Source organism: Microvirga ossetica, assembly GCF_002741015.1.
GTDB lineage: Bacteria > Pseudomonadota > Alphaproteobacteria > Rhizobiales > Beijerinckiaceae > Microvirga > Microvirga ossetica.
This window is the reverse complement of record NZ_CP016616.1, coordinates 4437382-4490557: the sequence shown is the minus strand read 5'-3', so window position 1 is coordinate 4490557 and position 53176 is coordinate 4437382. Positions and strand designations below refer to the sequence as shown.

Here is a 53176-nt window from a genome sequence, read left to right as displayed (position 1 = left end):
CATCTCGCCGACCGAATACTTGCCGACCGCCTCGAAGAGATCCTGAACCGTCACCTGCCGGCCGCGGAAGGAGCCGGGCAGGATCGAGCCGCCATAGATGAAGATCGACGGCACGTTGAGGCGCACCATCGCCATCATCATGCCGGGAAGCGACTTGTCGCAGCCAGCCATGCCGACGAGCGCGTCGTAGGAATGGCCGCGCATGGTCAGCTCGACCGAATCGGCGATCACCTCGCGCGACGGGAGCGACGCCTTCATGCCCTGGTGGCCCATGGCGATGCCGTCAGTCACCGTAATGGTGCAGAACTCGCGCGGCGTGCCGCTGGCCGACGCGACGCCCTTCTTCACCGCCTGGGCCTGGCGCATGAGGGAGATGTTGCAGGGGGCGGCCTCGTTCCAGCAGGTGGCGACGCCGACCAGCGGCTGGGCGATCTGCTCCTTGGTGAGACCCATGGCGTAGAGGTAGGACCGATGCGGCGCGCGAGCAGGACCGACCGTCACGTGACGGCTCGGCAGCTTCGACTTGTCGATCAACCGCGCATCCATGGTCCGTACTCTTTTCCACCCGGTTCTCACGAGGAGATCCAAGCCCTTTGGAACTCCCGTGATCTGCCACGTGCCACGCCACCGATGCAACGATCCTTACGGAGGATCAGCCAACAGCCTTAACCCGGATTTGAGACCCGGAGCCACGCCGTAAAGTCTTGGTTTGGAAGCACTTTAGCCTGCTTAAGGTGTAGCGCCCGGTTTATGGCGGGATCGCGGCGGAGCTTGGGCCGAACACGGCAGGATGTTGAAGGTTTGAGGGTGTTGCTCTGTAGCAACATTTTTGGGACGGGATTCCTGTTTCGGGCCGCGGGATACCCCCTCTGTTTGGGGAGTATACCGGAACGGTACCGCTGACATAATGAGCGTTATTTTGTTTCGGCCCAGCTCGTTTGAGCGGACGGACCATTCGCGAGATCGTGCCATGCCTACGTCCACCCTTTGGGGACCAGAGTTTCACATCAACAGCACTACGGCGTGGGGGCAGTTCGACCCGACTGTCATAGGTCTGCCGGACGGGTCCTTCTTAGCGGCGTGGGCTTCGGCCACAGCTATAGCGAGCAATGGCGGCGAAATCCGCGGCCAGAAATTTGATGCCGATGGGATCGCACTGGGGGAGGAACTGCTTCTCAGCACAACACCGACGGAGTCCTCTATCTCATTTCCAACCATCGCATCCCTCTCGGACGGTCGCTTTGTGGTTGCTTGGGAGTACAGAGCGAGTCCGACGAACTTCCGGGGGGACGTGCGCGCTCGAATTTTCAACCCGGATGGTACGGCCTTTGACCGCGGTGGTCCTGAAGGCATTCAGGATTTTGTCGTGAACTCGACTGTCGGCGATCAAGAGATCCCCTCGATAACCGCCCTGAGTAATGGTGGGTTCGTCGTGGGCTTCGGCGACGACAGTCAGTTCAGTGTATCGGGCAGAGACATTCGTGCGCGCGCCTTCGACAGCAACGGCCAGGCAGTCGGCGATGACTTCGTCGTTAATGGGAGATCTACCGCGGACAGCCAAACCAATTCGGACATCGCAACGCTTAAAAACGGTAATTACGTCGTCGTTTACGAAGACAGCATTGGGCAAGGAGATATTCGAGGCCGCATCTTTACCCGTGATGGACATCCCCTGGCCAGCCCGGAATTTGTAGTGCCCGCAATCCCTGACGGCAGTCAAGCCGATCCGAAGGTTGTTGCGCTCAGCAATGGCCGCTTTGTCGTCTTATGGACCGATGAAAACGGAGATGGATCGGGTCTCTGCGTCAGGGCGCAAATCTTCGAAGCGGATGGCACGAAGTACAAAGGTGAACTCATCGTCAATCAAGCGACTAGTAGCGACCAGATACTAGGCGGAGCGGTCGCGCTTCCGGACGGTGGCTTCGCCATTGTCTACGAAGATCACAGCAGTACCGACGCGATATCCCTGACAACCTTCGACGATGAGGGAGCAAGGGTCGGAAATGAGATCCGCGTCGACATGCCAGAGGGGGAATCGCCGGAACGTCCGATCGTGACCGTTCTCCTGGACGGCAGGCTCACCGTGACATGGCAGAGAAATGCCTCTGATGGTCAAGAGGAGGACATCTATGACAGGGTTGTCGATGCGCGTTTCTCCGCCATCGAACTTCAGGGTACATCTTTCGACGATCATTATATCGGCACCACCTTTAGCGACAAGCTTGGCGGCGCTACGGGTGCAGACCGGCTGCAGGGCGAAGATGGCAACGACACGCTTAACGGCGGCGCGGGCAACGATACGCTCGACGGAGGCGCGGGGAACGATACGCTGGATGGCGGTTCAGGTACCGACACCGCTGTCTTCTCCGGCGCGCGCGCGCAATCCTCGATCACGCACAACACCGACGGCACAGTGACGATCTCGGGGCCGAATGGCGTTGATCTGCTCAAGGACGTGAGGTTTGCACGATTCGACGACGGCGTGGAAATGCTCACCAACGCCGCTCCGACAGCGCTGTCCCTATCGAATGCCACGACGGTCGAGAATGCGCCGATCGGCGCCGTGGTCGGCGCGCTTTCGGCGACCGATGCGGACGGGGATACGATCCGCTACAGCCTCGCGCCCGGATCGAGCTCCGCCTTCGGCGTCCGCGGCAACAGCCTCGTGGTCACCGGCCCGCTCGACTTTGAGACCATGCCCACGCATCAGGTAACCCTCCTGGCGAAGGACGATTTTGGCGGCTCGACCAGCCTGACGGTGACCGTGAGCGTCTCCAACGCCATCGAGACCACGCCGTTCAGGCTCCAGGGAACCGCGCGGACGGATACGCTCTCCGGAGAGGCCGGGCACGACACGATCTTCGGCGCTGCGGGCAATGACCGACTCTACGGCGGCCTGGGAGACGACCGGATCCATGGCGGCACCGGCAACGACCGGCTCTCCGGCGAGGGCGGACGCGACATCTTCGTGTTCGACACCATGCCGAACAAGCGCTCCAACGTCGACCGGATCGACGATTTCAACGTGCGCGACGACAGCATCTGGCTCGAGAACAAGATCTTCACCAAGCTCGGCTCCGGCACGCTCTCCAAGCCGAAGAAATTTTCTTCCGACATGTTCGTGAAAGCAACCAAGGCGCAGGATGCCGAGGATCGGATCGTCTACGACAGGAAAACCGGCGCGCTTTATTACGACCAGGACGGAAGCGGATCCAAGGCGCAGGTGAAGATCGCCATGCTGAACAAGAACCTCGCCCTCACGCACAACGATTTCTTCGTCATCTGAGCGACGACGTATGAACGACGCGTGGCCGGGTCCCCCCCGGCCATCGTTCTGGTTCAACCCACCTCTTCCGACGAGAACCAGACATCGTCGTAGACGGCGAGCGCGCTCGCATCGGGAGAGCGGTCGCGCCGGATCCAGATCGACCGCACCGCCGCGAGATCCGCCTCGGTCGGCAGATTTCTTACCGAGACTTTTTCGGTCGCGCCGCTGCACGAGATGAACCCGACGGTCATCAGCGCTTGCGCGCTGAAGCCATTGTCCTTCCGCGTCACCAGCATCGCCGGTCCCCAGCCCTTGTGCGGCTGCCAGGGAAAGATCAGCCGCCCACCGGGATTGAGCGCCCGCAGCCATTCCACATCGGGCGCCACGACACCCGCGTTCACGTAGACGATATCGGCGCGCGGCAGCGTGCGTCCGAAGGCGGAGGCGGCATGGACCGTCACGTTCGCACGATCCTGCAGATTGGCGACGGCCTGCGCCGCTAGATCGGATTCGTATTCGAATGCCTCGACGCGCCCCCCCGGCTCCACGAGGCGCGCGAGGATGGCCGTGTAATAGCCCGTCCCCGCTCCCACATGGATCACGGTTTCGCCCGGCTGTGGGCTGACCGCATCGATCCAGGCGACATGCAGGGCAGGCTCGCCGTTGTTGATGCCGCGCTCGGGAGCGATGGCGACGAGCACGTTGTCGTAGAGGCTCGCGACGTCGCTCGTCCGCATCCCGACCCCCATGCGGATCACGGTCCAGGGCGGCGGGGGCAGGAACGCCTCGCGGGGGACCGCCGCAAAGGCATCGCCGATCCGGGAATCCGCGACCTCGGCCACGCGCAGGATCTCGGCGGCATAGGCGCGCCGCGCTGCCTCGATATCGGCGTCATCCATCGGCGGCACCGCCATTCCCTCTCTGTTTGGAGAGGACCCTAGGGGAAGAGGCTATGGTAAATGGGGCTTTTCAGGAATCCGCCAATGGCATTTCAGCGCCTTCTCCCCCTCGCTCTGATCCTCGTCATGCCCCTCCTGGCCGCCTGCAATCAGACGGCAGCCCCCGAGGCCGCTCCGGTGACAAGCGGCGTTTCCGGCCCGTCCCCCGGTCTTCCCGGATCGAGCGCCATCGCCGCCATCATGGATGTGCAGCAAACCGTGCCCAGCACAGCCTGACGGCAACGATGGCCAATCACGCGGCCTCGCTCGATCGCACCGGCCTCTCCGCCTATGCCACCAAGGCGATGTACGAGGAGCAGGCGCGGGTCGAGCAGCAGAAGATGCAGCGCATGATCACGGAGTTCGACAAGCTCGTCGAAGAAGCCGAGGCGCTGGGAGAACTCCACGAGAGCATGGAGCGGCAGAAGGCGAGCAGCAGTGCCGCATCGCGCCGCAAGGCCAGGCCTTGAGTGAATCGTTCTGCAAGACCTTAGGGCGAGATTCTACAGCATACCTCTGTGTTCAGAGAGGTTTCCGAATATAATCATATGCTAAGACATGGGCGTGGTTCACCCAGGGACATGCCCATGATGTTCCAGCGCTTGACACTTCTCGCTTCCCTAACTGTTCTTCCCCTGCTTGCAGCCTGTACGCAAACGACGGATTCTTCCCCTGCAACTCCTGCACTCGATCCAGCAGTCGTGGGACCGGGCGCCCAGGCAGCTCTCGAAGATGTTGAGCGCACGCGGGAAAAGCACAAGGAGCAGGCCACCACCATGGCCGTCCTGAGCTTCTTCGATCCGATCGGCATCACCGCGCTTGCAAAGCCGGCGATGGAGGCAGAGCAGCGCAAGGAGATCGACGAGAAATATCAGCGCGTCGAGGAGGAGCTGCGAAAGACCATCGCCGAGGTCGAGGCGGCGAAAGCTTCGAACCCAAGGAAGGGCAAGGCAGCCGCCAAACCGAAGAAGCAGGAAAGTTCAATGAAACCGGCGGAAGAAGCGCAGGCGGAATAACCTCACCGCTGTCGGGAAGGCGCGTCCCCTACATCCGGAACACGCCGAACTTCGTCTCCGGCACGGGCGCGTTGAGCGTCGCAGAAAAGGCAAGCGCGAGCACACGGCGCGTCTCCGAGGGCAGGATGATGCCGTCGTCCCACAGCCGCGCGGTGGCGTGATAGGGCGAGCCCTCTTTCTCGTACCGGTCGCGGATCGGCGCCTTGAACGCCTCCTCCTCCTCGGCGCTCCAGGCCTTGCCCTCGCCTTCGATATTGTCGCGCCTGACGGTTGCGAGAACGCTTGCCGCCTGCTCGCCGCCCATCACCGAGATACGCGAGTTCGGCCAGGTGAAGAGGAAGCGCGGGGAATAGGCGCGCCCGCACATGCCGTAATTGCCGGCCCCGAAGGAACCGCCGACCAAAAGCGTGATCTTCGGCACCTGGGCGCAGGCCACGGCCGTGACGAGCTTGGCGCCGTCCTTGGCGATGCCGCCGGCCTCGTATTGCCGGCCGACCATGAAGCCGGAGATGTTCTGCAGGAAGAGCAGCGGGATGCGCCGCTGGCAGCACAGCTCGATGAAATGCGCGCCCTTCACCGCGCTCTCCGAGAACAGGATGCCGTTATTGGCGATGATGCCGACCGGCATGCCCCAGATCCGGGCGAAGCCCGTCACCAGCGTCGTGCCGTAGAGGCGCTTGAACTCGTCGAACTCCGAGCCGTCGACGAGGCGGGCGATCACTTCGCGGATGTCGTACTGCTTCTTGAGATCGGTCGGCACGATCGCGTCGAGATCGTCGATGGCGTATTTCGGCTCGACCGGGTCGGAGAGGTCGATGTCGATGCTCTTGCGGGTGTTGAGCGTGCCGACGATGCGGCGCGCGATGGCGAGCGCATGCACGTCGTCGGTGGCGTAATGGTCCGCCACGCCGGAGAGCCGGGCATGTACCTCGGCGCCGCCGAGATCCTCCGCCGAGACCACCTCGCCGGTGGCCGCCTTCACCAGGGGCGGCCCGCCCAGGAAGATGGTGCCCTGGCGGCGCACGATGATGGTCTCGTCGGACATGGCCGGCACATAGGCGCCGCCCGCCGTGCACGAGCCCATGACGCACGCGATCTGCGGAATGCCGAGGGAGGACAGGGTGGCCTGGTTGTAGAAGATGCGGCCGAAATGCTCGCGGTCGGGAAAGACCTCGGTCTGATGCGGCAGGTTCGCGCCGCCGGAATCGACGAGATAGATGCAGGGCAGACGGTTCTCACGCGCCACTTCCTGGGCGCGCAGATGCTTCTTCACCGTCATCGGGTAGTAGGTGCCGCCCTTGATGGTCGAATCGTTGCAGACGATCATGACCTCGCGGCCTTCGACCCGGCCGATGCCGGTAATGATGCCGGCGCCGTGGATCGCATCCTCATACATGCCGTGGGCGGCGAGCGCGCCGAGTTCGAGGAACGATGCCCCGGGGTCGAGGAGGCGCGTCACGCGCTCGCGCGGCAGGAGCTTGCCGCGGGCGAGATGCCGCTCGCGCGCCTTGGCCGGCCCGCCTTCCGCCACCGCCTGCCGCTTGGCCTGGAGATCCTGGGCAAGCTCGGCCCAGGCGGCGCGATTGCCCCGCGCGGCGTCCGAAGTCAGATCGGCAGATGTGGCGATGACGGGCACGGCGCAGGTCTCCCTTGGTTCTGGTTTGGGCTCAAACCCGCGAATGGACGGGATGGCCTGAACGTCAGTACTAGCGCATCGTGCGGAAAAGTGGCCCCGGTTTTCCGCGCCGAACGATGCGCTCACCAAGAAAAAGAAGCATCGGATGAATCCCAAAAGTGCATTCCACTTTTGGATCCGATGCTTCGGAACTAGGGAAGCTGCCCAACTGGTTCAGCAGGCTGGTGTGTCAGCCTTTCGCACGAATGACCACGTCCTCGCGGACGCCCGGACCGCAGCGATAGGCGATGCCGCGCACGAGCGACCAGTCGTGGGAGACCTGCTGGAGATAGAGATGCGTGCCGCCGAGGGCGACGGTCGCCTGCAGCATGTCCTGCGTGGCGTGGCCGAAGGTCGAGCGGCCGAGGGTGACGCCGAAGCCGATATTGACGGGCGTATGGGTTCCCGGCGTCGTCGGCGTCACGGGGCTGACCTCGCCAAGGCGCGTGCAGACGCGGATATCCGCCGGCGAATCGACGATCTTCACGAGTTCCACCGGGTCGGGCCGGTAGGCGCAGGCCGAGGCGGCAAGAGCGACGAGGGAGGCAAGAAGGACGCGTTGCATGGAGGTTCCGCCAACAAATCAGCCGTTTGATCCAGCTTAGAGCATGAAGAGCGCTTGGGGAGAAGCCTTGCCGTATCCGTTGCGAAAAACCTAGGCTCCGTGGCTGAAGAGCAACGGTATCGTCGCCTGCTCGGTCGGCCCGAAGATCTCCTCGAAGGTCCGGCGCATGGCAGCATCCACCTCCAACATGGTAACGGGGATGCCGAGATCGACGAGGCTCGTCACCCCATGCTCCGTCACGCCGCAGGGCACGATGCCGGTAAAGTGCGAGAGGTCCGGCTCGACGTTCAGGCTGATGCCGTGGAAGGTCACCCAGCGCCGGACCCGGATGCCGATGGCGGCGATCTTGTCCTCCGTGGTCTCGCCCTTGTCGGGGCGGCGCACCCACACCCCGACCCTGTCCTCCCGGCGCTCGCCGCGGATGTTGAAGGAATCGAGGGAGGCGATGATCCAGGCCTCCAGGGCCGTCACGTAGCGGCGCAGGTCCGGCGCGCGGCGGTGCAGATCCAGCATCACATAGGCCACGCGCTGGCCGGGGCCGTGATAGGTGTACTGCCCTCCCCGCCCCGTTCGGTGGACCGGGAAACGGTCGGGCTCGACGAGGTCCGCCTCCTTGGCCGAGGTTCCCGCCGTGTAGAGCGGCGGGTGCTCCACGAGCCAGACCATCTCCCGCGCCTGCCCGGCAGCGATCGCCTCGGCGCGGGCCTCCATGAAGGCGACCGCCTCTTCATAGCCGACCGGCTCGTCCGTGACCGCCCACTCGACCGGTTCGGAATCGGTCTGCGGATGGAAATGAACGGCCAAGCTGTCTCGCAGGTTCGACACCGATTCACCTTGGGTTTGCGGGGCGCGGAGCGGCGACGCTCTGCCCCTCGAAGGGGCGCGGTCCGTTCCCACGCCCCAGGAAACTTTTGGCTTATATAGTCGTCACAGAGGCTTATCGCCTATCCCATCCTCGGCAGCCGAGGCATTCCCTCCGCTCAATCGCCGCAAGCGCCATCCAGGGGGTTGCGGTGCTCAAATCGATCTGCTAGAGCGGCGACCTCTTCAGGAAAACCAGTCCTGAAACCGAGTTCGCGGTCATGGCGGAATTGGTAGACGCACTACCTTGAGGTGGTAGCGGGGAGACCCGTGGAGGTTCGAGTCCTCTTGACCGCACCAACTTTCGGCATTCGCGTGCCGAACAGGTTGACGAAAAAGGCCCCTTCAAGGGGCCTTTTTTGTTGGCTATTTCTGCCCACAGCTCCGGCACTTCGAACCCTCACCCGTAGCTGGCAGAATCGGCGAAAACGAATTCCTCGACAAAGTCTTTTGGGCGCATTGCGTGGACCGGCATGCGCACCTAAAAGGCGGGCAACCCACCTTCAGAGGACGGCTGATGCTGGAAGTCGAAGACAAGACGCCGCTTCCGACGCCCGATGGGCCTGAAACCGAAACCCCGGCCTTCCGGGACGAGGAAGGCGAGCTCAATCCGGAATTCCTCGCCGCCGCCGCCGATGCCATCGAGGCCTCGGAGGTCGAGCGCCTGCAGAAGCTCGTCGAAGACTTCCACGAATCCGAACTTGGCGACCTCCTCGAAGCACTCGAGCCCGATCAGCGCCCGCGCCTGATCGAGCTTCTCGGCACGTCGTTCGACTTCGCCGCCCTCACCGAGGTGGACGAGGCGGTCCGCGAGGAGATCCTCGAGGAGCTCGAGACCGCCACTGTCGCGGAGGGCGTGCGCGACCTCGATTCCGACGACGCGATCACCATCCTCGAGAGCCTTCCGGAAGACGAACAGGCGGAAGTCCTCGACCAGCTGCCCGCCATCGAGCGCGTCGCGCTCCAGCGCTCCCTCGACTACCCGGAAGACAGCGCCGGGCGGCGCATGCAGACCGAGTTCATCGCCGTGCCCCCATTCTGGACTGTCGGGCAGACGATCGACTTCATGCGCGAGACCGAGGACCTGCCAGAAACCTTCTACGAGATTTTCGTCATCGATCCCGCCGCCCACCTGCTCGGCTCGGTGCCTCTGGACCGGCTTCTGCGCTCCAAGCGCCCGGTGACCATCCAGGACGTCATGAACGCCGAGCCCGACCGGGTCGAGGCGACCGAGCAGCAGGATGAGGTCGCGCGCCTGTTCGAGCGCTACAACCTCGTCTCGGCCGCCGTGGTGGACGATGCCGGCCGCCTCGTCGGCGTCATCCTCGTCGATGACATCGTCGACGTTCTCGAAGAAGAGGCCGATGCGGACATCAAGCAGCTCGGCGGCGTGAAGTCCGACGAAGAGCTCTCGGACACGGTCCTCTACACCCAGAGAAGCCGCTTCCCCTGGCTGTTCGCCAATATGTGCACCGCCTTCCTGGCCGCGAGCGTCATCAGGCTCTTCTCGGAATCCCTGGAACGGATGGTGGCGCTTGCCATCCTGATGCCCATCGTCGCCTCCATGGGCGGCAATGCCGGCACCCAGACCATGACGGTCGCCGTCCGCGCCCTTGCCACGCGCGAGCTCGGCCGCGCGAATGCCTGGCGCATCATCCGCCGCGAGGCGGCCGTCGGCCTGCTCAACGGGCTGGTCTTCGCCGTCATCCTGGGGACCCTGGCCGGCCTGTGGTTCCAATCCCCACAGCTCGGCATCGTCATCGGCCTTGCGCTCATCACGGTGCTGGTCTTCGCGGCGCTCGGCGGGATCTTCGTCCCCTTGACCCTCAACCGGTTCGGCGTCGACCCGGCCGTCTCGTCGGGACCCTTCGTCACCAGCATCACGGATATCGTCGGCTTTTTTGCCTTTTTAGGTATCGCAACGGCCTGGTTTCATCTGTAAGCTCGAGTCGCGCCACGCTCGTAAGAGCCTGTTAACGCTCTTCCGGCATCTCTGGTGCGGTCCCGTTTTGCGTACAATACAGTTGAACCGATGAAGACTCGACGCCGCTCCTCCAGCCGCTCCAAGAGTTCCGGCCTGAAGACATTCGTCCAGGCTGCCCGGTTCGGCGCGCTCGCCGCGATCGCGCTGGGGCTCGCCTCCTGCGCCGTCTTGCCCTCGGCGAGCCGCTATCCCACCAAGGGCGACGCCCGTCCCCACGAAGGTGTCGCAACCGCCCACCGGCTGCCGATCCATGGCGTCGACATTTCCAAATGGCAGGGCGATGTCGACTGGGCTGCCATGCGCCAGGCCGGCACCAAGTTCGCCTTCATCAAGGCGACCGAGGGCGGCGATCACATCGACAGCAAATTCCACGAGAATTGGTGGGAGGCCAAGAAGGCCGGCGTGCCGCGCGGCGCCTACCATTTCGTGTTCTGGTGCCGCCCGGCCCATGAGCAGGCGGCCTGGTTCAAGCGCAACGTGCCGCAGGATCCGGACGCCCTCCCCCCGGTTCTCGACGTGGAGTGGAACGGCCAGTCCGTGAACTGTCCCAAAAAGGTGCCGCGCGAGCAGGCACTCGCCATGATCGACGTGATGCTGCGCGAGATGGAAGCGCATACGGGCAAGCGGCCGATCATCTACACCGACATCACCTTCCACAAGGAAATCCTGGAAGGCGAGTACAACGATTATCCCTACTGGATCCGCAGCACCGCGGCCGAGCCCCAAGTGCGCTACAACGACCGCCGCTGGACCTTCTGGCAATTCACGACCACCGGCCGGGTGCCGGGCGTGAGGGGCGATGTGGACCGCAACACCTTCTACGGCACGGAGAACCAGTGGCGCATGTTCGTCCAGAGCGCCTGCGATCCCCGCGACCACGGACGCCTCGGACCGCGGGGCGTGTGCCGCAACATGGATGCCGTGCAGACCGCGAGCATCGACGAGTAGTCCGCTTTTCCGGTTCGAGCAATCAGGCTCCCCACCCGCCGCGAGGGAGCCTTTTGTTTTGATCGCTCCGACCAATTGCTGGTTCGGGAAAAGCGCCCATTTTCTTTCCCGAACGATCCGGCCTTGATAAGGACAGCAATGCTGACCAAAATGGTCGGACAAAACATGCTCCGTCGCGTTTCCGGATCGCGGGACGCCGAATGGAAGTGGGAGGACGATGATGCTGCCGAACGCCGCCAAGGGCTTCAATTTCGATCTCGGCGAGACCGCCGAGGCTATCCGCGAGACCGTGCGCGACTTCGCGCAGGAGAAGATCGCGCCGCGGGCGGAGGAGATCGACCGCACCAATGTTTTCCCGCGCGATCTCTGGCCTCAGATGGGTGACCTCGGCCTCCACGGCATCACGGTCGAGGAGGAATACGGCGGGACGGGCCTCGGCTATCTCGAGCACGTGATCGCCATGGAGGAGGTTTCCCGCGCCTCCGCTTCGGTCGGGTTGTCCTACGGCGCTCATTCGAATCTCTGCGTAAACCAGATCCGCCGCAACGGCAATGAGGAGCAGAAGCGCCGCTATCTGCCCAAGCTGATCTCGGGCGAGCACCTCGGCGCGCTCGCCATGTCCGAGCCGGGCTCGGGCTCCGACGTGGTCTCCATGCGCACCCGCGCCGAGAAGCGCGGCGATCGGTACGTGCTCAACGGCAACAAGATGTGGATCACCAACGGCCCCACTGCCGACACCCTGGTGGTCTATGCCAAGACCGATCCGGAGGCGGGCCCCCGCGGCATGACCGCTTTCCTGATCGAGAAGGATTTCAAGGGCTTCTCGACCCACCAGAAGCTCGACAAGCTCGGCATGCGCGGCTCCGATACCTGCGAGCTGGTTTTCGTGGATTGCGAGGTGCCTGAGGAGAACGTGCTCGGCCATGTCGGAAAGGGCGTGAACGTGCTCATGTCCGGCCTCGATTACGAGCGCGCCGTTCTGGCGGCCGGCTCCACGGGCATCATGCAGGCCTGCATGGACGTGGTGCTGCCCTACATTCACGAGCGCAAGCAGTTCGGCCAGGCCATCGGCGAGTTCCAGCTCGTGCAGGGCAAGGTCGCCGACATGTACGTGACCATGAATGCGGCCAAGGCCTATGTCTATGCGGTCGCCAAGGCCTGCGACCGGGGCGAGACGACTCGCGAGGACGCCGCCGGCGCCATCCTCTTCGCCGCCGAGAACGCCACCAAGATGGCGCTCGACGCGATCCAGCTGCTCGGCGGCAACGGCTACATCAACGACTACCCGACTGGCCGCCTGCTGCGCGATGCCAAGCTCTACGAGATCGGCGCCGGCACCAGCGAGATCCGGCGCATGCTGATCGGGCGCGAGCTGTTCGCCAAGACGGGCTGAACCGATTAATGACCGAGTCGACCGCCGTCATCGCGGCGGTCCTTTCCGTTCGCGCGAAACCATCTACACTTAGGAACGGATTGCCAGCCGCGAGGCCCCGATGACCCTGAAGCTCTATGCCCATCCCTTCTCCTCGTACTGCCAGAAAGTGCTGACCGCGCTGTACGAGAACGGCACGCCGTTCGCGTATCGCATGCTCGGCGAAGAGCGCACCGATGCCGAGCTGGAGGCGCTCTGGCCCATCAAGCGCTTTCCCGTGCTCGTGGACGATGACCGCACGATCATGGAGGCCATCGTCATCATCGAGCATCTGGGGCTTTATCATCCGGGCCCGGTGCGGCTGATTCCGCAGGATCCAAAGGAAGCCCTCGACGTGCGGCTGATGGATCGCTTCTTCGACAACTACGTCATGACACCGATGCAGAAGATCGTCTTCGACTGCATCCGCCAGGAGAAGGATCGCGACCCCTGCGGCGTCGCCGAGGCGCGAGCGATGCTCGACAGGGCCTATGGCTGGCTCGACAAGACGCTCGCCGGGCGCGAATGGGCGGCAGGAGCATCGTTCAGCGCCGCCGATTGTGCGGCGGCTCCGTCGCTGTTCTATGCCGACTGGGTCCATCCGGTCGGCGAGGCTTATCCACGGGTTCGGGATTATCGACAAAAACTCCTCGCCCGCCCGTCCTTCGCGCGGGCCGTCGACGAGGCTCGGCCCTACCGCCATTTCTTCCCGCCGGGAGCGCCGGATCGCGATTGATGAGCGGCAGGCAATGTCCGTGAATAGCCCTCCTCCCCCTTGTGGGGAGGAGTTGGAGGTGGGGGTGTGAGCGATAGCCTATCAAGGTCTGGCGCCGGCACCCCCACCCTGGCCCTCCCCACAAGGGGGAGGGAAAAGATCTCGGCATCTCAGCGTGAAATGTCGGCAATTGATGAGCCGGACTCTGAGGTGGCGCTCATTCGGTCGACCCGTTATGAACCCCAGGTCGCACCATCAGGAAACAGCCATGACCCTCGACAAGACCATCGCCGATGCCCTGCGGGCCGCCTCCACTGCCACGATCACCACCGTGCTGTTGAAGAAGGGCGTCCGCCGCTGCTGGATGAAGGGGCCGATGCCGGCCTTCAATGCCACGGACAAGATGGTCGGGCGCGCCTTCACCCTGCGCTTCGTACCCGCCCGCGAGGACCTCGCGACGCCGGAATCCTGGGCCTCCCCCACCTCCACCCGCGCCGCCATCGAGGACATGCCGGAAGGCTGCATCGCCGTGGTCGATTCCATGGGCGTCACGGATGCCGGCATCTTCGGGGACATCCTCACCGCCCGCATGAAGAAGCGCGGCGTCGCCGCCCTGATCACCGACGGCGCGATCCGCGATGCGGTCGGCGTCGAGGGCACGAACCTGCCGGTCTGGTGCGCGGGCGTGGCGGCTCCTCCCTCCGTCGCCGGCCTGACCTTCGTCGGCTGGCAGGAGCCCATCGGCTGCGGCGGCGTCGCCATCTTCCCGGATGACGTGATCGTCGCCGACCGCGACGGCGTCGTGGTGATCCCCGCCGCCATGGTGGAAGAGGTCGCCAAGGCCGCGGTGGCTCAGGAACATTACGAACTCTGGGTCATGCGCGAGGTCGAGAGGGGCGTCCCCCTCCCCGGCCTGTATCCGCCGAACGCCGAGACCAAGGCCCGCTACGAGGCGGAGTTGAACAAGGCGTAAGCCGGCAGCGCTTTATATGTCCTCATCCCGCGCGCCATGAAGCACAGGCGCATTCTCCCTCCCCCTTGTGGGGAGGGATCAAGGGTGGGGGTGTGAGCGATAGCCTATGAAGGTCTGGCGCCAACACCCCCACCTCCAACTCCTCCCCACAAGGGGGAGGAGGGCTTTGGTGGAGCTTTGCGGGAGGTCGTCAGGACTCAAAAGTAAGGACAGCCGGTGTTCTACACCCTCTCGAAAATCGCGTGGTTCTTCGCCACGCCATCCAACCTTCTGGTCAGCCTCATTCTCCTCGGGCTGTTGCTCGCTCTCTTCAAGCAGGTGAGGCCCTTCGGCATCGGCCTGAGCATCGCCATGACACTGGCGACGATCACCCTCGGCCTGTCGCCCATCGCCAGCTATGTGCTCACCCCGCTGGAAGAGCGGTTTCCGCCTTTCCGCGACGACGGCAGGCCTGTCGACGGGATCGTTCTGCTCGGCGGCTCCGTCGAGGCGGCGGATTCGGCCTCCCGCGGCACGATCGTCTCCAATGAATCGGCGGAGCGCGTACTCGACACGATCCAGCTCGCCCATCGCTATCCGAAGGCCCGCATCCTCATTTCCGGCGGCGGCGGGACTGTCTTCGGGGATGGGGCCGCGGAAGCCCCCATCGTTGCCGCCTATCTGAAGAGCGTTGGCATCGATCCCGCGCGCATCCTGGTGGAGGATCGCTCGCGCACCACGGCTGAGAACGCGATCTATTCGCGCGAGCTGGCGAAGCCCCGCGAAGGCGAGCGCTGGCTTCTCGTGACCTCCGCCTGGCACATGCCGCGCGCGGTCGGCGTGTTCGAGAAGGCTGCGTTTCCCGTCACGCCCTACCCGGTCGATTTCCGCACCGGCGGAGGTCGGAATACGCACCGCCCCTTCGCCTTCGTCTCGGAGGGACTGAGGCGGCTGGATCTCGGCACGAAGGAATGGGCCGGTCAGATCGGATACTACGTCACCGGACGCACGGCGCGGCTCTTTCCCGATTCTTAAAAGTCCGGCTCGTAAATTTCTCACCTCATCCTGAGGAGCAGCGCAGCTGCGTCTCGAAGGATGAGGGCTCGGAGCGGTGCCGAATATGGGGCGACATTTTCAGGTCTCTGCTTCCGGTGGCAGCGCCAGCCGGTAGGTGCCGCGAAAATCGTCGGGATCGACCGGGCGTCCTTTCCGCAGGATCACGATGCGTCCCTCCTTCATGAGGCGCACCGCCACCTTTCGGACCGGCTGCATGAGCGGCCCCCATCCGTCCGGCTGATTGCCGCCGATGGCCTGGGCCACATCCGCCGGCCCGATGGTCTTGCCCGGGCCGCGCTCCTCGAGAAGAGCGAGCATGGCGGTCTCCAATTCCTCAGGCGTTGCGTTCCTAGACATCGTTTCGGCCCATGGCTGCGTCATGGGCGTCCGACAAAAACTGGCGCCGCCACATGACGAGAAGGACACCGGCTGTCGCCCCGATGAAGAGATACGCGCTCACGAACCAGCCGAGATAAGCGAGCGAGAAGAAGAAGGCGCGCTGGCCGCGGTTGAAGTGCTTGCCGGCAACCGCATTCATCGCTCCGGCCTGGCGCGCGACAGCAAGCGCCTCCTCGCGGCTCGATTCCCGCAGCACCGGCACCGCGCCGACGATGATCGCCATGTAGTTGAACAGCCGGTACGACCAGGCGAACTTGAAGAAGGCATAGACGAAGATCACCGCCAGACCCACCACCTTCACGTCCCAGGCCAATCGCGTCGGCGGTGGGCCGAAGGGCAGGTCCGCGAAGACGGGCAGGACCGAGTCGGTGGATTGCAGCAGCGCCAGCACGCCGCCGATGGCGATCAGCGATGTCGAGGCGAAGAAAGCGGTTCCGTTCATGAGCGAAGCCATGATCGTGGTGTCGACGATCCGGTTCTCGCGCACCACCATCTGCTCCATCCAGCGATAGCGGTACCCGTTCATCATCTTGTTGAGGCTTCTCTGACCCGCCGGCGTGAGTTCGACGGTGGCGTGGTAGCCGAGCCACGCGATCAGGAAGAAGGCCAGCGCCACGAAATCGAGATTGGTGAAACCCAGCACCCGTGAACTCCCGTTGACTCCACCACCATCATGCCCAGTTTGTTGAGGGGCTCATAGGGGAAAGACCATCCATGCCTCAGACCATTACCCGCGGCTACAAGACATTGCTCGACGAGGCCAATGCCAAGATCGAGACGCTGCCCGCCGCCGACGCGATCGCCCTGCACGGCCGCGAGGACGTGGTGTTCGTCGATCTGCGCGATCCGAGGGAACTCGAGCGCGAGGGCCGCCTGCCCGGCGCCGTGCATTGCCCGCGAGGCATGCTGGAATTCTGGGTCGATCCCGAAAGCCCCTATCACAAGCCGGTCTTCGCCCAGGACAAGACCTTCGTGTTCTTCTGCGCGGGCGGCTGGCGCTCCGCGCTCTCCGCCGCAACGGCGCAGGATATGGGACTGAAGCCCGTCGCCCATGTGCAGGGCGGCTTCACCGCGTGGAAGAAGGCCGGCGGCCCCATCGATGGCGGTGAGCCGCCAGAGCTCTAGCACTACAGTTGCACGCTGCACAGGCGCCCTAATTACCTCCTGATCTGATACAGGAGGCTGCCATGTCAGGCGTGGCCATCGAGCAGATGCTCGAACTCTGGTGTGTGGAGTTGCGTCAGGTCAAAGCTGATCTCAAACTCCAGTTTGCTCATCCCAGTGTCGCGGCCTCTGCGGCCGCCTTCCTCGACGGTCTGCTCGGGCCGGAGCGGCGCAAGACCGGCTGGATGCGGGCGGAAGCCGCCGGTGATCCGGGACCATGGCGCCAGCAGGCGGTGCTCGGGCGCAGCCACTGGGACGCGGATGCTTTGCGGGACATGGTGCGCGACTATGCGCTCGAGACGCTCGCCTCTCCCGGAGCGGTACTGGTGATCGATGAGACCGGCTTTCTCAAGCAGGGGCAGAACTCGTGCGGGGTGGGACGCCAGTACACTGGGTCAGCCGGCAAGATTGCCAGCTGCCAGATCGGCGTGTTTGCCGCTTACGCGTCGGACAAGGGCTGCGCCTTGATCGACCGCCAGCTCTATCTGCCCAAGGACTGGACGACGAAGCCCGAGCGCCTGGCCACGGCTCACGTGCCCGATGCGATCCGCTTCGTCACCAAGCCGCAGATCGCCGCCGCGATGATCGAGCGGGCCCTGGCGGCCGGCGTACCGTTTGAGTGGGTGGCCACCGACACCATCTATGGGGCCCTGGCCATGCAGCTGCGCCGAGCTGGCAAGGGTTACGTGCTGGGCGTTCAAGCCACAGACCGCTTCAATTCCTGGGACAAGAGCCCGCCGGTGGCCGGCACGGCCGCGACGATTGCACAGGGGCTTGCTCCCAAGACCTGGCAGCGTCTGTCGGCCGGGATCGGCACCAAGGGGCCGCGCCTGTATGATTGGGCCTATGTCGCGTTGGCCGATCTCGAGGCCGAGGAATTCAACGAGGCGCTGACCGGCCTGTGGACGCGCGGCCTGCTGATCCGGCGCAGCATCAGCGATCAGGATCTGGCGTTCTTCTCAACCTGGTGCCCGGCCGGCACACCGATGGAGACCCTGGTGCGGGTGGAGGGCCAGCGCTGGGCGATTGAGGATGCGTTCGAGACCGCGAAGACGGAGTTGGGGCTGACGCACAATGAGACGCGTTCGTGGCACGGTTGGCATCGGCATGTGTCGCTGGTGATGCTGGCGTTTGCCATGATGACGGTGGTGCGTGAGCACGCCAACCGCCTTACCTCACCCCAAAAACGAAACGACGAAGCCCGACTGCAGCGCTGGTATGCTGGTCTGTCCAGGAAATCCGCCGGGTCGCCACACGTCTCCAGCAGCGCCGGATCGAGCCTGCCTTCGTGATCGCCTGGTCCGCGTGGCGACGAGCGCATCAGGCCATGGCGCAAGCCTCACATCGCAAACGAAAGGTGCAACTGTAGTGCTAGACCGTTCCCCGGATCTCGAACCGGCCCGAAGGCTCGCCCCCCGGCGGATCCCCCTCGATGACCTCGACCCTATCCACCCGCGATCCGGCTGGTCCCTCGTGGCAGGCTTTCAGCATGATGTCGACGAGATTGCCGGGTCCGGAAAACACCGCCTCGACCGCGCCGTCGCGCCGGTTGCGGACCCATCCGCAAAGTCCGTGGAGTTGCGCCTGGTGCTGCGTCCAGGCGCGAAAGCTCACGCCCTGGACGAATCCCTGGATGAGAACATGGACATTACGGCTTTCGGTCATCTGTCCTCAGCGGTGGGTGTGGCGGGCATCCCTGTAGCGTTCGGCATATTCGTCGTCGAGGGTCTGGATGATACGCTCCCCGTTCTGCGGGTCCACCCTGCTCGGAGGATGGTCTCAGCGGGTCTTTCGGATCGTTCCCGAGGGAGCGTTCCAGAGGGGCCGGACCTTGGGACCTTGCGCGGCCGGAGCCGAGTTCTGCGTCCTGGGCAGCCAGATGCCGAGGCTCTTGATGTAGTCCGCCGGCAGGCCTGCATGCTGGGCCGCTTCCACCACCCCTTCCATGTAGCCGAGAAGCGGTGTGCCTGGCTTGTCGCTCCGTCCGATATAGACCACGGCCCGGCGCGGCCCCCGCTCCGTCACGACCGGCTGCACGACCTTGCTGTAGAGGCCCGTCGAGAGGCTCTCGTAGCGGTCGAGGGACGGAACGTCGGCGAGCGCCAGATCCCAGACCATGCCCCAGACCGCGCGCTGCGGATCGCGCACCACCGAGGCATAGCCTTCCTCGAAGATCATGAAGCGGTGGCGCATCAGCCGCCCGATGCCGACCGGCTTCGAGGCCGGGCAGCGCTGGAGCATGGCGGCTTGGTCCATGTTGGACCCATAGGCGAAGTAGAGGGGCATGGGCTGTCTCTGTTACCTTCTCATGGCCTATCGTGAGAGTCCGGCAAAAAGCTGATGCCCTCGCCAGGCGAGGCGCTGGTTCACCTCTCCTTGAGGGAGAGGTCGACGCGCGCCAGCGCGGCGGGTGAGGGGTTACGCCTTATCCGGATGGACCTGTGCCCCCTCACCCTCGCTGCGCTCGACCTCTCCCCACCGGGGAGAGGTATCGCTGCGGCAGCCTCAGCGCTGAACTAAAAGAGCATGGCGCTGACCTCTACTCCCAAGAGAACAATGGGGGCTTGGTGACGCTCCCCTCAGGCAAACTCCATGATCACCGCATCGACGGCGAGGCTGTCGCCCTCCTTGGCGTGGATCTTCGAGATGGTGCCGTCGCGCTCGGCGCGCAGCACGTTCTCCATCTTCATGGCCTCGACGATGCAGAGCGGCTCACCCACCTTGATATCCTGCCCGACCGAGACGTTGATCGCCTTCACCAGCCCCGGCATCGGGCACAGAAGCTGCTTGCCCGTATCCGCCTCCAGCCGCTCCGGCATCAGGGCGGCGAGCTCGGCCTCGCGCCTGGTATAGACCCGCACCTCTGACGAGGCGCCGGCATGGGAGAGAACCGCGCCGTTGAGGATCGGCCGCACCTGGACGGCGATCTCCTCGCCGCCCACCGTACCGGTCCAGACCGGCTGGCCGGGCAGCCAGCCCGAGACGATGGGCCAGGCCTGACCGTCGATGACGACGGCAAAACCGCCCTCGATATCCTCGATCACGACCTCATGGCGTTCCTGACCTAAGAGCACGACGCGCTCGCGGTCGAACTGCACGCTGGAGGCCTGCCGCATCTGGCCGGAAATGTGCCGCTTGCGCTCGTTGAGCAGGTGATCGATGGCGGCGCCGACGGCGGCCATGCGCAGGGCTACATCACCCTCCGGCGCCGGCGCCTTGAACCCCTGCGGGAACTCCTCGGCGATGAAGCCGGTGGAGAGCTTGCCCGACTGCCAGCGCGGATGCTGCATCAGGGCTGAGAGGAAGGGGATGTTGTGGCGGATGCCGTCGATGGCGAAGGCGTCGAGCGCCGTCGCCTGGGCCTCGATGGCCTGCAGGCGGGTCGGCGCATGGGTCACCAGCTTGGCGATCATCGGATCGTAATAGATCGAGATCTCGCCGCCCTCGTAGACGCCGGTGTCGTTGCGCACCGTCACGCCGTCGGTCTCGCCCTCCTGCGGCGGACGGTAGGTGACGAGGCGGCCCGTCGAGGGCAGGAAGTTGCGCACCGGGTCTTCCGCATAGATGCGGCTTTCCACCGACCAGCCGTTGAGCTTCACATCGGACTGCGAGATCTGCAGCTTTTCGCCGGCGGCGACACGGATCATCTCCTCGACGAGATCGATGCCGGTGATCATCTCGGTCACCGGGTGCTCCACCTGCAGGCGGGTGTTCATCTCGAGGAAGTAGAACGACTTGTCCTGGCCGGCCACGAATTCCACCGTGCCGGCACTGTCGTATCCGACCGCCTTGGCCAGCGCCACGGCCTGCTCGCCCATGAGGCGGCGGGTGGCCTCGTCGAGGAGCGGCGACGGGGCCTCCTCGATGACCTTCTGGTTGCGTCGCTGGATCGAGCATTCGCGCTCGCCGAGATAGATCACGTTGCCGTGCTTGTCGCCGAGCACCTGGATCTCGATGTGGCGCGGATCGGTGATGAACTTCTCGACGAAGACCCGGTCGTCGCCGAAGGAGCTTGCCGCTTCCGACTTGGCACGGGCAAAGCCCTCGGCGACCTCGCCCGCGGAATAGGCGATGCGCATGCCCTTGCCGCCGCCGCCGGCGGAGGCCTTGATCATGACCGGATAGCCGATCTCGTCGGCGATGGTCACCGCCTGCTCCGGCCCCTCGATCACCCCGAGATAGCCTGGGACCGTCGAGACCTTGGCCGCGGCCGCGGCCTTCTTCGATTCGATCTTGTCGCCCATGGCGGCGATGGCGCCAGGATTGGGGCCGATGAAGACGATGCCGGCTTCGGCCAGCGCCTTCGGGAAAGCCTCGCGCTCGGACAGGAAGCCGTAGCCGGGATGGACGGCCTGGGCACCGGTGGCTTTGCAGGCCTCAATGATCTTCTCGATGACGAGGTAGGATTGGGCGGCCGCCGCCGGGCCGATATGGACGGCCTCGTCGGCCATCTCCACGTGCAAGGCGTCCCGGTCGGCATCGGAATAGACGGCCACCGTCTTGATGCCCATGCGCCGGGCGGTCTTGATGACCCGGCACGCGATCTCGCCCCGGTTCGCAATCAGGATCTTGTCGAACATGAACCTCGAACGCTCCACCCAAACAAATTAAGCCCCACCTCCGTTACTGCACATCGGTGCCTTGGGGAAGCGGGGCTTGTTTCAGCATTTAGCGTTAGAGCGGAAGGCGGCCCTCAGGCGGCCATCTGGGAGAGCCGCGCCTGCTGGCGCCCGCGCATGATGAAATCGAGCAGCGCCACGTCCACATGCCCGGCCTCATCGAGGATCGCGTAGGCGATGTTCATGGCGTTCGGCGACGGACCGCTGACGTCGAGAACGGTGGCGAGCCAGAACGCATCGTCGTTGCTCACGACCCCGTGCGGCAGCCGCTTCCACACGACGAATTCGACGACCAGCTTCGTGAGGATACAGCCCCAGCTCTCGGTGCCGCTCGCGACGCGGTCGAGCGCCAGCAGGGATTCGACCTCGAGACGGCTGGTAATGCCGCAATCCAGGATCTCATCCTGAAGTCTCTTCACGTCATCATCCGACACACGTTGTGTATCGGTGATCCTGTCGATGAAATCGCGAAGTTGATCCTTCATCATCCGCTTGACTCCCGCCGGCTTTTCTTTGGCTTACTGCCGGTTACCCGCTTGTCTGGAAGGAACTCTCACACGGATGCCAGGGCTAAACCGTTAACGCACCATGCTGAATCGCCGTTGAGGTTAAGCCTTGTTGAGAGACTTTGGTTGCTGGATTCTTGCCATTCCGGATTCGCGAGGAATCACGAGCATTTGCCGGCGCGGACGCTCTGGCTTTGCAATCCCGCAAGGTCGCCCTTTCCGCACTTCACCGGCCGTCGGTGGTACATATCTCCCTGCCAAGCGACGCAAATCCGCGTCAGCCCGTTAAGGAACACTCCCATGCGGCACCACGGTATCCACCACGTCACCGCCATCGCAGGCCCCGCCCGCCGCAACCTCGATTTCTACACCCGCGTGCTCGGCCTGCGCCTGGTCAAGAAGACCGTGAACTTCGACGATCCGGGCACATACCACCTCTATTTCGGCGACGGCCTCGGACAGCCGGGCTCGATCCTGACCTTCTTCCCCTGGGAGCACGTCGCACCCGGAAGAAACGGCATCGGCTCGACCCAGGAAACATCGTTCCGCGTTCCCGAGACGTCCCTGGGCTACTGGGCGCACCGCTTCATCGAGCAGGGCGTCGAGCACGGCAAAGTGGAGAAACGCTTTGGGCAGAGCGTCCTGACCTTCAAGGACCCGCACGGCACGAGCCTCGCCCTCGTCGGCACGCCGAATGCCGAGAGCGAACCCGCGTGGACGGTCGAAGGCATCCCGGCGGAGCATGCCATTCGCGGCCTTGAGGGCGTCACACTCCTCGTCGAGAACGGCGAGCGCACGGGTGCGATCCTGACGGACGTGTTCGGCTTCAGCGAGACGGCCCGGGACGGCTCCCTCGTCCGCTACAAGACGGATGCTCTCATCGGCGGCACCGTCGATATCCGTAGCGCCGGCGGCTTCCTGCCGGGCCGGATGGGCGGCGGCTCCGTGCATCACGTGGCCTTCCGCGCGAAGGACGATGCAGACCAGGCAGAGATGGTGAAGAAGCTCGCGGAGACGCATGGCATCCAGACCACGGAGCAGAAGGACCGCAACTACTTCCGGTCCGTCTATTTCCGGGAGCCGGGTGGCATTCTCTTCGAGATCGCCACCGACGAGCCGGGTTTTGCGGCGGACGAACCGCAGGACAGCCTGGGCGAGGCCTTGAAGCTTCCGGCTTTCCTGGAAGCTCGGCGCAGCGAGATCGAGGCGCACCTGCCGGAACTGGCATAAATTAGTCCTCTCCCCTCTGCGGGAGAGGGTGACCTGCAAAGCAGGTCGGGAGAGGGGCGGGATTCATTCGATCACTTACCCTCTCCCGGCTCACTTTCGTTCGCCACCCTCTCCCGCAGAGGGGAGAGGGAAAAGAGGAACCCATGACCGAACTGTCCTTCGTCCACCGCTATGAACCCGCTTCGGATCCGAAGCGCCCCCCTCTCCTGCTGCTTCACGGCACCGGCGGCGACGAGAACGATCTGTTGGGTCTCGGCCGCACCATCTCCCCCGGCTCCGCCCTGCTCTCCCCGCGCGGCAAGATCCTGGAGAACGGCATGCCGCGCTTCTTCCGCCGTCTCGCCGAGGGCGTGTTCGACGAGGAGGACGTGAAATTCCGCGCGAACGAGCTTGCAGACTTCGTCGCCGAGGCGCGCAAGGCCTATGGGCTCGAGGCGCCCATTGCGGTCGGATTCTCCAACGGTGCCAACATCGCTGCCGCCATGCTGATGCTGCGTCCCGAGGCGCTTTCAGGCGCCGCGCTGCTGCGGGCCATGGTGCCGCTGTCAACCGCGCCGCAGGCGGACCTCGCGGGCAAGCGGGTGCTGATGATCTCGGGCGCCATGGACCCGATCATTCCAGCGGAAAACAGGAAACGGTTGGCCGCATCGCTATCCGCGTCCGGCGCCGAGGTTCAGCACGAGACGCTGCCGACGGGCCATAACCTGTCGCAGACGGACCTGCAGCTGCTGGTGAGGTGGTTTGCCGAAAACGGCAGGTAAGAGGCTTCCTCAAGCACCGCCCTCATCCTGAGAAGCAGATGCAGTCTGCGTCTTGAAGGAGCTTCCAGAGAGCACTGGATCCTCCTTCGAGACGATCGCTCCGCGATCTCCTCAGGATGAGGGCATTAGGTGTTATCGGCCGATCCTCAAAATCCCCGTCTCGAAGAACCGCTCCATCGCCTCCTCGGCCGGCTTGATGTCAATCCCGCGAGAGGCAAGCCAAGCATCGTCGAAATGCGTGCTGCGGTAGCGTTCGCCTGAATCGCACAGAAGCATCACGACGGATCCTGTCTCGCCTTTTTGCACCATCTCGCCGACGATCTGCGCCACCGCCCAGAGGTTCGTCCCCGTGGAGCCGCCGCAGGAGCGGCCGATGCGGCGGGAAAGGACGCGTGCTGTAGCGATGCTCGCCGCATCGGGCACCGCATAGGCGCGATCGATCAGTTCCGGCACGAAGGACGGCTCGCAGCGCGGGCGACCGATACCCTCGACCACGGAGGGCGGCCCTGAGACGCTGCAGACGGCCCGATCCGCCAGATGGCGATGGAACACCGAGGCCTCCGGATCGGCGAGGCATAGCCGGGTCGGCAGGCGGCGGTAGCGGATGTAGCGCCCGAGCGTCGCCGAGGTGCCGCCGGTTCCCGCCCCCACCACGATCCAGCTCGGGACCGGATGCTCCTCATGGGACATCTGGCTGAAGATCGATTCGGCGATGTTGTTGTTGCCGCGCCAGTCCGTTGCCCTCTCGGCATAGGTGAACTGGTCCATGTAATGACCGCCGAGTTCCTCGGCTAGGCGCGCGCTTTCCGCGTACATCTCGGCCGGGGAATCCACGAAATGGCTCTCGCCGCCATAGAAGGCGATCTGCGCGATCTTTTCCGCTGAGGTGGAACGCGGCATCACTGCGATGAAGCGCAGGCCCAGCATCCGGGCGAAATAGGCTTCCGACACGGCGGTCGAGCCGCTGGAAGCCTCGACGATGGTCGTCTCCTGCCCGATCCAGCCGTTGCAGAGCCCGTAGAGAAACAGCGACCGCGCCAGCCGGTGCTTCAGGCTGCCCGAGGGATGGGTCGATTCATCCTTGAGGTAAAGCTCGACGCCCGGCGCCGCCGGGAGCGGTACCCGCAGAAGATGCGTATCCGACGAGCGGTTGAAATCCGCCTCGATGGTCTGGATGGCGGTGGAAACCCAGGAGCGGTCGCATGGGGTGATCATGGCAGGTCTCGGTCCGGCTTCGAAAGGCGTCCGGATCGGACAGGCCCGAGCCGGAACATGGTCGGAGAAACGCCTTATCGAGGTCGGTCGCGCAACGCAATGGCGTGCCGGGTCGTCCGTCAAGGACGGTCCGATCTCAGGGCTGCGCAGCGACAGTAACGGCCATGCCGGGCGCGATCTCGGACACGGCCATCGGATAATGGAGGCCGTCGGCAATGAGCTGCGCAAGGCAATCGTAGCCGCGATCGCCCATATGGAACCCGTCGCCCGACAGCATCGAGCCGAGGATATCCGACGAACGCTCGCTCCAAGCCTTCATCAGCTTGTAGCGCGAAAAGACCGGCACCTGCTCGGCAGCAGCTGTCGCACCGACGAGGCTTACGAACCGCTCGTAGCGGCCGAGATCCTTGATTGCCGGATAATATTGCTGATCGACGAGGATGACCTCGACGCCGAGCACCTGCGCGGCATCGATTCCCTGTTGCAGGAGCGCCGAGAACCCGGCCTCGTCGCCTCCCTTGACGGCATCGTTCGTGCCGACCTGCCAGATGACGAGGTCCGGCTTGCTGGCCTTCAAGGCCGCTTCGAGACGCCCGATGGTCTCCGTGATCGTCTCACCACCCTTGCCCGCATTTTCGACGGTGACGGTGCCGTTCCACGCCTGAATGAGGTCAGCCTGGAGCTGGGCCGGGTAGGAGAAAGCCGGGGAAGAGGCTCCGATCCCCTCGGTCGACGAGGATCCGATGGCGAGGATGCGCACCGGCTCATGCCGCCTGAGCCGCAATGCGACGCCCTCAAGCTTCACCGGAGACGAGAAGGTCGGCTTGGACGCATGGCAGACGGCATCCTGCGCGAATGCAGGGCCGCCGATGCCGACGAGGAGAATAGACGCTAGTGCGGAAGCCGCCCGGACGATACCGACACGAGGCCAGATTTTCCGACCCGCTCCGATCGGGGAGCGGTCGAGCCCTTCTTTTTCCATTCGAGATATCGTGCCAGTAGGAGGAGTCCGAGGATACCGAACACCGTGAATACCATACCGAAGATATGGGGACTAGCAGAGGACTTCACCGCCGCGAGCGTCATTGTGACCTCCCCGAGCGCGCTCAGGATGGAGCCTGCGGCGAAGACCGGCAGGGAGTAGCGCCCGAGGCGCATCATCTCCGCCCCGATGGCGGTTCCCTGCAGGACATGCCCAAAGCGAAGCTGCGTGACCACGTAAGCCAGGGCCAGGAAGTGAAGCATGCGGCCGAGGCCGAGGTCGCTCTTGACGAGATCGACCGTGTTGAAGGCGCCCCAGAGCAGGTTCGGCGCCAGGCCGAACCCATTCATCATGATGACGAAAGAGGCGACTAGGAGGACAATCGAGCTGATGAATGCCGGACGCCAATAAGGAATGCTCCTCAGTCGCGAGAGGAGCGGTCCTGCAAAGATGCCGAGCGTGAACAGCAGCTGCCACGCGAAGGGATTGAAGAACCACCTCCCCGGCTCGGGCCAGCTTGGCAAGGCCAGCACGTCCGCACGGGCGAGCAGATAGACCCCGATCGACACGGCAGCCGCCAGGGCCACGTGGATCCGCAGCAGGATCATGGCCACCGGAGCCCAGAGCATGAGAGCGATGTAGAGAGGGAGAATATTGAAATAGCCGAGCTGGTGTCCGAGTAGGAGAACACCGGTGACGCCGCGCGCCGTATCCTCGAACACGGCGCTGCGGCCGTGAGCCTCGATCATCATGATGTCGTCGCTGATCACGTAGCCGACCGAGAACAACGCGATGGCAGCACCGGTCATGATCAGGTGCATGCGATAGAGCTCGAGCGAGCGCCGGAAGCATCGCCTGACAATATCGAGCATGCCGCTTTGAGCCAGCTTCGGAAAATAGACGAGTGCAACCGACAGGCCGGAGATGAAGACGAAAGCCTCTGCTGCATCGGAGAAGCCGTAATTGCGCGGGGTCAGATGCTCTAGAATGTTGCCTGGAACATGGTTCACGAAAATAATGACGAGCACGAGCCCTCGCCAAAAATCGATCACGGTGTTGCGGCCTCCCGAGGCGTGCATTCCCAACCCTCGCAGCTTTTCGGATGACGGCAGAACGCCGGAAAACGGCAGTGGATCCGAGAATCGTCATCAACTCTTCGAGACGGATTCGGTCCTTGAGTTCGGTATTTCAGATCGGCCAAGCTGAGGCAAGCGTGACAGACAACCGCGCATGAACGAATGGCCATGCGCAGTTGTGCCAACTTTCGAGAAAGTTCGAGTTTATCCGAGTCGACGCAGTTCTTCCGCTCTTACAGCGGAATGTTGTCGTGCTTCTTCCAGGGCCGCTCGGTTTCCTTGTGGCGCAGCATCGCCAGCGCCCGCGCGATCCGCCGGCGGGTGGAATGCGGCATGATCACTTCGTCGACATAGCCGCGCTCGGCCGCCACGAATGGCGACATGAAGCGGTCTTCGTATTCCTTCGTGCGCGCTGCGATTTTCTCCGCATCGCCGATGTCGCCTCGGAAGATGATTTCCACCGCGCCCTTGGCGCCCATCACGGCGATCTGCGCGGTCGGCCAGGCGTAGTTGACGTCGCCGCCGATATGCTTCGAGGCCATCACGTCATAGGCTCCGCCGAAAGCTTTTCGCGTGATCACCGTCACCAGCGGCACAGTGGCTTCGGAATAGGCGAAGAGCAGCTTGGCGCCATGCTTGATCAGGCCGCCATATTCCTGCGCCGTGCCCGGCAGGAAGCCCGGCACGTCTTCGAAGGTGACGATCGGGATGTTGAAGGCATCGCAGAAGCGCACGAAGCGCGCTGCCTTGCGCGAGGCGTCCGAGTCGAGCACGCCGGCCAGCACCATCGGCTGATTGGCGACGAAGCCCACGGTGTGGCCTTCGATGCGCCCGAAGCCGGTGATGATGTTCTTGGCGTAAGCTTCCTGGATCTCGAAGAAATCGCCCTCGTCCACAACCTTCAGGATCAGCTCCTTCATGTCGTAGGGCTTGTTCGGGTTGTCGGGAATCAGCGTATCGAGGCTGTCGTCCGTGCGGTTGGGATCGTCGAGGCTCGGGATCTCCGGCACGCCGTCCATGTTGTTGGCGGGCAGGAAGTCGATGAGGCGGCGCACCTGCAGCAATGCCTCCACATCGTTGTCGTAAGCGCCATCGGCCACCGAAGATTTGGTGGTGTGGACCTTGGCGCCGCCGAGCTCCTCCGAGGTCACGGTCTCGTTGGTGACGGTCTTCACCACCTCGGGACCGGTGACGAACATGTAGGAACGGTCGCGCACCATGAAGATGAAGTCGGTCATCGCCGGCGAATAGACGTCGCCGCCGGCGCAGGGGCCCATAATCACCGAGATCTGCGGAATCACGCCCGAGGCGATCACGTTGCGCTTGAACACCTCGCCGTAGCCGCCGAGCGCTGCCACGCCCTCCTGGATGCGGGCGCCGCCGGCATCGAACAGGCCGACGATGGGAGCGCGCATCTTGAGCGCCATGTCTTGGATCTTGATGATCTTCTGGGCGTGCGCCTCGGACAGCGAGCCGCCGAACACGGTGAAGTCCTTGGCGAAGACGAAGACCGTGCGGCCGTTGACGGTGCCCCAGCCGGTGACGACCCCGTCGCCGGGGATCTTGACCTTCTTCATGCCGAAATCGCTCGAGCGGTGCTCGACGAACATGTCGAACTCCTCGAAGGAACTCCTGTCGAGCAGAAGCTCGATGCGCTCGCGGGCCGTCAGCTTGCCGCGGCCGTGCTGCGCCTCGATGCGCTTCTCGCCACCGCCGAGGCGAGCCTGGGCGCGCCGCTCTTCGAGCCGTTCGAGCATATCTTTCATGGCTGGTCCCTATCCTGGGGAAATTGATCCCCCGCTTAGCACAGCCGTGCGAGCCCCAAAATCCCACTATGGACGTGTGCTCCACAGCACTTCACAGGCCCGCCAAGGCAGGATACGACATAATCGTCATCACGTTATAACGGGGCTGATCATGAAGAAAACCATCTATCTCCCGGCCGCCGCTCTCCTGACGCTCGCGGCCGCCGGCTGCGCCAGCCGCTCGGAGAATGTCGCCGCCGCCTATGTGTCACCGACGATGTATGGCAGCTACAGCTGCCGGGAGCTGAGCGCGGAGGCCCAACGTGTCAGCGCTGCTGCCGCTTCGGCCGCCGGCGCACAGGATTCGCAGGCCACGAAAGACGCGGTCGCGACGACAGCCGCCGTCGTCATCTTCTGGCCGGCTGCCTTCTTCGTGAGCGGCAATGGCGCTCAGGCCGCCGAGCTGGCTCGCCTGAAGGGCCAGATGCAGGCCATCGAGGGCGCCTCGGTTCAGAAAAAGTGCGGAATCAGCTTCCAGCGCGCCTGACGCCGCCGGTTTGGAATAAAAGCCGCCGGGGCCGTGGCTCCGGCGGCTTTTTCATGCCGCAGTCAGGCGGAAGATCCGGGACGCAGCCTTGAACTCGGCCTCGCGGCGGCGGCGGCGCTCCATGGCTTCATAATCCTCGCCCCAGACGCTCTCCTGATAAAGCTCGTCCACATGGGCGACCGCCCAGGCCGCGTCGGCATCGAGCCGCTGCGCGGCATGGGCAAGCGCGATCAGCACGGAACCGGACAGGGTCGTCATGACGTGGAGAGCAGCGAGGGCGAAGGGCGATTCGATCCGCTCGATGGCCCGGCGGATCGCTGCAATCGCCTCCTCCGGCTGCGCCACGTGCATCACGCCTTCGCCCAAGACGAAGCGGGCGCCGTGAGCATCCTTCGCCCAGTCGAGAACCGGGCTCCAGGCGGCGTCCTGGGCATGCGCGAGACGCTCCGGCTCGGCGGCCCGGTAATAGACCAGATCGGAACCGGCATAGCGGACGAGGTCGTCGACCACCTCGGCCTGTCGCGGCGCGACGCCATCGATGGCGGAATTGACGATGCGCGTGATCGGCATGGTCGACGGGTCGATCTCGCCGCCTTGACTCTGCCATTCCTCGGCCAGCACCTCCGCGAGCGCCCGCGACGGCACGGCCAGGGTCTGCTTGTTGGGAGTTTTCGCCGTTCGCCCGTCGAGGGTGAGAAGGAACCGGCCATCCCGCTCCTCGACGCCGGCCTCCTTGTAGAAGCGCTTGGGCAGGGCTGGTTTCATGCCGGCCTGAGCGGCCCGCATCGGGTTCGGTTCCTCTTCGGACGGGAACCAGTCACGTGGATCTGTCATGGCGGGAAAATAGGGTCTTAGGCCGAAATCTGCGAGGGACGGTCGAGAAATTCGTGCAGGATCGCCTCGAGTTCCGGGTAGGAATGAACGATGGCCCCTGCCCCTGCCTCGGTGAGTGCGGCGGCCGGCTGGAACCCCCAGGACACGCCGATGGGCATCACCCCTGCGGCACGCGCCATCGCCATGTCGAAGCTCGAATCGCCGACCATAACCGTGTCATGGGGAGCGGCTCCCGTCTCCCGCATGGCCTGCAGGATCATGGCCGGGTGCGGCTTGGAGGGAGCATCGTCGGCCGTCTGGATCGAGGCGAAGACTCCATGCCATTCGAAGCTGGTGAGGATGCGCGCCACGCCGCGCTGTGAGTTGCCGGTGGCGATACCGAGCACCACATCGCGCCGGCCCCGCAGCGCCGCGATGCACTCACCGGCGCCGGGAAACAGCGGCTCCGCGTGAGCCGGGTCCCGGCGCAGGACGGCGGAGACCTCCCTGTAGGTGGCCACCAGATCGGCGACAGGCGCCTTCGGCCCCGCCAGCGCCGTAAAGGCCTCGGCGAGCGACAGCCCGACGATGGACAGGGCGCGCTCGCGGCTCGGCGGCTCCAGCCCATGGGCTGCGAAGGTCGCCTGCTGGGCCGCGACGATGATGCTTTGGCTGTCGACGAGCGTGCCGTCGACATCGAAGAGAACGAGCTTCAAGGGTCTTTCCCGTTCTAGCTCTGCGGTTTGTCGGCGTGGCAGAACTGCGGGGTGTTCATGTTCCAGTTGCCGCACTTGTCGCAGGCCGTGGCAAGCAGGCCCAGACCGACGACGATAGTGACACGAATGATGCGCTTCATGATGGGAGCCCCCTTGTTGCGCGCACCATATTCAAGAATCCCCTCATCGGCCAGAAGCTGCGGCCGGAAACGATCCGGCCATCGTGGCTTTTTCGTTCCGCAGGTCTATCTTCACGGTCGGCGCTGCGGCTAGGATCGTTCTGCCGTATGGGAATGGGCCATAACAATAGATGACAATGACTGAGCCCCTGGATCCGGATGTCCTATTGCAGAGGATTGCCGAACTGGAGCGGGAAAACCGTCGCCTTCGGGCCGGGCCGGCGGAGGGCGCCGATGACCGGGTGGCGGCCCTGCCTTCCGAACCGGCGCTTGCAGGCTCCAACGACAACGAGTGGCCACGCCATGTGGGCGAGGAGAAGCTCAGGCAGATTGCGGATCATCTGCCAGCCCTCGTCGCCTATGTGGACGCGGACCAGCGTTACCGCTTCAACAACCGCGCCTACGAGACCTGGATCGGACGCAGTCCGGAAAGCCTGTATGGGCTCCATCTGTGGGAGGCGGTCGGCATCCCGGCCTATGAACGAACGAGGCCTTATGTGGAGGCCGCTCTCGCGGGCGAGCGGACAGCGCATGAATGGTGGGCGCCCTTTCGCACGGGTATGCGCTACGTAAGGTCGGACTACATCCCCGACCGCACCGACAATGGCAGCATCGTCGGCTTCTATGTGCTCGCCTCGGATCTTTCCGAATCCAAGCTGTCGCAGGCTGCCCTTGCCAAGAGCGAAATCCGGCTGCGCCTCGCTATCGACGCCGGGCGCATGGCCGTCTGGGAAGTGGAAACCGCGACCGAAAGGGCGACGGGGTCGCCGGAGCTGAACCGGCTGCTCGGATTTCCGCCGGACGCGAGCCCGTCGATGGAGGAGATCCGCGAACGCTACTATCCGGGCGAGCGGGATCGCATCCGCGCCATTGTCATGGAGGCTCTTGCACGCGGCGAACGGCATATCGAAACGGAGCTGCGGATCGTCTGGCGCGACGGGTCCACGCATTGGCTCCTGCTCCGTGCCGAACTCCAGGACGTCAAGGACGGCATTCCGGATCGGGCCCTCGGGGTTGCGCTCGACATCACGGAGATGAAGAAGGCCGAGGAGCATCAGCAGCTTCTCATCAATGAGCTCAATCACCGTGTGAAGAACACCCTCGCAACGGTCCAATCGATCGCCTCCCAGAGCCTTCGCAATACGGCGTCGACTAGCGAGGCGCGCGAAGCGATCGAGGGGCGCCTGTTCGCACTCTCCCGGGCTCATGACGTTCTGACCCGGGAAAACTGGGGCGGCGCTTTCCTGCGCGAGGTGATTCTCGAAGCCATCGCGCCGTTCCAGGGCACTGGGAACGAACGCTTCGAGATCGACGGACCGGATGTCCGCCTGTCCCCGCGCATCGCGCTAGCCATCGCCATGGCTCTGCAGGAACTCGGGACCAACGCGGTTAAATACGGCGCATTATGCAATGAGACCGGTCGCGTCGCGATCACCTGGTCGATGACGTGGCAAGCCAATGGCACGCAGTTGCGGGTGGTCTGGCAGGAGACCGGCGGTCCGCCGGTGGTGGAGCCGAGCCGCCGGGGCTTCGGCACGCGGCTGATCGAGCGCAGCCTCGCTCAGGAACTCGACGGGGACGTGACCATCGCCTTCGCGCCCGCCGGCGTGGTCTGCACGATCGATGCGCCCCTCTCCGCCCCGGGCGAACCCGAGGGGAGAAACGCGGGGGCCTGAAGCGGCGGAATGCGCCGCGAGCTCAGGCCGCGAGCCGGGCCTGCTGCCGCGAGACGATCTCGCGGACCTCGTCGCCATCGATGGTCTCGTGCTCGAGCAGTGCCTCCGTCAGGGCATCGAGCGCATCGCGGTTGTCCTGGACGCAGGCCTTCGCAGCCTCATACATCTCGTCGATGATGCGGCGGATTTCCTGCTCGACTTCGCGCGGAAGGCTCTCGCCCGAATGCGAGACCCGAACCATGCCGATGGCCGGGCTCATGCCCCATTCGGTGACCATCTTGGTGACGATATTGGTGGCGTGAGCGATATCGCTGGCCGCTCCCGTCGTCACCTTCTTAGGCCCGAACACGACCTCCTCGGCGGCGCGGCCGCCCATGGCGACGATCAGGTCCGCCTCCAGCTTCTCCACTGGGATGCAGAAGCGGTCGTGATCGGGCAGGCGCATGACGAGGCCGAGCGCCTGGCCGTGCGGAATGATGGTGGCGCTATGCACCTTGTCGGAAGCCGGCAGCAGGCAGGCGCAGAGAGCGTGCCCCGCCTCATGGACAGCGACCAGCCGACGCTCCTCGTTGCTGATCACCAGCGATCGCCGTTCGAGACCCATGAGGATCTTGTTCCGGGCGGCCTCCAGATGCTCACGATTGACCTCGCCCACGCCCTCCCGTGCCGCGAAGATCGCGGCCTCGTTCAGGAGGTTGCCGAGATCGGCGCCGGAGAACCCCGGCGTGCCCTTGGCGATGGAAGTCATGCTGACGCCCTCGGCGAGCTTCACGTTGCGGGCATGCACGTTGAGGATCGCCTCGCGACCGGAGATGTCGGGAAGCCCGATGTGGACCTGACGGTCGAAGCGGCCCGGACGCAGGAGCGCGGGGTCGAGCACGTCGACGCGGTTCGTCGCGCCGATGACGATCACGCCGGCGGTGGTGTTGAAGCCGTCCATCTCGACCAGAAGCTGGTTCAAGGTCGCCTCGAACTCCCGGTCCGCCGCCGATCCCCCGCCCCCGCGCTTGCGGCCGATGGCGTCGATCTCGTCGATGAAGATGAGGCAGGGCGCCTTCTTTCGGGCTTGTTCGAAAAGCTTGGAAACGCGGCCCTTGGCGATGCCGATCAGCGGAGCGGAGAAGTCGCTGCCCGAGACCGCCATGAAGGACACGCCGGCTTCGCCGGCGAGCGCCTTGGCGATCAGAGTCTTGCCCGTTCCGGGCGGCCCGACCATCAGCAGGCCGCGAGGGATGCGTGCACCGACCCGCGTGAAGGCCTCGGAATCCTTGAGGAAGGCGATCACTTCCTGGAGTTCCGCCTTGGCCTCGTCCTGGCCGGCGACATCGTCGAAGCGGTTCGGAAGGCTGCGCACAACCCGGGGCCAGCGCGAGGTCGGCTTGAAATCGGTCTGGATCGCCAGCATCGCCAGCACAGCCAAAACCAGGATGATCGGCCCCAGGATGCCGGCAATATGGGCGGCGTCGAAGCCGGGCTTCTTGAAATCGACTTGGGCGCCGGCGGCCGTGATGCGCTCGATGTAGTCGGCACTGACCAGTCCGTTCGGCATCCGGACGAAGACATCCCGATCCGCCATCGAGACGGACAGGCCACCGCTTTCGATCAGGACCTTCTGAACCTTCTTGTCGGAAAGCTCGCGGGTGAAATCCGAATAGGAAATTTCGGCAACGGGCTCGGCCAGCAGGCGAGGCCCCATGAACACAGCCGCTGCGACGAGCAGACCAAGGATGGCAGCTGAAACGGCCACGCTTTTCTTACTGAGTTGCCTTCTTGCTTTTTCGAGAACGTTGGTCACAGGCGGCGCCCCCATAGCGCGGTTCGGGATTTTTTGGAGGAGCCGCTGTTTAGTCTATTTTGACGCAGTCCGCAGTACGGCGAATGGGCACACCCACCGAATGGATAGGTCCGGATCCCTAATTTAGAAGGTCGCGGTATTCCTTATGACGCTTGATCCAGGCCCAGGCATAGCCGCAAAGCGGCGTGATCTTGAGCCCCTCGGAGCGCGCAATCTCCGCAACGCCCTTCATCAGCTCGCCGGCGGCGCCGGTGCCGCGCAGCGGAATGGCTGCCTCTACGTGCCGGATCACGAGATCGGATCCGCGCCGCTCGTAATTGGCGAAGGCGATATGCCCGTTTCTCTCCAGTTCAAACCGACGATGGGCGGCGTTGTCGCGGATGGTATTGCTCATGCCTCAACTCGCTGACGGAACCTGTCGGAGACCAACGTGGCCCGGCAGGACGCGTTCCACCAAAGCCAAGCTTCGCGGAAAGAACGCAGCTAGAGTGCCGCCATCCGTCGTTCCAATCCTGCCTTCACAGCAGGCCATTCGTCCCGGATGATGCTGTAGGTCGCCGTGTCGCGGATATGCCCGTCGGGCATGATCATGTGGTGGCGCAGGATGCCGTCGAGCTTGGCGCCGAGGCGCTCGATGGCGGCGCGGGACTGGTCGTTGCGGGCATGAGTGCGGATCTCCACGGAGATGCAGCCCAGCGTCTCGAAGGCATGCCGCAGCATGAGAAGCTTGGCATGGGTGTTGACGAAAGTCCGCTGCCAGGACTTGGCGATCCAAGTGGTGCCGATCTCGACCCGGTGATTGGCGGCATCGATGTTCATGAACCGGGTTGAGCCGACGACCCTGTCGCCCTCGTTCACGACGGTTGTGAACGGAAGTGCGAGGCCGGCGGCCTGAAGCTTGAGCGCCGTCTCGACATAGGCTTCGAAACCCTCCGGCCGAGGCACGGTGGTGGTCTTCTTCTCCCAAAGCTCGCCGTCGCCAGCCGCCTTTGCGAGTGCCGGGACCTCGGCAAGGCTCAACGGCCTCAACGTCAGGAGATCCGTCGAGAGGGTCACGGGCTCGATACGCAGCATGATGGGAATACCTTTCCGATCTGCCGCTTTGTCCCCTATTCCGAACGGTCTCGCAACCGCAAGAGGCGATCATCAGGAGACCTTAAGTCTCCTGATGTGGATATCTGCATTCGGCCTACCCTCAGCTTAGAAGATAGACGAGACCGGGCAGGCTGACCGCCAGCACCGCCAGCGTCCAGGCTCCCACCGCCGATTCCAGAGCGATATTGCCAGTCGCGTTCCGCAATCTTTGCGCGCAGGTGGCCGCATCCATCGTCCGTCCACTGAGGCAGGAGCAGAACGCATAATGCGCCTGGCCGTCGGACAGCGCGAAATAGCGCATGACATCGCCGAGCCGGTCGCTCGCCAGCCCGTCCGCACGCAGGATGGGATCGTCATAAGCAATGGTCAGCGGAGAATTGTCTTCGCGGACCAGAGCTCTCTCTGCCGGGGGTTGGTACTCGATTTCGCCGAGTGAGTTCAGGCGGCGCTTCGGATCGGCTTCGAGCAGGTCGATCCAGCGCTGGAGGCGTTCCTCGCGGGACAGGGGTCTCGGCTGAACGTCGGCTACGCTACGGAGCTGATCAAGAGGCTTGTGTTCCATCGATCTCCTCCTTGCCTAGAGCCCGACGACCAAACGGTCGACGGAGCATCGCCGATGCTGCGCGTGATGCGCGGCGAAAGTGCGACAGGAAGAGCGACCGATGGAGGTAGCCGGAACTAGTCTTCCGGCGCCTCGACGATGGGGTCGTAGCGGCTCGTATCGAGCCCGAGCAGGTTGAAGCTCTGCTGCATGTGGGACGGCAGCGGCGCGGTGACGTCGATAGGCTTGCCGGTACGCGGATGGGCAATGACGATGCGGCGCGCCAGAAGATGCAGCTTGTTCTGGATGCCGCCCGGCAGCTCCCAGTTCTCGATGTCGAAATATTTCGGATCGCCGACGATGGGATGGCCAATATGGGCGGCATGGGCGCGCAGCTGATGGGTGCGGCCGGTCACGGGCTTCAGGGACAGCCAGGCGAGCTTCTGCGCCGCGGTATCGACCACGGCATAATAGGTCAGCGCGTGGCTCGCACCCTCGTCGCCGTGGCGCGCAACGCGCATGCGGGAATCGCCCTCGTCGCCTTCCTTGGCGAGATAGGTCGACACCCTGCCCTGCCGAACGCGCGGCACGCCGGCGACGAGGGCCCAATAGATCTTGCGCGTGGTGCGCGCGCGGAAGGATTTCGCCATGGTGGAGGCGGCAAAGCGCGTCTTGGCGATGACGAGGCACCCGGCCGTGTCCTTGTCGAGCCGGTGCACGAGACGCGGCTTCTGCCCATCGTCGTCCTTGAGCGCCTCGAGGAGGCCGTCAACGTGCCGCTTGGTTCCCGAGCCGCCCTGCACCGCGAGCCCCATTGGCTTGTTGATGATGAGGACATCCTTGTCCTCGTAGAGCGTGATCGACTTCAGGAATTCGCGGTCGTCCTGGTCCTTGGCGGCGCTGCGCGAGACCGGCCGCGGCTGGTCGAGCTTCAAGGGCGGAATGCGCACTTTCTGGCCCGCGACGAGCCGGTCGTTCGGCTGCGCGCGCTTGCCGTCGATGCGCAGCTCGCCCTTGCGGACGATGCGCTGGATATGCGTGAAGGCAAGCTGCGGAAAGCGGGCGACGAGGAAACGGTCGACGCGCATGTCGGCCTCGTCCGGCTCGACCACGAGGGTCTGCACGCCGGTGGCCAAAACCTCCTGAGCCTCCGCCCTGGCCTGAGCCCGCGTCGGCCGAGGAGGTGCCTCCGCTGCAGCAGACCCGGCCAGTTTCGGCCGCGCAGCCGGCCTCTCGCGCAGAGCCGATGCCGCGCGCGGTTTGCCCGCAGCGGACTTCAACCCGCCCTGCTTCGCCGCGGGAGCCTTGGCCGAGGGAGCCTTGGTCGACGAAGACTTTGCCGACGTCCCCTTGCGGGCCGGCTTGTCCTCACGCGAACGAAAACCCTGCCGGGCACCCGAGCGCCCGCCTCGGGCGCCGTTCTGTCCTGAACCACTTTTTCTCATGATGCGTGGGTATCAGAGCGCCGCGCGGGCGGCAATCGAGGTTTAGGATGCGATGGCGCGGACAGCACCGAGACCGATCGCCAGTCCGGCGATGGAAAGAAGGACCGAGGCGCCCACATAGACAACGGCAAGCCCACCCTGCCCGCGCTCCCAGATCAGCATTGCATCGAGCGAAAAGGCCGAGAAGGTGGTGAAGCCGCCGAGAATTCCCGTGGTCAGGAAAAGCCGCAGCGGCTGGCTCCATCCCTCGCCAGCCTTGAAGGCGAGCCATCCGGCAAGAGTTCCCATGATGAAGGAGCCCACGACATTCACCGTGAGCGTGCCCCACGGAAATGCCGTTCCGCAATAGCGCGCGCAGCCGACATTCACGCCGTGCCGGAGAGCGCCCCCGATCCCGGCGCCGAGGAAGACGATGAGGTAGGATGTCATGGTCTATTCCCGATCGTCCTCGGCTCGCCGATCCCGGCGCAACCTCTCCCACCAATCCAGCCGCTTCCTGACTTCCCTCTCGAAGCCGCGATCCACGGGCTCGTAGAACTCCTGCCGCCCGATCTTCTCGGGCCAGTAATTCTGGCCCGAGAAGGCGTCCGGCTCGTCGTGGTCGTAGCGGTAGCTCTCGCCGTAACCGATCTGCTTCATGAGCTTGGTCGGGGCGTTCAGGATCGTCTTGGGCGGCATGAGGGAGCCATGCTCCTTCGCAACCCGCGTGGAAGCCTTGTAGGCGGTGTAGAGGGCATTCGATTTCGGGGCGGTGGCGAGATAGACAGCCGCCTGGGCCAGGGCCAGCTCACCCTCGGGCGAACCGAGGAAGTCGAAGGCGTCCTTGGCCGCGTTGGCGATGACGAGCGCCTGCGGATCGGCCATGCCGATATCCTCCACCGCCGCCCGCACCAGCCGGCGGGCGATGAAGAGCCGGTCCTCGCCGGCATCGAGCATGCGGGCCAGGTAATAGAGCGCCGCATCGGGATCCGATCCGCGGATGGTTTTGTGCAGGGCGGAGATGAGGTTGTAATGCCCCTCCTGCCCCTTGTCGTAGATCGGCGCGCGGCGCTGGATGATCTCCTGCAACTGCTCCGCGTCGAAGACCTCGCCGGGCTTGGCCGAGCGCCAGACTTCTTCCGCGAGGGTCAGGACGGCCCGGCCGTCGCCGTCCGCCATGCGCACGAGGGAGGCCCTCGCCTCCTCGTGGAGAGGCAGGCTCTTGCCCGTGATCTCCTCCGCCCGCACCAGGATCTTCGCGATGGCCTCCTCGTCGAGCGACTTGAAGAGAAGCACGCGGGCACGGGAGAGGAGCGCGGCATTCAGCTCGAAGGACGGATTCTCGGTGGTGGCCCCGACCAGCGTGATGGTGCCGTCCTCCATCACGGGCAGGAAGGCATCGAGCTGGGCGCGGTTGAAGCGGTGGATCTCATCCACGAAGAGCAAGGTGCCCTTGCCGATGGAGCGGCGATGGCGGGCTGCCTCGAAGACCTTCTTCAGATCCGCTACGCCGGAAAAGATCGCCGAGATCTGCTCGAAATGGAGATCCGTCTCATGGGCGAGCAGCCGCGCCACCGTGGTCTTGCCCGTGCCCGGAGGCCCCCAGAAAATCAGGGAGCCCAAGGTTTTCGACGCGATGAGGCGGGTGAGGATTCCATCCGGGCCGACCAGATGGTCCTGGCCGACGACCTCGGAGAGGTTTTGCGGCCGCATCCTATCGGCCAGCGGACGAGGTGCGTTCTGGTCGAGACCGGCGGATGAAAACAGGTCGCTCATGGTTCTCCAGAGCTTAGGCGCGCATAGATGTCAGGGTCCAGCCGGACCATGAGCCTTTCGGGATTTTGCGGCGTCTCGAAGCCGTATCGGGCATAAAGCCTGTGGGCATCCCGTGTCACCAACATCCAGCGCCTGAGAAGCTGAAGCTCAGGATGCTCCAGGATTGCCTGCATCAAGGCCTTGCCGGCACCCTGCCCCCTCACGGACGGACAGACGAACACGTCACAGAGATAGGCGAAGGTCGCCTTGTCGGTAACTACCCGGGCAAAGCCGCGCAGTCCCTCGCCCTTATCCCGCAGGCCGAAACAGAGGGAATTGGCGAGGGAGCGCTCGAAAACCGGGCGCGGCACTCCCTTCGCCCAGTAGCTCTCCGCCGAGATCCAGCGAAAGGCCGTGTCGATGTCGTCCTGGGACAGTTCGTTCGAGATCGACCAGGACATCAGCGCCCGAGGACCGTCGTGAAGACGCGCCCGCCTCGGCTGACGGTCACCTCCCAGGAGCCGCCGGTCCGGCTGATGGCGCGCTCCGCATCCTTGGTGGAAGCCAGCCGCTCGCCATTGATGGCGACGATCCGGTCGCCCTTCTCGAAGCCGACGCTGCCGGCGAGGCTGCGGTCTTCGATATCCGCAACCACCACACCGTCATCCGCGATCTCGATTTGCAGCTCGTCGGCGACGGCCGGCGACATGTTCACAAGGGTCGCGCCGGCGAAGGGCGTCCGGGCGCGGCCGCGCACCGGATCCCGGGCCGGGGTCTCCGGCGGAGGCATGAGCCGGACCTGGATCGCGGTCTGCTTGCCCGCCCGCAGGACCGTCAGCGGCACCTGGCCTTGGGTTCCCTTCAGGGTGAAGCGATAGCCGAAGGAATCAGGGTTATCGACGGGCTGTCCGTCCACCAACAGAATGGCGTCGCCCCGCTTAAGGCCGGCTTCGGCGGCAGGTCCCTTATCATAGATCGACGTCACGAGGACGCCGGTCGGGCGCTCCAGGCCGAGACCGTTGGCGATATCGCCGTCCACGGGCTGAAGGCGCGCGCCGAGCCAGGGCCGGATCACGTTCTTGGAGCCGCCTCGCGCCGAGTTCAGCACCACCCGGACCATGCTCGACGGCACGGCGAAGCCGATGCCGATGCTTCCGCCGGAGCGGGAATAGATGGCGGTGTTGATGCCGACAACGCGGCCGTTCATGTCGATCAGCGCGCCGCCGGAATTGCCCGGGTTGATGGCCGCATCCGTCTGGATAAAGAACTGGTAATCGGAAATCCCGACCTGGGTCCGTGCGAGGGCCGAAACGATGCCCTGCGTCACGGTCTGGCCGACGCCGAAGGGGTTGCCGATGGCGAGCACGAGGTCGCCGACTTGAAGGGCTTCTGAATCGCCCAGTTCGACGGCCTGCAGGTTTGTGGCATCCTTCAGCTTGAGCACGGCGATGTCGGTGCGCGGGTCACGCAGCAGGATCTCCGCCTCGAATTCCCGCCGGTCGGCGAGTGCCACCTTCACCTCGGTCATGTTCTCGATCACGTGGTTGTTCGTGATCACCAGCCCCGACGGATCGACGATCACGCCCGAACCGAGGGAGCTCTGGGACCGTCCGCGCGGCACGCCGGGCGCGTTGTCGCCGAAGAAGCGGCGGAAATACTCCTCGATGGCGGCGTTCTGCCGGCGCTCGCTGCGCTTGGCATAGACGTTGACCACGGATCCTGCGGTCTGGCGCACGATGGGCGCGAACGAGAGCTGAACCTGCGCCTTGCTCTCGGGAACCACGCGCGGCGCCGGGGTCTGTGCTCCGGCCGGGCCCAGCGCCAGCATGGCGGCAAGACATCCGATCGTGAGGTGGGAAAAACGCATATCGGTCGAATCCTGTCTTCGGCGGTCGCCATGGATAGAACGTGGCAACCGAAACACCAAGTTCCAACGATAGGAACGGGCATGGCGCCTGGAAAAACGAAAAGGGCGGCCCGAGGACCGCCCTTTCATGAAACCCGATGAACCGCGAGCTTACTCGGCGGCCTCGACGATCTCTTCCTTCACGGTCGGGCCCGAATCCTGACCGCGCGCATCGACGTCGCGGTCAACGAACTCGATCACGGCTAGCGGGGCGTTGTCGCCGTAGCGGAAGCCAGCCTTCAGGACGCGGGTGTAGCCACCGTTGCGGTCCTGATAGCGCTTGCCCAGCACGTCGAAGAGCTTCCTGACCATGGTCTCGTCGCGCAGCTTCGACATGGCGAGGCGGCGGGCATGCAGGTCGCCGCGCTTGCCGAGCGTGATCAGCTTCTCGACGACCGGACGCAGGTCCTTGGCCTTCGGCAGCGTGGTGACGATCTGCTCGTGCTTGATCAGCGCAGCCGCCATATTGGCGAACATGGCCTTGCGGTGTTCGGTCGTGCGGTTGAAGCGACGACCACGGAATCCGTGACGCATTGGCTTTCTCCTAAATCTTCCGGCCGCCGTGCCAAGGGACGGACCGTCTCTCTTGATTTCCGCCGGTTTCCGGCGGGGCTATGCCGAAGCCGCTCTTCATGAATGGAGAGCGGCTTCAGGAAATCTCAGTAGTGCTCTTCGAAGCGCTTCGCGAGGTCTTCGATGTTCTCCGGCGGCCAGCCCGGCACGTCCATGCCGAGGTGCAGGCCCATGCCGGCCAGAACTTCCTTGATCTCGTTGAGCGACTTGCGGCCGAAGTTCGGGGTCCGGAGCATCTCCGCTTCCGACTTCTGGATCAGGTCGCCGATATAGACGATGTTGTCGTTCTTCAGGCAGTTCGCCGAGCGGACCGACAGCTCGAGCTCGTCCACCTTCTTGAGGAGCGCCGGGTTGAAGGGCAGCTGCGGCGCAGTGGCGGCAGCCTCTTCCTTGCGGGGCTCTTCGAAGTTGACGAAGACCTGGAGCTGGTCCTGCAGGATGCGGGCGGCATAGGCCACGGCATCCTCAGGGGTCACGGCGCCGTTGGTCTCGAGCGTCATGATCAGCTTGTCGTAGTCGAGAATCTGGCCCTCGCGGGTGTTCTCGATACGATAGGAGACCTTCTTCACCGGGCTGTAGAGCGAATCGACCGGGATGAGGCCAATCGGAGCATCCTCGGTGCGGTTGCGCTCGGCCGGGACATAGCCCTTGCCGGTATCGACCGTGAACTCCATGCGGATCTCGGCGCCCTCGTCGAGGGTGCAGAGCACCAGCTCGGGGTTCAGGATCTGCACGTCGCCGACCGTGTTGATGTCGCCGGCGGTGACGAGGCCGGGGCCGGTTTTGCGGAGCGTCATGCGCTTCGCGCCCTCGCCCTGCATCTTAATGGCGATCGTCTTCACGTTGAGGACGATGTCCGTGACGTCCTCGCGGACGCCCGGGATGGAGGAGAACTCGTGCAGCACGCCGTCGATATGGATCGCCGTGACAGCGGCGCCCTGAAGCGACGACAGCAGGACCCGGCGCAGAGAGTTGCCGAGCGTCGTGCCGAAGCCACGCTCGAGCGGCTCCGCAACGACCGTCGCGATGCGCTTCGGATCGTCGCCCGGAGAAACCTCGAGCTTGTTCGGCTTAATCAGCTCTTGCCAGTTCTTTTGGATCACAACCACACCTCATGAGGTACGGCTTGAAGGGCAGCGCACAGTCTGCCCTTTAAACCGGAACGCGCGCGGGCTTATGTCCCACGCGCCGGATAACCTTAGACGCGGCGACGCTTGCGCGGGCGGCAGCCATTGTGCGGGATCGGCGTCACGTCACGGATCGAGGTGACGGTGAAGCCGGCCGACTGGAGGGCGCGCAGAGCGGACTCACGGCCGGAGCCGGGGCCGGACACCTCGACCTCGAGGGTGCGCATGCCGTGCTCGGCAGCCTTGCGGGCTGCATCTTCCGCAGCGATCTGAGCCGCATAGGGGGTCGACTTGCGCGAACCCTTGAAACCCATGGCGCCAGCCGAAGACCAGGAGATCGTGTTGCCCTGGGCGTCGGTGATGGTGATCATGGTGTTGTTGAACGAGGCGTTCACATGTGCCACGCCGGAAACGATGTTCTTGCGTTCGCGGCGGCGGACGCGGGTAGCTTCTTTAGCCATTCCAAAGATCCTTCAAGCGCGCCCGTCGTTCCAGGCGCTCGGGAGAGAGGGCCACCCGCCAGGGGTGGCCGATAAACCTTATTTCTTCTTGCCGGCGATCGGCTTCGCCTTGCCCTTGCGGGTGCGGGCGTTCGTATGGGTACGCTGACCGCGGGTCGGCAGGCTGCGGCGGTGGCGCAGGCCACGGTAGGCAGCGAGATCCATCAGGCGCTTGATGTTCATGGACACTTCGCGGCGCAGATCGCCTTCGACGATGTAGTCGCGGTCGATCGTCTCGCGGATGGCCAGAACCTCGGCGTCGGTCAGCTGGTTCACGCGGCGCTCGGCCGGGATGTTGACCTTCTCGACGATCTCCTGAGCCTTCTTGGGCCCAATGCCGTGGATATACTGAAGCGCGATCACAACGCGCTTTGCGGTCGGGATGTTGACGCCTGCTATACGGGCCATCGTCCGTCTCCATGTCGGAAGCAAATGCTTCGGGTTTTGGTTGTCGCGCGTCCGGTGGAGGCCGGCCCTTGCGCGGGTTTATGCAGAAACACAACAATCCAGAGCGGCCTCTCTAGAAGCCCCCTGGATATGCAGGTTCCTGTGCAAGAGCTTGCCCCTAACGGAAATTAACCCGCCCGTCAAGCCCTTCTCCCTCAACGCCCCAGGATTCCCTTGATCGCTTCGGTCACCTCGTCGATGGGCTCCATGCCATCGGCGGTCTTCAGCATGCCCTTGCCTTCGTAATAGGCCGAAAGCGGGGCTGTTTGCTTCCTGTAGGCTTCGAGCCGGGTCTTGAACACGTCCGGATTGTCGTCCTTGCGGACCGGCTCGCCCCGGGCCTCGGTGTCCTTTGCCCGTTTGACGATTCGCTCGACCAGCTCGGCTTCGTTCACCTTGAACTCGATGACCGCGTCGAGCTTCAGCCCCTTGTCGGACAGCATCCTGTCGAAGGCTTCGGCCTGGGCCACCGTCCGCGGGAAACCGTCGAGGATGAAGCCGGGCTTGGCGTCGGCCTCCTCGATCCGGTCGGCGATGATGCCGACGACGATATCGTCGGACACCAGGTCGCCCCGGTCCATGACGGCTTTGGCCTGCAGGCCGACCGGCGTCCCGGCCGCCACCGCTGCGCGGAGCATGTCGCCGGTTGAGAGCTGGGGAATTCCCAGCCGCTCCACCAGACGCACGGCCTGAGTGCCTTTTCCGGCCCCCGGCGGCCCCAGCAGAATGATCCTCATCGACGTCCCCCTGACTTCGTCGAGCGCACTCGCCTTCTGGCGAGATATTTCAATATCAGCGTCTGCGCGCGCCTTTGAGCTTCGCCTTCTTGACGAGGCCCTCATACTGGTGAGCCAACAGATGGCCATGCACCTGCGCGACAGTGTCCATCGTAACAGACACCACGATCAGAAGCGAAGTGCCGCCAAAGTAGAATGGCAAAGCCGCGTAGGATACCAGTAGTTCGGGAATCAGGCAGATGATCACCAGATAAGCTGCGCCCAGCACGGTGATGCGGGTCAGAACCTGGTCGATGAAATCGGCCGTGCGCTCGCCGGGACGTATGCCCGGGATGAAGCCGCCCTGCTTCTTCAGATTGTCGGCCGTCTCCGTCGGATTGAACACGATCGCCGTGTAAAAGAAGGCGAAGAACACGATCAGCGCCGCATACAGGAACATGTAGGCGGGGCGGCCGTGCCCGAGATAGGCGGTGAGCATGGAGATGAAGCCGGTGCCGTCCGTGTTCGTCTGGAAGCTGGCGATGGTGGCCGGCAGCAGCAGCAGCGAGGAGGCGAAGATCGGCGGAATCACGCCCGAGGTGTTCAGCTTGAGCGGCAGGAACGAGGTCTGGCCCTCGTACATCCGGTTGCCGACCTGGCGCTTCGGATAATTGATGAGCAGACGGCGCTGGGCGCGCTCCATGAACACGACGAAGTAGATGATGCCGATGGCCATCACGATCACGCCGAGAATCAGGCCCGTCGAGATAGCGCCCTGGCGACCAAGCTCGAGGGTGCCGGCGATAGCGGTCGGCAGATTGGCCACGATGCCCGCGAAGATGATCAGCGAGGTGCCGTTGCCGATGCCGCGCGAGGTGATTTGCTCGCCCAGCCACATCAGGAACATGGTGCCGCCGGTGAGCGTGATCACGGTCGAGATGAGGAAGAACGGACCCGGAGCCTGAACGATTGTGCCGGAGCTCTGCAAGCCGACCGCGATGCCCCAGGACTGGAACACGGCCAGCATCACCGTGAGATAGCGGGTGTACTGGTTCAGGATCTTACGGCCCGCCTCTCCTTCCTTCTTGAGCGCCTCGAGCGAGGGCAGAACGGAGGTGAGAAGCTGAATGATGATGGAGGCCGAGATGTACGGCATGATGTTCAGGGCGAAGATGGCCATGCGCTCCACGGCGCCGCCCGAGAACATGTTGAAAAGGCCGAGCACACCGCCGCTGGCGCCCTGGAAGCTCTGCCGGAGAGCTTCCGGGTCGATGCCGGGGAGCGGGATGTAGGTGCCGAGACGGTAGACGATGAGCGCGCCCAAGGTGAACCAGATGCGCTTTTTCAGCTCATCGGCCTTTGCGATGGCGCCGAAATTGATGTTTGCCGCAAGTTGCTCGGCTGCTGAGGCCATAGTGGTGTCCCCGAAATACTTGATACGTGACGGTCATCACGCAAACGGCGGCCACGCGATCAGACGCGGGCCGCCGCCTGGATCTTAGTCAATGTGGGCGCTGGCTCACGCCTGCGCAACGGCACCCAGCAGGGTGACCGAGCCACCAGCCTTCTCGATCGCCTCGACGGCCGACTTCGACGCGCCATGGACCTGGAAGGACAGCTTCGCCTTGAGCTCGCCGACACCGAGGATCTTCACGCCGTCGCGCGGCTTGGAGACCACACCGGCGGCAACCAGCGACTCGACGGTGACGGCAGCGCCCGTATCGAGCTTGCCGGCCTCGATGGCCTGCTGGATGCGGCCGACATTGACCTCGTTCAGCTCGATCGCGTTGGGCTTGTTGAAGCCGCGCTTCGGCAGACGACGGTGCAGAGGCATCTGACCGCCTTCGAAGCCCTTGATGGACACGCCGGTACGGGACTTCTGTCCCTTCACGCCGCGACCGCCGGTCTTGCCCTTGCCGGAGCCGATACCACGGCCGACACGCATGCGGTTCTTGGTAGAACCTTCGTTGTCACGAATTTCGTTGAGTTTCATGACGCTCTCCTCACTGCCCGTCGACAACGCGCACGAGGTGCTTGACCTTTTCGATCATGCCGCGGATCGCAGGCGTGTCTTCCAAGGTCGAAGTACGGTGAAGCTTGTTGAGCTTGAGGCCGACCAGCGTCTGGCGCTGCTTGGACTCACGGCGGATCGGGGAACCGATCTGCTCAACGGTGACTGTGCTCTTTTCTGAAGCAGCAGGCTTCTTTGCCATTGTCAAAGCCTCCCTTACGCTTCAGCGCCAGCGGCTTCGCTGGTATCCGCATCGCGGCGGCGAGCCTGCAGCGTCGAGACCTTCAGGCCACGGCGAGCGGCGACCGAACGCGGGCTGTCCTCGTTCTTGAGCGCGTCGAAAGTCGCGCGGACGAGGTTGTACGGGTTCGACGAGCCGAGCGACTTGGCCACGACGTCCTGCATGCCCACCACTTCGAAGACGGCGCGCATCGGGCCGCCGGCGATGATGCCGGTACCCTGGGGAGCGGCACGCAGCACGACCTTGCCGGCGCCATGGCGGCCGTTGACGTCGTGGTGAAGCGTGCGGCCCTCGCGAAGGGCAACGCGGATCATGGAGCGCTTGGCAGCATCCGTAGCCTTGCGGATAGCTTCCGGCACCTCACGGGCCTTGCCGTGACCGAAGCCGACGCGACCCTTCTGGTCGCCGACGACGACGAGAGCAGCGAAGCCGAAACGACGGCCGCCCTTCACGACTTTCGCGACGCGGTTGATGTGGACCAACCGATCGACGAATTCGCTGTCGCGCTCTTCGCGATCAGCACGTTCTCTAGGTTCTCTAGCCATGAGACCTCTCACTTGCGCGGGCGGCGGGCCCGCTCGCTAAGGGTTGTTGGATTAAACCCGCCGTTAGAAATCCAGACCGCCTTCACGGGCAGCGTCGGCCAAAGCCTTGACGCGGCCGTGATAGAGGTAGCCCGAGCGGTCGAAGATGACCTGCTTCACGCCGGCCTGAACCGCGCGCTCAGCCACGAGCTTGCCCACTTCCTTCGCCGCATCGACGGTGGCGCCGGTCTTGAGCTTGCCCTTGACGTCAGCCTCGAGCGTCGAAGCCGAGGCGACCGTGTGGCCGCGCACGTCATCGATGACCTGGGCATAGATCTGCTTGGACGAACGGAAGACCGACAAACGCGGACGGCCATTCGCTGCCTTCTTGATCGCACGGCGCACACGAGCCTTGCGGCGATCTTCAGCGCCTTTCTTCTCAGCCATGATACGTCGTCCTTACTTCTTCTTGCCTTCCTTGCGGAAGATGAACTCGTCGGAGTACTTCACACCCTTGCCCTTGTAGGGCTCCGGACCGCGATATTCGCGGATCTCGGCGGCGGTCTGACCGACGACCTGCTTGTCGATACCGGCAACGACCACCTCGGTCGGCCTCGGCGTCGTGATCGTGACACCGGCCGGGATCGCGTAGTCGATGTCGTGGCTATAGCCCAGCGACAGCTTCAGCACCTTGCCGGCAACGGCGGCCTTGTAGCCGACGCCGTTGATCTCGAGGCGCTTCTCGAAGCCCTTGGACACGCCCTCGACCAGGTTCGCCACCTGAGCGCGGGACATGCCCCACTTCGCACGGGCCGTCTTGGACTCGTCGCGCGGGTTCACCGCCACGGCGCCGTCTGCAAGAGCAACCGACACTTCTTCGGGAACGACGAACGAGAGCTCGCCCTTCGTGCCCTTAACCTTCACCATCTGTCCGTCAACGGTCGCCGTCACACCTGACGGAACCGGAACGGGTTTCTTGCCTACTCGGGACATTTTCGAATCTCCGTGGTTCTGTGCGGGTGCTTAGTCTTAGAAGACCTTGCAGAGCACTTCGCCGCCCACGTTCTTCTCCCGGGCCTCGTGATCGGCCATCACGCCCTGGGGCGTCGAGAGAATGGTGACGCCGAGACCGTCGGCCACGCGAGGCATGGTGTCGACGGAGGCATACACGCGGCGGCCCGGCTTGGAGACTCGCTCGATGGAGCGGATCACCGGCTGGCCGTCATAGTACTTCAGCTCGATCGAAAACTCCGTCCGGCCATTGCCGAACTCGGTCTGCGAATAGTCGCGGATGTAGCCCTCGGACTTGAGAACCTCGAGGACGCGAGCGCGAAGCTTCGAGCCAGGGGTGGAAACGGTACCGCGACGGCGCATCTGCGCGTTGCGGATACGGGTGAGCATATCGCCCAACGGATCGTTGATCATCAGGTGCTCCCCTTACCAGCTGGACTTCACGAGGCCAGGAATCAGGCCCTTGTTGCCGAGCTCGCGCAGAGCGATACGCGACATGCCGAGCTTGCGGTAATACGCACGCGGACGGCCCGTAATCTCGCAACGGTTGCGGATACGGGTCTTGCTCGCATTGCGCGGCAGCTCAGCCAGCTTGAGGCGCGCCTCGAAGCGCTCCTCCATCGACTTCGACTCGTCGTTTGCGACCGCCAGGAGGCGCTCGCGACGGCCGGCGAACTTCTTCACCAGCTCGCGACGATGCTTGTTCTTCTCAATAGCGCTTTTCTTAGCCATGCTTTTATCTCCAGTGTCCGCGTTTGAGGACGGTCATCCTCACTGCCGGAACGGGAAGTTGAAGTGACGCAGCAGGGCCCGGGCTTCGTCGTCAGTCTTCGCCGTAGTGGTGATGATGACGTCCATGCCCCAGACCTGCTCGACCCTGTCGTAATTGATCTCAGGGAACACCAGGTGCTCCTTGATACCCATCGCGTAGTTGCCGCGGCCGTCGAACGACTTGGGGTTCAGACCCCGGAAGTCGCGGACGCGGGGAAGCGCGACGGTCACGAGGCGGTCAAGGAACTCGAACATCCGAGCCTTGCGCAGCGTAACCTTGGCACCGATCGGCATGCCCTCGCGAACCTTGAACTGCGAGATAGCCTTGCGGGCCTTCGTGATCACCGGCTTCTGGCCGGCGATGAGAGCGAGATCGGCAGCCGCGACCGAAGCCTTCTTCGAGTCGGCGGTCGATTCGCCAACGCCCATGTTGAGGACGATCTTCTCGATCGCCGGCACTTCCATGGGGTTCTTGTAGCCGAATTCTTCAATCAGCTTCGGACGCACCACTTCCTCGTAGTGCTTCCTCATCCGCGGCGTGTAGCCGTCCACCTGAGCCTTAGCCATCGATCAGGTCCCCCGAACGCTTGGCGAAACGGACCTTGCGGCCGTCTTCGAGAACTTTGAAACCAACCCGGGTCGGCTTGCCGTCCTTCGGGTCTGCGTAAGCCAGGTTCGACAGGTGGATCGACGCCTCTTTCGAGATGATGCCACCCTCGGTGTTTGCCGTCTGGCGCTGGTGACGCTTCACGAGGTTCACGCCACGGACGAGTGCACGCTCTTCCTTCGGAAGCATCTGCACGACTTCACCGGTCTTGCCCTTGTCGCGACCGGTCAGGACGACGACCTTATCGCCCTTCTTGATCTTCGCGGCCATTAGAGCACCTCCGGCGCAAGCGAAATGATTTTCATGTGGTTCTTGGCACGCAGTTCACGCGGAACGGGGCCGAAGATACGGGTGCCGACCGGCTCTTTCTGATTGTTGATCAGAACGGCGGCATTGCGGTCGAAACGGATGACCGAGCCGTCTACGCGGCGGATGTCCTTCGCGGTGCGAACGACGACTGCCTTCATGACATCGCCCTTCTTCACGCGACCGCGCGGAATAGCCTCTTTCACGGATACGACGATGATATCGCCCACGGAAGCGTATTTACGCTTCGAACCGCCGAGAACCTTGATGCACATCACGCGACGGGCGCCGGAATTATCGGCGACGTCAAGATTCGTCTGCATCTGGATCATGGCTTTGATCCTTTCCTTTGTTTCAGACAGGTTTCCGGGCAAAAGGCACTATTGCCCCCCGGACTACGCCTGACGGGGATCTAATGTCCCCTGCCCTTCAAATGTCGAGAGAGGCGGCCGTATACACGAACCGCCCCTACTAGACAACCCCTAGCGAAGACTTTTTAGGCCTTTGCTTGGTCGACGAGCACCCAGGTCTTGAGTTTGGAGAGCGGCTTGGTCTCTTCGATGAAGACCGTGTCGCCCACCTTGGCTGTGTTGTTCTCGTCGTGAGCGTGGTAGTTCTTCGTCTTACGCACGGTCTTCTTCATGACCGGGTGCGTGAAACGGCGCTCCACCTTCACAACGACCGTCTTGTCCTGCTTATCGCTGACAACGACGCCCTGCAAAACGCGCTTCGGCATCTCGATTTCCTCTTAAGCCTTAGCCGCAGCAGCCTTGTGGCGCTGCAGCGTCTTGACGCGGGCGATGTCCCGACGGACCTCGCGGACGCGCCCGGTGTTCTCAAGCTGGCCGGTCGCGCGCTGGAAGCGGAGGTTGAACTGCTCCTTCTTCAGGTTCAGCAACTCGTCCGACAACTGATCCTTCGACATCGCGTTGAGGTCGGAGGCTCTCTGCTTAGACTTCATGATCCCCTCCTTACTCGGCAATGCGCTGGATGAAGCGCGTCTTGATCGGAAGCTTCGCAGCGCCGAGGCGAAGGGCCTCGCGAGCGATATCCTCGGCCACGCCGTCGATCTCGAACATGATACGGCCAGGCTTCACCTTGGCCGCCCAGAATTCAGGAGCGCCCTTGCCCTTACCCATACGCACTTCGGTCGGCTTCGACGACACCGGCACGTCCGGGAAGATGCGGATCCACACCCGGCCCGCGCGCTTCATGGCGCGGGTGATGGCGCGGCGGGCCGCCTCGATCTGGCGAGCGTTGACACGCTCGGGTTCCATCGCCTTCAGGCCAAACTGGCCGAAGTTGAGGTCCGTGCCGCCCTTCGCGGTGCCGGAGATGCGGCCCTTGAACTGCTTACGGAACTTGGTTTTCTTCGGTTGCAACATAGCAAACCTCTCCTACCCCTCGGTTACGCCGCTTGCTCGCGGCGGCCACCGGAGCGGCCTCCTTCGTCGTTCATCCGTCTGTCCTGGGCCATCGGATCGTGCTCAAGGATTTCGCCCTTGAAGATCCAGACCTTGATGCCGCAGGTGCCATAGGTCGTGAAGGCCGTGGACGTACCATAATCCACATCCGCACGCAGCGTGTGCAGCGGAACGCGGCCCTCGCGGTACCATTCCAGGCGGGCGATTTCAGCGCCACCCAGACGGCCCGAGCAGTTGATACGGATGCCCTCGGCGCCCAGACGCATGGCCGACTGAACGGCACGCTTCATGGCACGGCGGAACGCAACGCGGCGCTCGAGCTGCTGGGCGATCGAGTCGGCCACCAGCGTCGCATCGACTTCCGGCTTGCGGACTTCGACGATGTTGATCGCCACGTCGGCGTCCGTCATCTTGGCGACGAGCTTGCGCAGCTTCTCGATGTCCGCGCCCTTCTTGCCGATCACCACGCCCGGGCGACCCGAGTGGATGGTGACGCGGCACTTCTTGTGCGGACGCTCGATGACGATCTTCGAGACGGCGGCCTGCTTCAGCTGCTTCATGAGAGCTTCGCGGATCGCCATGTCCTCATGCATCAGCTTGGCGTACTCGCCCTTGCCGGCGAACCAGCGCGAGTCCCAGGTCCGGTTGATGCCGAGCCGAAGACCGATCGGGTTAACTTTCTGACCCATCTGGTTCTCCTTTATGCCTGTTCGGCAACTTCCCGAACCACGATCGTGAGGTTCGAGAAGGGCTTCATGATACGAGCACCCCGGCCACGGGCCCGGGCGTGGAAGCGCTTCATGACGAGCGCCTTGCCGACATAAGCCTGGCTGACGACGAGATCGTCCACATCGAGATTGTGGTTGTTCTCGGCGTTGGCGATGGCGCTCTCGAGGCACTTCTTCACGTCGCGAGCGATGCGCTTGCGGGAGAACTCGAGATCGGCGAGAGCCGAAGAAACCTTCTTGCCGCGGATGAGGGCCGCAACAAGATTGAGCTTCTGGGGGCTGACGCGCAGCATGCGAGCGACGGCTTGAGCCTCTGTGTCGCTCAGTGCGCGAGGAATCGCGGCCTTACCCATCTTACTTCCTCTTCGCCTTCTTGTCCGCCGCGTGGCCGTGGAAGGTGCGGGTCGGCGAGAACTCGCCGAACTTGTGACCCACCATTTCCTCGCTCACGTTGACGGGAATGTGCTTCTGACCGTTGTAGACCCCGAACGTGAGGCCCACAAACTGCGGGAGGATCGTGGAGCGGCGGCTCCAGATCTTGATGACCTCGTTGCGGCCCGAACCACGGGCAGCCTCGGCCTTCTTGAGGAGGTAGCCGTCGACGAACGGACCCTTCCAAAGCGAACGTGCCATGACGTGCCTCTATCCTTACTTCTT

66 protein-coding genes and 1 tRNA gene (2 of these 67 running past the window's edge) are annotated in these 53176 nt (G+C 64.0%); 17 read left to right on the top strand and 50 right to left on the bottom strand.

Features of this window, described 5'->3' with window-relative positions; all coding sequences use genetic code 11:
• Positions 1 to 546 carry the 5' portion of a dihydroxy-acid dehydratase gene (gene ilvD, locus BB934_RS21485; RefSeq protein ID WP_099511448.1) on the bottom strand. 1185 nt of this gene lie to the left of the window's left edge, so only the first 546 of its 1731 coding nucleotides appear in the window; it begins with the start codon at positions 544 to 546; its stop codon lies off the left edge, out of view.
• A 424-nt stretch (positions 547 to 970) separates the two neighbouring features.
• Between ilvD and BB934_RS50430 the strand changes: the two genes are divergently transcribed.
• Positions 971 to 3286, top strand: coding sequence for a cadherin domain-containing protein (locus BB934_RS50430; RefSeq protein WP_162299180.1), 2316 nt, complete (start codon positions 971 to 973; stop codon positions 3284 to 3286).
• A 53-nt stretch (positions 3287 to 3339) separates the two neighbouring features.
• Here the strand turns inward: BB934_RS50430 and BB934_RS21475 are convergent, their stop codons facing one another.
• On the bottom strand, positions 3340 to 4167 hold the full coding sequence (locus BB934_RS21475; protein ID WP_099513102.1) for a protein-L-isoaspartate O-methyltransferase family protein: 828 nt from the start codon (positions 4165 to 4167) through the stop codon (positions 3340 to 3342).
• Between the two features lie 84 nt (positions 4168 to 4251).
• On the opposite strand from BB934_RS21475, the gene BB934_RS21470 reads away from it, so the two are divergent.
• The 3 genes from BB934_RS21470 (at position 4252) to BB934_RS21460 (ending at position 5222) form a co-directional block, all read left to right on the top strand.
• Positions 4252 to 4443, top strand: a complete 192-nt coding sequence (locus BB934_RS21470; protein WP_099511446.1) for a hypothetical protein — start codon at positions 4252 to 4254, stop codon at positions 4441 to 4443.
• 8 nt (positions 4444 to 4451) lie between these two features.
• A complete protein-coding gene (locus tag BB934_RS21465; RefSeq protein WP_099511445.1) occupies positions 4452 to 4676 on the top strand; it encodes a hypothetical protein in 225 nt (74 codons plus the stop codon).
• Positions 4677 to 4793: 117 nt separating this feature from the next.
• Positions 4794 to 5222, top strand: coding sequence for a hypothetical protein (locus BB934_RS21460; RefSeq protein WP_157934250.1), 429 nt, complete (start codon positions 4794 to 4796; stop codon positions 5220 to 5222).
• Positions 5223 to 5250: 28 nt separating this feature from the next.
• Here BB934_RS21460 and BB934_RS21455 read toward each other — a convergent pair whose 3' ends face one another.
• The 3 genes from BB934_RS21455 to lipB form a co-directional block, all read right to left on the bottom strand.
• A complete protein-coding gene (locus tag BB934_RS21455) occupies positions 5251 to 6858 on the bottom strand; it encodes a carboxyl transferase domain-containing protein (RefSeq protein WP_099511443.1) in 1608 nt (535 codons plus the stop codon).
• Between the two features lie 229 nt (positions 6859 to 7087).
• Positions 7088 to 7462 carry a hypothetical protein gene (locus BB934_RS21450; protein WP_099511442.1) on the bottom strand — a complete coding sequence of 125 codons (375 nt, stop codon included), beginning with the start codon at positions 7460 to 7462 and terminating at the stop codon, positions 7088 to 7090.
• A 90-nt stretch (positions 7463 to 7552) separates the two neighbouring features.
• Entirely contained in the window at positions 7553 to 8266 is a 714-nt protein-coding gene (gene lipB / locus BB934_RS21445) for a lipoyl(octanoyl) transferase LipB (RefSeq protein ID WP_335645581.1), read from the bottom strand.
• 272 nt (positions 8267 to 8538) lie between these two features.
• Between lipB and BB934_RS21440 the strand changes: the two genes are divergently transcribed.
• The 7 genes from BB934_RS21440 (at position 8539) to BB934_RS21410 (ending at position 15368) form a co-directional block, all read left to right on the top strand.
• A tRNA-Leu gene (locus BB934_RS21440) sits at positions 8539 to 8623 on the top strand.
• A 217-nt stretch (positions 8624 to 8840) separates the two neighbouring features.
• Complete coding sequence (gene mgtE, locus BB934_RS21435; protein ID WP_099511440.1) at positions 8841 to 10265, top strand: magnesium transporter; 1425 nt, start codon at positions 8841 to 8843, stop codon at positions 10263 to 10265.
• A 90-nt stretch (positions 10266 to 10355) separates the two neighbouring features.
• On the top strand, positions 10356 to 11255 hold the full coding sequence (locus BB934_RS21430; protein WP_099511439.1) for a glycoside hydrolase family 25 protein: 900 nt from the start codon (positions 10356 to 10358) through the stop codon (positions 11253 to 11255).
• 220 nt (positions 11256 to 11475) lie between these two features.
• Positions 11476 to 12648, top strand: coding sequence for an isovaleryl-CoA dehydrogenase (locus tag BB934_RS21425; protein WP_099513101.1), 1173 nt, complete (start codon positions 11476 to 11478; stop codon positions 12646 to 12648).
• Positions 12649 to 12748: 100 nt separating this feature from the next.
• Complete coding sequence (locus BB934_RS21420) at positions 12749 to 13402, top strand: glutathione S-transferase family protein (protein ID WP_099511438.1); 654 nt, start codon at positions 12749 to 12751, stop codon at positions 13400 to 13402.
• 247 nt (positions 13403 to 13649) lie between these two features.
• Entirely contained in the window at positions 13650 to 14354 is a 705-nt protein-coding gene (locus tag BB934_RS21415; protein WP_099511437.1) for a ribonuclease activity regulator RraA, read from the top strand.
• Between the two features lie 216 nt (positions 14355 to 14570).
• Positions 14571 to 15368, top strand: a complete 798-nt coding sequence (locus BB934_RS21410) for a YdcF family protein (protein ID WP_099511436.1) — start codon at positions 14571 to 14573, stop codon at positions 15366 to 15368.
• A 99-nt stretch (positions 15369 to 15467) separates the two neighbouring features.
• On the opposite strand, the gene BB934_RS21405 is transcribed toward BB934_RS21410, so the two are convergent.
• Complete coding sequence (locus BB934_RS21405) at positions 15468 to 15746, bottom strand: DUF3253 domain-containing protein (protein WP_099511435.1); 279 nt, start codon at positions 15744 to 15746, stop codon at positions 15468 to 15470.
• Positions 15739 to 16431: a DUF599 domain-containing protein gene (locus BB934_RS21400; RefSeq protein ID WP_173909482.1), complete on the bottom strand. Its 693-nt coding sequence runs from the start codon at positions 16429 to 16431 to the stop codon at positions 15739 to 15741. Before BB934_RS21400 ends, BB934_RS21405 begins: the two co-directional genes overlap by 8 nt.
• Positions 16432 to 16502: 71 nt before the next feature.
• Here BB934_RS21400 and BB934_RS21395 point away from each other — a divergent pair, with 71 nt between their 5' ends.
• Both BB934_RS21395 and BB934_RS21390 read left to right on the top strand, forming a co-directional pair.
• Positions 16503 to 16913: a rhodanese-like domain-containing protein gene (locus BB934_RS21395; RefSeq protein WP_099511434.1), complete on the top strand. Its 411-nt coding sequence runs from the start codon at positions 16503 to 16505 to the stop codon at positions 16911 to 16913.
• 62 nt (positions 16914 to 16975) lie between these two features.
• On the top strand, positions 16976 to 18244 hold the full coding sequence (locus BB934_RS21390) for an IS701 family transposase (protein ID WP_237050040.1): 1269 nt from the start codon (positions 16976 to 16978) through the stop codon (positions 18242 to 18244).
• 79 nt (positions 18245 to 18323) lie between these two features.
• On the opposite strand, the gene BB934_RS21385 is transcribed toward BB934_RS21390, so the two are convergent.
• The 4 genes from BB934_RS21385 to BB934_RS21365 all read right to left on the bottom strand — a co-directional run bounded on the left by BB934_RS21385 (position 18324) and on the right by BB934_RS21365 (position 22059).
• Positions 18324 to 18617: an acylphosphatase gene (locus tag BB934_RS21385; RefSeq protein WP_099511433.1), complete on the bottom strand. Its 294-nt coding sequence runs from the start codon at positions 18615 to 18617 to the stop codon at positions 18324 to 18326.
• A 114-nt stretch (positions 18618 to 18731) separates the two neighbouring features.
• Positions 18732 to 19238 (bottom strand): gamma-glutamylcyclotransferase family protein, encoded by a 507-nt coding sequence (locus BB934_RS21380; RefSeq protein WP_099511432.1) that lies wholly within the window; start codon positions 19236 to 19238, stop codon positions 18732 to 18734.
• Positions 19239 to 19531: 293 nt separating this feature from the next.
• Positions 19532 to 21532 carry an acetyl-CoA carboxylase biotin carboxylase subunit gene (locus BB934_RS21370; protein WP_099511430.1) on the bottom strand — a complete coding sequence of 667 codons (2001 nt, stop codon included), beginning with the start codon at positions 21530 to 21532 and terminating at the stop codon, positions 19532 to 19534.
• A gap of 113 nt (positions 21533 to 21645) precedes the next feature.
• Positions 21646 to 22059 carry a hypothetical protein gene (locus BB934_RS21365; RefSeq protein ID WP_099511429.1) on the bottom strand — a complete coding sequence of 138 codons (414 nt, stop codon included), beginning with the start codon at positions 22057 to 22059 and terminating at the stop codon, positions 21646 to 21648.
• Positions 22060 to 22377: 318 nt separating this feature from the next.
• Between BB934_RS21365 and BB934_RS21360 the strand changes: the two genes are divergently transcribed.
• Positions 22378 to 23307 carry a ring-cleaving dioxygenase gene (locus BB934_RS21360; protein ID WP_099511428.1) on the top strand — a complete coding sequence of 310 codons (930 nt, stop codon included), beginning with the start codon at positions 22378 to 22380 and terminating at the stop codon, positions 23305 to 23307.
• Positions 23308 to 23450: 143 nt separating this feature from the next.
• Positions 23451 to 24068 (top strand): alpha/beta hydrolase, encoded by a 618-nt coding sequence (locus tag BB934_RS21355; protein WP_099511427.1) that lies wholly within the window; start codon positions 23451 to 23453, stop codon positions 24066 to 24068.
• Between the two features lie 132 nt (positions 24069 to 24200).
• On the opposite strand, the gene BB934_RS21350 is transcribed toward BB934_RS21355, so the two are convergent.
• The 4 genes from BB934_RS21350 to BB934_RS21335 all read right to left on the bottom strand — a co-directional run bounded on the left by BB934_RS21350 (position 24201) and on the right by BB934_RS21335 (position 29107).
• Positions 24201 to 25283 (bottom strand): PLP-dependent cysteine synthase family protein, encoded by a 1083-nt coding sequence (locus BB934_RS21350; RefSeq protein ID WP_099511426.1) that lies wholly within the window; start codon positions 25281 to 25283, stop codon positions 24201 to 24203.
• A 136-nt stretch (positions 25284 to 25419) separates the two neighbouring features.
• Positions 25420 to 26265 carry an SGNH/GDSL hydrolase family protein gene (locus BB934_RS21345; RefSeq protein ID WP_099511425.1) on the bottom strand — a complete coding sequence of 282 codons (846 nt, stop codon included), beginning with the start codon at positions 26263 to 26265 and terminating at the stop codon, positions 25420 to 25422.
• On the bottom strand, positions 26175 to 27344 hold the full coding sequence (locus BB934_RS21340) for an OpgC family protein (protein ID WP_099511424.1): 1170 nt from the start codon (positions 27342 to 27344) through the stop codon (positions 26175 to 26177). Before BB934_RS21340 ends, BB934_RS21345 begins: the two co-directional genes overlap by 91 nt.
• Before the next feature lie 230 nt (positions 27345 to 27574).
• Positions 27575 to 29107 carry an acyl-CoA carboxylase subunit beta gene (locus BB934_RS21335; RefSeq protein ID WP_099511423.1) on the bottom strand — a complete coding sequence of 511 codons (1533 nt, stop codon included), beginning with the start codon at positions 29105 to 29107 and terminating at the stop codon, positions 27575 to 27577.
• Positions 29108 to 29258: 151 nt separating this feature from the next.
• On the opposite strand from BB934_RS21335, the gene BB934_RS21330 reads away from it, so the two are divergent.
• Positions 29259 to 29633, top strand: coding sequence for a hypothetical protein (locus BB934_RS21330; RefSeq protein ID WP_099511422.1), 375 nt, complete (start codon positions 29259 to 29261; stop codon positions 29631 to 29633).
• A 51-nt stretch (positions 29634 to 29684) separates the two neighbouring features.
• Here the strand turns inward: BB934_RS21330 and BB934_RS21325 are convergent, their stop codons facing one another.
• Genes BB934_RS21325 through BB934_RS50245 form a run of 3 tightly spaced genes read right to left on the bottom strand, consistent with a single transcriptional unit; the run spans position 29685 to position 31302 of the window.
• Positions 29685 to 30467: an ATP12 family chaperone protein gene (locus BB934_RS21325; protein WP_099511421.1), complete on the bottom strand. Its 783-nt coding sequence runs from the start codon at positions 30465 to 30467 to the stop codon at positions 29685 to 29687.
• A gap of 17 nt (positions 30468 to 30484) precedes the next feature.
• Complete coding sequence (locus BB934_RS21320; RefSeq protein WP_099511420.1) at positions 30485 to 31162, bottom strand: HAD-IA family hydrolase; 678 nt, start codon at positions 31160 to 31162, stop codon at positions 30485 to 30487.
• A gap of 14 nt (positions 31163 to 31176) precedes the next feature.
• Positions 31177 to 31302, bottom strand: coding sequence for a hypothetical protein (locus tag BB934_RS50245; protein WP_257792361.1), 126 nt, complete (start codon positions 31300 to 31302; stop codon positions 31177 to 31179).
• Positions 31303 to 31478: 176 nt separating this feature from the next.
• On the opposite strand from BB934_RS50245, the gene BB934_RS21315 reads away from it, so the two are divergent.
• The gene (locus tag BB934_RS21315; protein WP_162299178.1) at positions 31479 to 33017 is read left to right on the top strand and encodes a sensor histidine kinase; all 1539 of its coding nucleotides are present in this window, start codon (positions 31479 to 31481) and stop codon (positions 33015 to 33017) included.
• 22 nt (positions 33018 to 33039) lie between these two features.
• Here the strand turns inward: BB934_RS21315 and ftsH are convergent, their stop codons facing one another.
• The 32 genes from ftsH to rplB all read right to left on the bottom strand — a co-directional run.
• Positions 33040 to 34764 (bottom strand): ATP-dependent zinc metalloprotease FtsH, encoded by a 1725-nt coding sequence (gene ftsH, locus BB934_RS21310; protein WP_237050039.1) that lies wholly within the window; start codon positions 34762 to 34764, stop codon positions 33040 to 33042.
• 166 nt (positions 34765 to 34930) lie between these two features.
• Positions 34931 to 35206 carry a GNAT family N-acetyltransferase gene (locus BB934_RS21305; protein WP_099511417.1) on the bottom strand — a complete coding sequence of 92 codons (276 nt, stop codon included), beginning with the start codon at positions 35204 to 35206 and terminating at the stop codon, positions 34931 to 34933.
• Positions 35207 to 35295: 89 nt separating this feature from the next.
• Entirely contained in the window at positions 35296 to 35886 is a 591-nt protein-coding gene (locus tag BB934_RS21300; protein ID WP_099511416.1) for a GNAT family N-acetyltransferase, read from the bottom strand.
• 121 nt (positions 35887 to 36007) lie between these two features.
• Positions 36008 to 36469, bottom strand: a complete 462-nt coding sequence (locus tag BB934_RS21295) for a hypothetical protein (protein ID WP_175608888.1) — start codon at positions 36467 to 36469, stop codon at positions 36008 to 36010.
• A 116-nt stretch (positions 36470 to 36585) separates the two neighbouring features.
• The gene (locus BB934_RS21290) at positions 36586 to 37893 is read right to left on the bottom strand and encodes an RluA family pseudouridine synthase (RefSeq protein WP_099511415.1); all 1308 of its coding nucleotides are present in this window, start codon (positions 37891 to 37893) and stop codon (positions 36586 to 36588) included.
• 42 nt (positions 37894 to 37935) lie between these two features.
• Positions 37936 to 38322, bottom strand: a complete 387-nt coding sequence (gene crcB / locus BB934_RS21285; RefSeq protein ID WP_099511414.1) for a fluoride efflux transporter CrcB — start codon at positions 38320 to 38322, stop codon at positions 37936 to 37938.
• 3 nt (positions 38323 to 38325) lie between these two features.
• A complete protein-coding gene (locus BB934_RS21280) occupies positions 38326 to 39648 on the bottom strand; it encodes a replication-associated recombination protein A (RefSeq protein WP_099511413.1) in 1323 nt (440 codons plus the stop codon).
• Positions 39645 to 40088, bottom strand: a complete 444-nt coding sequence (locus BB934_RS21275; RefSeq protein ID WP_099511412.1) for a GNAT family N-acetyltransferase — start codon at positions 40086 to 40088, stop codon at positions 39645 to 39647. The genes BB934_RS21280 and BB934_RS21275 overlap by 4 nt, the downstream gene beginning before the upstream one ends.
• The gene (locus BB934_RS21270; RefSeq protein WP_099511411.1) at positions 40088 to 41494 is read right to left on the bottom strand and encodes a Do family serine endopeptidase; all 1407 of its coding nucleotides are present in this window, start codon (positions 41492 to 41494) and stop codon (positions 40088 to 40090) included. The genes BB934_RS21275 and BB934_RS21270 overlap by 1 nt, the downstream gene beginning before the upstream one ends.
• A 150-nt stretch (positions 41495 to 41644) precedes the next feature.
• Positions 41645 to 42067, bottom strand: a complete 423-nt coding sequence (rplQ, locus tag BB934_RS21265) for a 50S ribosomal protein L17 (RefSeq protein WP_099511410.1) — start codon at positions 42065 to 42067, stop codon at positions 41645 to 41647.
• A 125-nt stretch (positions 42068 to 42192) separates the two neighbouring features.
• On the bottom strand, positions 42193 to 43215 hold the full coding sequence (locus tag BB934_RS21260) for a DNA-directed RNA polymerase subunit alpha (RefSeq protein WP_418294714.1): 1023 nt from the start codon (positions 43213 to 43215) through the stop codon (positions 42193 to 42195).
• A gap of 89 nt (positions 43216 to 43304) precedes the next feature.
• Positions 43305 to 43694, bottom strand: a complete 390-nt coding sequence (gene rpsK, locus BB934_RS21255) for a 30S ribosomal protein S11 (protein WP_009764323.1) — start codon at positions 43692 to 43694, stop codon at positions 43305 to 43307.
• Positions 43695 to 43772: 78 nt separating this feature from the next.
• Positions 43773 to 44141, bottom strand: a complete 369-nt coding sequence (gene rpsM / locus BB934_RS21250) for a 30S ribosomal protein S13 (RefSeq protein ID WP_099511408.1) — start codon at positions 44139 to 44141, stop codon at positions 43773 to 43775.
• A 194-nt stretch (positions 44142 to 44335) separates the two neighbouring features.
• Complete coding sequence (locus BB934_RS21245) at positions 44336 to 44917, bottom strand: adenylate kinase (protein WP_099511407.1); 582 nt, start codon at positions 44915 to 44917, stop codon at positions 44336 to 44338.
• A gap of 55 nt (positions 44918 to 44972) precedes the next feature.
• Positions 44973 to 46310, bottom strand: a complete 1338-nt coding sequence (gene secY, locus BB934_RS21240; RefSeq protein WP_099511406.1) for a preprotein translocase subunit SecY — start codon at positions 46308 to 46310, stop codon at positions 44973 to 44975.
• A gap of 105 nt (positions 46311 to 46415) precedes the next feature.
• Entirely contained in the window at positions 46416 to 46889 is a 474-nt protein-coding gene (rplO, locus tag BB934_RS21235) for a 50S ribosomal protein L15 (protein WP_099511405.1), read from the bottom strand.
• Positions 46890 to 46899: 10 nt separating this feature from the next.
• On the bottom strand, positions 46900 to 47109 hold the full coding sequence (gene rpmD, locus BB934_RS21230; RefSeq protein ID WP_099511404.1) for a 50S ribosomal protein L30: 210 nt from the start codon (positions 47107 to 47109) through the stop codon (positions 46900 to 46902).
• 14 nt (positions 47110 to 47123) lie between these two features.
• Positions 47124 to 47693: a 30S ribosomal protein S5 gene (rpsE, locus tag BB934_RS21225; protein ID WP_099511403.1), complete on the bottom strand. Its 570-nt coding sequence runs from the start codon at positions 47691 to 47693 to the stop codon at positions 47124 to 47126.
• Positions 47694 to 47756: 63 nt separating this feature from the next.
• On the bottom strand, positions 47757 to 48119 hold the full coding sequence (gene rplR, locus BB934_RS21220; RefSeq protein ID WP_099511402.1) for a 50S ribosomal protein L18: 363 nt from the start codon (positions 48117 to 48119) through the stop codon (positions 47757 to 47759).
• A gap of 12 nt (positions 48120 to 48131) precedes the next feature.
• Positions 48132 to 48665 carry a 50S ribosomal protein L6 gene (gene rplF, locus BB934_RS21215; protein WP_099511401.1) on the bottom strand — a complete coding sequence of 178 codons (534 nt, stop codon included), beginning with the start codon at positions 48663 to 48665 and terminating at the stop codon, positions 48132 to 48134.
• Between the two features lie 36 nt (positions 48666 to 48701).
• Positions 48702 to 49097, bottom strand: a complete 396-nt coding sequence (gene rpsH, locus BB934_RS21210) for a 30S ribosomal protein S8 (protein ID WP_099511400.1) — start codon at positions 49095 to 49097, stop codon at positions 48702 to 48704.
• A gap of 12 nt (positions 49098 to 49109) precedes the next feature.
• Entirely contained in the window at positions 49110 to 49415 is a 306-nt protein-coding gene (gene rpsN, locus BB934_RS21205; RefSeq protein WP_036358373.1) for a 30S ribosomal protein S14, read from the bottom strand.
• Between the two features lie 39 nt (positions 49416 to 49454).
• Positions 49455 to 50021 (bottom strand): 50S ribosomal protein L5, encoded by a 567-nt coding sequence (rplE, locus tag BB934_RS21200; protein ID WP_099511399.1) that lies wholly within the window; start codon positions 50019 to 50021, stop codon positions 49455 to 49457.
• Positions 50014 to 50331, bottom strand: a complete 318-nt coding sequence (gene rplX, locus BB934_RS21195; RefSeq protein WP_099511398.1) for a 50S ribosomal protein L24 — start codon at positions 50329 to 50331, stop codon at positions 50014 to 50016. Before rplX ends, rplE begins: the two co-directional genes overlap by 8 nt.
• The gene (rplN, locus tag BB934_RS21190) at positions 50331 to 50699 is read right to left on the bottom strand and encodes a 50S ribosomal protein L14 (RefSeq protein ID WP_099511397.1); all 369 of its coding nucleotides are present in this window, start codon (positions 50697 to 50699) and stop codon (positions 50331 to 50333) included. The genes rplX and rplN overlap by 1 nt, the downstream gene beginning before the upstream one ends.
• A 164-nt stretch (positions 50700 to 50863) precedes the next feature.
• A complete protein-coding gene (gene rpsQ, locus BB934_RS21185; RefSeq protein ID WP_099511396.1) occupies positions 50864 to 51103 on the bottom strand; it encodes a 30S ribosomal protein S17 in 240 nt (79 codons plus the stop codon).
• A 12-nt stretch (positions 51104 to 51115) separates the two neighbouring features.
• Positions 51116 to 51328: a 50S ribosomal protein L29 gene (gene rpmC, locus BB934_RS21180; RefSeq protein ID WP_099511395.1), complete on the bottom strand. Its 213-nt coding sequence runs from the start codon at positions 51326 to 51328 to the stop codon at positions 51116 to 51118.
• 10 nt (positions 51329 to 51338) lie between these two features.
• A complete protein-coding gene (gene rplP / locus BB934_RS21175) occupies positions 51339 to 51752 on the bottom strand; it encodes a 50S ribosomal protein L16 (RefSeq protein WP_099511394.1) in 414 nt (137 codons plus the stop codon).
• A gap of 23 nt (positions 51753 to 51775) precedes the next feature.
• A complete protein-coding gene (gene rpsC / locus BB934_RS21170) occupies positions 51776 to 52480 on the bottom strand; it encodes a 30S ribosomal protein S3 (protein WP_099511393.1) in 705 nt (234 codons plus the stop codon).
• Positions 52481 to 52491: 11 nt separating this feature from the next.
• On the bottom strand, positions 52492 to 52872 hold the full coding sequence (gene rplV, locus BB934_RS21165; RefSeq protein ID WP_099511392.1) for a 50S ribosomal protein L22: 381 nt from the start codon (positions 52870 to 52872) through the stop codon (positions 52492 to 52494).
• 1 nt (position 52873) lies between these two features.
• On the bottom strand, positions 52874 to 53152 hold the full coding sequence (gene rpsS / locus BB934_RS21160; RefSeq protein ID WP_099511391.1) for a 30S ribosomal protein S19: 279 nt from the start codon (positions 53150 to 53152) through the stop codon (positions 52874 to 52876).
• Between the two features lie 15 nt (positions 53153 to 53167).
• Positions 53168 to 53176, bottom strand: partial view of a 50S ribosomal protein L2 gene (gene rplB, locus BB934_RS21155; protein ID WP_099511390.1) — the 3' portion only. 828 nt of this gene lie beyond the right edge of the window; 9 of the gene's 837 nt are visible here — the last part of the coding sequence; its start codon lies beyond the right edge, outside the window; its stop codon occupies positions 53168 to 53170.

Bases quoted from the DNA above. Each gene is read 5' to 3' on its own strand.
- BB934_RS21290 (WP_099511415.1), bottom strand. From the start codon at position 37,893: ATGAGAAAAAGTGGTTCAGGACAGAACGGCGCCCGAGGCGGGCGCTCG.
- BB934_RS21270 (WP_099511411.1), bottom strand. From the start codon at position 41,494: ATGCGTTTTTCCCACCTCACGATCGGATGTCTTGCCGCCATGCTGGCG.
- BB934_RS21315 (WP_162299178.1), top strand. From the start codon at position 31,479: ATGACTGAGCCCCTGGATCCGGATGTCCTATTGCAGAGGATTGCCGAA.
- rpsQ (WP_099511396.1), bottom strand. From the start codon at position 51,103: ATGCCGAAGCGCGTTTTGCAGGGCGTCGTTGTCAGCGATAAGCAGGAC.
- BB934_RS21470 (WP_099511446.1), top strand. From the start codon at position 4,252: ATGGCATTTCAGCGCCTTCTCCCCCTCGCTCTGATCCTCGTCATGCCC.
- BB934_RS21275 (WP_099511412.1), bottom strand. From the start codon at position 40,088: ATGTCCTGGTCGATCTCGAACGAACTGTCCCAGGACGACATCGACACG.
- BB934_RS50430 (WP_162299180.1), top strand. From the start codon at position 971: ATGCCTACGTCCACCCTTTGGGGACCAGAGTTTCACATCAACAGCACT.
- rplR (WP_099511402.1), bottom strand. From the start codon at position 48,119: ATGGCTGAGAAGAAAGGCGCTGAAGATCGCCGCAAGGCTCGTGTGCGC.
- BB934_RS21305 (WP_099511417.1), bottom strand. From the start codon at position 35,206: ATGAGCAATACCATCCGCGACAACGCCGCCCATCGTCGGTTTGAACTG.
- BB934_RS21425 (WP_099513101.1), top strand. From the start codon at position 11,476: ATGCTGCCGAACGCCGCCAAGGGCTTCAATTTCGATCTCGGCGAGACC.
- rplV (WP_099511392.1), bottom strand. From the start codon at position 52,872: ATGGGTAAGGCCGCGATTCCTCGCGCACTGAGCGACACAGAGGCTCAA.
- BB934_RS21475 (WP_099513102.1), bottom strand. From the start codon at position 4,167: ATGGATGACGCCGATATCGAGGCAGCGCGGCGCGCCTATGCCGCCGAG.
- BB934_RS21280 (WP_099511413.1), bottom strand. From the start codon at position 39,648: ATGAGCGACCTGTTTTCATCCGCCGGTCTCGACCAGAACGCACCTCGT.
- rplE (WP_099511399.1), bottom strand. From the start codon at position 50,021: ATGGCTAAGGCTCAGGTGGACGGCTACACGCCGCGGATGAGGAAGCAC.
- BB934_RS21430 (WP_099511439.1), top strand. From the start codon at position 10,356: ATGAAGACTCGACGCCGCTCCTCCAGCCGCTCCAAGAGTTCCGGCCTG.
- BB934_RS21295 (WP_175608888.1), bottom strand. From the start codon at position 36,469: ATGGAACACAAGCCTCTTGATCAGCTCCGTAGCGTAGCCGACGTTCAG.
- BB934_RS21460 (WP_157934250.1), top strand. From the start codon at position 4,794: ATGATGTTCCAGCGCTTGACACTTCTCGCTTCCCTAACTGTTCTTCCC.
- rplP (WP_099511394.1), bottom strand. From the start codon at position 51,752: ATGTTGCAACCGAAGAAAACCAAGTTCCGTAAGCAGTTCAAGGGCCGC.
- rplN (WP_099511397.1), bottom strand. From the start codon at position 50,699: ATGATCCAGATGCAGACGAATCTTGACGTCGCCGATAATTCCGGCGCC.
- rplX (WP_099511398.1), bottom strand. From the start codon at position 50,331: ATGGCCGCGAAGATCAAGAAGGGCGATAAGGTCGTCGTCCTGACCGGT.
- BB934_RS21365 (WP_099511429.1), bottom strand. From the start codon at position 22,059: ATGATGAAGGATCAACTTCGCGATTTCATCGACAGGATCACCGATACA.
- BB934_RS21370 (WP_099511430.1), bottom strand. From the start codon at position 21,532: ATGTTCGACAAGATCCTGATTGCGAACCGGGGCGAGATCGCGTGCCGG.
- BB934_RS21360 (WP_099511428.1), top strand. From the start codon at position 22,378: ATGCGGCACCACGGTATCCACCACGTCACCGCCATCGCAGGCCCCGCC.
- BB934_RS21395 (WP_099511434.1), top strand. From the start codon at position 16,503: ATGCCTCAGACCATTACCCGCGGCTACAAGACATTGCTCGACGAGGCC.
- rplF (WP_099511401.1), bottom strand. From the start codon at position 48,665: ATGTCCCGAGTAGGCAAGAAACCCGTTCCGGTTCCGTCAGGTGTGACG.
- secY (WP_099511406.1), bottom strand. From the start codon at position 46,310: ATGGCCTCAGCAGCCGAGCAACTTGCGGCAAACATCAATTTCGGCGCC.
- BB934_RS21340 (WP_099511424.1), bottom strand. From the start codon at position 27,344: ATGCACGCCTCGGGAGGCCGCAACACCGTGATCGATTTTTGGCGAGGG.
- rpmD (WP_099511404.1), bottom strand. From the start codon at position 47,109: ATGGCAAAGAAGCCTGCTGCTTCAGAAAAGAGCACAGTCACCGTTGAG.
- rplO (WP_099511405.1), bottom strand. From the start codon at position 46,889: ATGAAACTCAACGAAATTCGTGACAACGAAGGTTCTACCAAGAACCGC.
- BB934_RS21450 (WP_099511442.1), bottom strand. From the start codon at position 7,462: ATGCAACGCGTCCTTCTTGCCTCCCTCGTCGCTCTTGCCGCCTCGGCC.
- BB934_RS21465 (WP_099511445.1), top strand. From the start codon at position 4,452: ATGGCCAATCACGCGGCCTCGCTCGATCGCACCGGCCTCTCCGCCTAT.
- rpsC (WP_099511393.1), bottom strand. From the start codon at position 52,480: ATGGGTCAGAAAGTTAACCCGATCGGTCTTCGGCTCGGCATCAACCGG.
- BB934_RS21355 (WP_099511427.1), top strand. From the start codon at position 23,451: ATGACCGAACTGTCCTTCGTCCACCGCTATGAACCCGCTTCGGATCCG.
- rpsS (WP_099511391.1), bottom strand. From the start codon at position 53,152: ATGGCACGTTCGCTTTGGAAGGGTCCGTTCGTCGACGGCTACCTCCTC.
- BB934_RS21335 (WP_099511423.1), bottom strand. From the start codon at position 29,107: ATGAAAGATATGCTCGAACGGCTCGAAGAGCGGCGCGCCCAGGCTCGC.
- BB934_RS21380 (WP_099511432.1), bottom strand. From the start codon at position 19,238: ATGCCCCTCTACTTCGCCTATGGGTCCAACATGGACCAAGCCGCCATG.
- BB934_RS21420 (WP_099511438.1), top strand. From the start codon at position 12,749: ATGACCCTGAAGCTCTATGCCCATCCCTTCTCCTCGTACTGCCAGAAA.
- rpsH (WP_099511400.1), bottom strand. From the start codon at position 49,097: ATGATCAACGATCCGTTGGGCGATATGCTCACCCGTATCCGCAACGCG.
- mgtE (WP_099511440.1), top strand. From the start codon at position 8,841: ATGCTGGAAGTCGAAGACAAGACGCCGCTTCCGACGCCCGATGGGCCT.
- BB934_RS21405 (WP_099511435.1), bottom strand. From the start codon at position 15,746: ATGTCTAGGAACGCAACGCCTGAGGAATTGGAGACCGCCATGCTCGCT.
- BB934_RS21345 (WP_099511425.1), bottom strand. From the start codon at position 26,265: ATGGAAAAAGAAGGGCTCGACCGCTCCCCGATCGGAGCGGGTCGGAAA.
- BB934_RS21245 (WP_099511407.1), bottom strand. From the start codon at position 44,917: ATGAGGATCATTCTGCTGGGGCCGCCGGGGGCCGGAAAAGGCACTCAG.
- rpsM (WP_099511408.1), bottom strand. From the start codon at position 44,141: ATGGCCCGTATAGCAGGCGTCAACATCCCGACCGCAAAGCGCGTTGTG.
- rpsN (WP_036358373.1), bottom strand. From the start codon at position 49,415: ATGGCTAAGAAAAGCGCTATTGAGAAGAACAAGCATCGTCGCGAGCTG.
- BB934_RS21330 (WP_099511422.1), top strand. From the start codon at position 29,259: ATGAAGAAAACCATCTATCTCCCGGCCGCCGCTCTCCTGACGCTCGCG.
- BB934_RS21325 (WP_099511421.1), bottom strand. From the start codon at position 30,467: ATGACAGATCCACGTGACTGGTTCCCGTCCGAAGAGGAACCGAACCCG.
- rpmC (WP_099511395.1), bottom strand. From the start codon at position 51,328: ATGAAGTCTAAGCAGAGAGCCTCCGACCTCAACGCGATGTCGAAGGAT.
- BB934_RS21385 (WP_099511433.1), bottom strand. From the start codon at position 18,617: ATGACCGAAAGCCGTAATGTCCATGTTCTCATCCAGGGATTCGTCCAG.
- rplQ (WP_099511410.1), bottom strand. From the start codon at position 42,067: ATGCGTCACGGATTCCGTGGTCGTCGCTTCAACCGCACGACCGAACAC.
- rpsK (WP_009764323.1), bottom strand. From the start codon at position 43,694: ATGGCTAAAGAAGCTACCCGCGTCCGCCGCCGCGAACGCAAGAACATC.
- BB934_RS50245 (WP_257792361.1), bottom strand. From the start codon at position 31,302: ATGAAGCGCATCATTCGTGTCACTATCGTCGTCGGTCTGGGCCTGCTT.
- BB934_RS21300 (WP_099511416.1), bottom strand. From the start codon at position 35,886: ATGCTGCGTATCGAGCCCGTGACCCTCTCGACGGATCTCCTGACGTTG.
- BB934_RS21350 (WP_099511426.1), bottom strand. From the start codon at position 25,283: ATGATCACCCCATGCGACCGCTCCTGGGTTTCCACCGCCATCCAGACC.
- crcB (WP_099511414.1), bottom strand. From the start codon at position 38,322: ATGACATCCTACCTCATCGTCTTCCTCGGCGCCGGGATCGGGGGCGCT.
- BB934_RS21415 (WP_099511437.1), top strand. From the start codon at position 13,650: ATGACCCTCGACAAGACCATCGCCGATGCCCTGCGGGCCGCCTCCACT.
- rpsE (WP_099511403.1), bottom strand. From the start codon at position 47,693: ATGGCTAGAGAACCTAGAGAACGTGCTGATCGCGAAGAGCGCGACAGC.
- BB934_RS21390 (WP_237050040.1), top strand. From the start codon at position 16,976: ATGTCAGGCGTGGCCATCGAGCAGATGCTCGAACTCTGGTGTGTGGAG.